Annotated in this window: 47 protein-coding genes (2 of these 47 cut by a window edge); 37 read left to right on the top strand and 10 right to left on the bottom strand. The window is 45.1% G+C overall.

The features are described 5' to 3' along the window. Positions 1–375, top strand: partial view of a hypothetical protein gene (locus NZ848_RS17855; RefSeq protein WP_259016666.1) — the 3' portion only. Its footprint begins 294 nt before the window's first position; the window shows 375 of its 669 coding nt (coding positions 295–669); the start codon falls outside the window, past its left edge; its stop codon occupies positions 373–375. Positions 376–491: 116 nt separating this feature from the next. On the opposite strand, the gene NZ848_RS17850 is transcribed toward NZ848_RS17855, so the two are convergent. From NZ848_RS17850 to NZ848_RS17840, 3 genes are all read right to left on the bottom strand, one after another. Further along, positions 492–1,544 (bottom strand): PKD domain-containing protein, encoded by a 1,053-nt coding sequence (locus NZ848_RS17850; RefSeq protein WP_259016665.1) that lies wholly within the window; start codon positions 1,542–1,544, stop codon positions 492–494. 310 nt (positions 1,545–1,854) lie between these two features. Beyond that, the gene (locus tag NZ848_RS17845) at positions 1,855–2,094 is read right to left on the bottom strand and encodes a hypothetical protein (RefSeq protein ID WP_101726559.1); all 240 of its coding nucleotides are present in this window, start codon (positions 2,092–2,094) and stop codon (positions 1,855–1,857) included. A 370-nt stretch (positions 2,095–2,464) separates the two neighbouring features. Continuing rightward, positions 2,465–2,812: a hypothetical protein gene (locus NZ848_RS17840; RefSeq protein WP_259016663.1), complete on the bottom strand. Its 348-nt coding sequence runs from the start codon at positions 2,810–2,812 to the stop codon at positions 2,465–2,467. 453 nt (positions 2,813–3,265) lie between these two features. Here NZ848_RS17840 and NZ848_RS17835 point away from each other — a divergent pair, with 453 nt between their 5' ends. The 3 genes from NZ848_RS17835 to NZ848_RS17825 all read left to right on the top strand — a co-directional run bounded on the left by NZ848_RS17835 (position 3,266) and on the right by NZ848_RS17825 (position 11,576). Beyond that, on the top strand, positions 3,266–8,323 hold the full coding sequence (locus tag NZ848_RS17835) for a tape measure protein (RefSeq protein ID WP_259016661.1): 5,058 nt from the start codon (positions 3,266–3,268) through the stop codon (positions 8,321–8,323). Between the two features lie 204 nt (positions 8,324–8,527). Further along, entirely contained in the window at positions 8,528–9,151 is a 624-nt protein-coding gene (locus NZ848_RS17830) for a hypothetical protein (RefSeq protein WP_259016660.1), read from the top strand. 481 nt (positions 9,152–9,632) lie between these two features. After that, positions 9,633–11,576, top strand: coding sequence for an ATP-binding protein (locus NZ848_RS17825; RefSeq protein ID WP_259016659.1), 1,944 nt, complete (start codon positions 9,633–9,635; stop codon positions 11,574–11,576). 186 nt (positions 11,577–11,762) lie between these two features. On the opposite strand, the gene NZ848_RS17820 is transcribed toward NZ848_RS17825, so the two are convergent. Beyond that, a complete protein-coding gene (locus NZ848_RS17820) occupies positions 11,763–12,002 on the bottom strand; it encodes a hypothetical protein (RefSeq protein ID WP_101726565.1) in 240 nt (79 codons plus the stop codon). 447 nt (positions 12,003–12,449) lie between these two features. Between NZ848_RS17820 and ggt the strand changes: the two genes are divergently transcribed. The 3 genes from ggt to NZ848_RS17805 all read left to right on the top strand — a co-directional run bounded on the left by ggt (position 12,450) and on the right by NZ848_RS17805 (position 15,325). Next, positions 12,450–14,207: a gamma-glutamyltransferase gene (gene ggt, locus NZ848_RS17815; RefSeq protein ID WP_253523624.1), complete on the top strand. Its 1,758-nt coding sequence runs from the start codon at positions 12,450–12,452 to the stop codon at positions 14,205–14,207. Positions 14,208–14,327: 120 nt separating this feature from the next. Continuing rightward, positions 14,328–14,882 carry a hypothetical protein gene (locus tag NZ848_RS17810; RefSeq protein WP_259016657.1) on the top strand — a complete coding sequence of 185 codons (555 nt, stop codon included), beginning with the start codon at positions 14,328–14,330 and terminating at the stop codon, positions 14,880–14,882. A 5-nt stretch (positions 14,883–14,887) separates the two neighbouring features. After that, positions 14,888–15,325 (top strand): helix-turn-helix transcriptional regulator, encoded by a 438-nt coding sequence (locus NZ848_RS17805; RefSeq protein WP_259016655.1) that lies wholly within the window; start codon positions 14,888–14,890, stop codon positions 15,323–15,325. Positions 15,326–15,331: 6 nt separating this feature from the next. On the opposite strand, the gene NZ848_RS17800 is transcribed toward NZ848_RS17805, so the two are convergent. Continuing rightward, entirely contained in the window at positions 15,332–16,192 is an 861-nt protein-coding gene (locus tag NZ848_RS17800; RefSeq protein ID WP_259016654.1) for a spherulation-specific family 4 protein, read from the bottom strand. A 178-nt stretch (positions 16,193–16,370) separates the two neighbouring features. On the opposite strand from NZ848_RS17800, the gene NZ848_RS17795 reads away from it, so the two are divergent. The 8 genes from NZ848_RS17795 (at position 16,371) to NZ848_RS17760 (ending at position 24,904) form a co-directional block, all read left to right on the top strand. Further along, complete coding sequence (locus tag NZ848_RS17795; protein ID WP_253523602.1) at positions 16,371–16,562, top strand: hypothetical protein; 192 nt, start codon at positions 16,371–16,373, stop codon at positions 16,560–16,562. 373 nt (positions 16,563–16,935) lie between these two features. After that, on the top strand, positions 16,936–19,899 hold the full coding sequence (locus NZ848_RS17790) for a phage tail tape measure protein (protein ID WP_259016652.1): 2,964 nt from the start codon (positions 16,936–16,938) through the stop codon (positions 19,897–19,899). A 36-nt stretch (positions 19,900–19,935) separates the two neighbouring features. Beyond that, a complete protein-coding gene (locus tag NZ848_RS17785) occupies positions 19,936–20,172 on the top strand; it encodes a hypothetical protein (protein WP_259016651.1) in 237 nt (78 codons plus the stop codon). A gap of 25 nt (positions 20,173–20,197) precedes the next feature. Then, the gene (locus NZ848_RS17780; RefSeq protein ID WP_259016650.1) at positions 20,198–20,383 is read left to right on the top strand and encodes a hypothetical protein; all 186 of its coding nucleotides are present in this window, start codon (positions 20,198–20,200) and stop codon (positions 20,381–20,383) included. A gap of 313 nt (positions 20,384–20,696) precedes the next feature. Then, positions 20,697–21,785: a hypothetical protein gene (locus tag NZ848_RS17775; protein ID WP_259016649.1), complete on the top strand. Its 1,089-nt coding sequence runs from the start codon at positions 20,697–20,699 to the stop codon at positions 21,783–21,785. A gap of 255 nt (positions 21,786–22,040) precedes the next feature. Then, a complete protein-coding gene (locus NZ848_RS17770; RefSeq protein ID WP_259016648.1) occupies positions 22,041–23,123 on the top strand; it encodes a hypothetical protein in 1,083 nt (360 codons plus the stop codon). Positions 23,124–23,225: 102 nt separating this feature from the next. After that, a complete protein-coding gene (locus NZ848_RS17765; protein WP_259016647.1) occupies positions 23,226–23,927 on the top strand; it encodes a hypothetical protein in 702 nt (233 codons plus the stop codon). 2 nt (positions 23,928–23,929) lie between these two features. Further along, on the top strand, positions 23,930–24,904 hold the full coding sequence (locus NZ848_RS17760; protein WP_259016646.1) for an ATP-grasp domain-containing protein: 975 nt from the start codon (positions 23,930–23,932) through the stop codon (positions 24,902–24,904). Positions 24,905–24,930: 26 nt separating this feature from the next. Here the strand turns inward: NZ848_RS17760 and NZ848_RS17755 are convergent, their stop codons facing one another. After that, positions 24,931–25,719: an arylamine N-acetyltransferase family protein gene (locus tag NZ848_RS17755; protein ID WP_259016645.1), complete on the bottom strand. Its 789-nt coding sequence runs from the start codon at positions 25,717–25,719 to the stop codon at positions 24,931–24,933. Positions 25,720–25,998: 279 nt separating this feature from the next. Between NZ848_RS17755 and NZ848_RS17750 the strand changes: the two genes are divergently transcribed. The 9 genes from NZ848_RS17750 (at position 25,999) to NZ848_RS17710 (ending at position 34,281) form a co-directional block, all read left to right on the top strand. Beyond that, complete coding sequence (locus NZ848_RS17750) at positions 25,999–26,478, top strand: SRPBCC domain-containing protein (RefSeq protein WP_253523571.1); 480 nt, start codon at positions 25,999–26,001, stop codon at positions 26,476–26,478. 30 nt (positions 26,479–26,508) lie between these two features. Continuing rightward, a complete protein-coding gene (locus tag NZ848_RS17745) occupies positions 26,509–26,727 on the top strand; it encodes a hypothetical protein (protein WP_259016644.1) in 219 nt (72 codons plus the stop codon). A 259-nt stretch (positions 26,728–26,986) separates the two neighbouring features. Further along, on the top strand, positions 26,987–27,763 hold the full coding sequence (locus NZ848_RS17740) for a LuxR C-terminal-related transcriptional regulator (protein ID WP_259016643.1): 777 nt from the start codon (positions 26,987–26,989) through the stop codon (positions 27,761–27,763). 148 nt (positions 27,764–27,911) lie between these two features. Next, a complete protein-coding gene (locus NZ848_RS17735; RefSeq protein ID WP_259016642.1) occupies positions 27,912–28,907 on the top strand; it encodes a porin family protein in 996 nt (331 codons plus the stop codon). 220 nt (positions 28,908–29,127) lie between these two features. Continuing rightward, on the top strand, positions 29,128–29,985 hold the full coding sequence (locus tag NZ848_RS17730) for a hypothetical protein (RefSeq protein ID WP_259016641.1): 858 nt from the start codon (positions 29,128–29,130) through the stop codon (positions 29,983–29,985). 7 nt (positions 29,986–29,992) lie between these two features. Further along, complete coding sequence (locus NZ848_RS17725) at positions 29,993–30,448, top strand: hypothetical protein (RefSeq protein WP_259016640.1); 456 nt, start codon at positions 29,993–29,995, stop codon at positions 30,446–30,448. 53 nt (positions 30,449–30,501) lie between these two features. Continuing rightward, the gene (locus NZ848_RS17720) at positions 30,502–30,744 is read left to right on the top strand and encodes a hypothetical protein (protein ID WP_259016639.1); all 243 of its coding nucleotides are present in this window, start codon (positions 30,502–30,504) and stop codon (positions 30,742–30,744) included. A gap of 35 nt (positions 30,745–30,779) precedes the next feature. Then, positions 30,780–32,861, top strand: coding sequence for a hypothetical protein (locus NZ848_RS17715; RefSeq protein WP_259016638.1), 2,082 nt, complete (start codon positions 30,780–30,782; stop codon positions 32,859–32,861). 256 nt (positions 32,862–33,117) lie between these two features. Further along, a complete protein-coding gene (locus NZ848_RS17710) occupies positions 33,118–34,281 on the top strand; it encodes a DUF1080 domain-containing protein (RefSeq protein WP_259016637.1) in 1,164 nt (387 codons plus the stop codon). Positions 34,282–34,472: 191 nt separating this feature from the next. On the opposite strand, the gene NZ848_RS17705 is transcribed toward NZ848_RS17710, so the two are convergent. From NZ848_RS17705 to NZ848_RS17695, 3 genes are all read right to left on the bottom strand, one after another. Further along, entirely contained in the window at positions 34,473–38,264 is a 3,792-nt protein-coding gene (locus tag NZ848_RS17705; protein WP_259016636.1) for a PAS domain S-box protein, read from the bottom strand. Positions 38,265–38,418: 154 nt separating this feature from the next. Then, on the bottom strand, positions 38,419–38,814 hold the full coding sequence (locus NZ848_RS17700) for a response regulator (RefSeq protein ID WP_253523537.1): 396 nt from the start codon (positions 38,812–38,814) through the stop codon (positions 38,419–38,421). 673 nt (positions 38,815–39,487) lie between these two features. Further along, positions 39,488–39,730, bottom strand: a complete 243-nt coding sequence (locus tag NZ848_RS17695) for a hypothetical protein (protein ID WP_253523527.1) — start codon at positions 39,728–39,730, stop codon at positions 39,488–39,490. A 331-nt stretch (positions 39,731–40,061) separates the two neighbouring features. Here NZ848_RS17695 and NZ848_RS17690 point away from each other — a divergent pair, with 331 nt between their 5' ends. The 13 genes from NZ848_RS17690 to NZ848_RS17630 all read left to right on the top strand — a co-directional run bounded on the left by NZ848_RS17690 (position 40,062) and on the right by NZ848_RS17630 (position 57,406). Next, positions 40,062–40,304 carry a hypothetical protein gene (locus NZ848_RS17690; protein WP_253523525.1) on the top strand — a complete coding sequence of 81 codons (243 nt, stop codon included), beginning with the start codon at positions 40,062–40,064 and terminating at the stop codon, positions 40,302–40,304. 111 nt (positions 40,305–40,415) lie between these two features. Beyond that, entirely contained in the window at positions 40,416–41,009 is a 594-nt protein-coding gene (locus tag NZ848_RS17685) for a YjaG family protein (protein ID WP_259016635.1), read from the top strand. Positions 41,010–41,161: 152 nt separating this feature from the next. Continuing rightward, on the top strand, positions 41,162–41,836 hold the full coding sequence (locus NZ848_RS17680) for a hypothetical protein (RefSeq protein WP_259016634.1): 675 nt from the start codon (positions 41,162–41,164) through the stop codon (positions 41,834–41,836). Then, on the top strand, positions 41,821–47,145 hold the full coding sequence (locus NZ848_RS17675) for a phage tail protein (protein WP_259016633.1): 5,325 nt from the start codon (positions 41,821–41,823) through the stop codon (positions 47,143–47,145). The genes NZ848_RS17680 and NZ848_RS17675 overlap by 16 nt, the downstream gene beginning before the upstream one ends. 21 nt (positions 47,146–47,166) lie before the next feature. Next, positions 47,167–47,601, top strand: a complete 435-nt coding sequence (locus NZ848_RS17670; protein WP_259016632.1) for a hypothetical protein — start codon at positions 47,167–47,169, stop codon at positions 47,599–47,601. A gap of 23 nt (positions 47,602–47,624) precedes the next feature. Beyond that, on the top strand, positions 47,625–49,571 hold the full coding sequence (locus tag NZ848_RS17665; RefSeq protein WP_259016631.1) for a hypothetical protein: 1,947 nt from the start codon (positions 47,625–47,627) through the stop codon (positions 49,569–49,571). 49 nt (positions 49,572–49,620) lie between these two features. Then, complete coding sequence (locus NZ848_RS17660) at positions 49,621–50,100, top strand: hypothetical protein (protein ID WP_259016630.1); 480 nt, start codon at positions 49,621–49,623, stop codon at positions 50,098–50,100. A 25-nt stretch (positions 50,101–50,125) separates the two neighbouring features. Further along, entirely contained in the window at positions 50,126–51,610 is a 1,485-nt protein-coding gene (locus NZ848_RS17655) for a hypothetical protein (RefSeq protein ID WP_259016629.1), read from the top strand. Positions 51,611–51,625: 15 nt separating this feature from the next. Further along, positions 51,626–52,156 (top strand): N-acetylmuramoyl-L-alanine amidase, encoded by a 531-nt coding sequence (locus tag NZ848_RS17650; protein WP_259016628.1) that lies wholly within the window; start codon positions 51,626–51,628, stop codon positions 52,154–52,156. A gap of 34 nt (positions 52,157–52,190) precedes the next feature. Continuing rightward, entirely contained in the window at positions 52,191–52,709 is a 519-nt protein-coding gene (locus NZ848_RS17645; protein WP_158237951.1) for a phage holin family protein, read from the top strand. Beyond that, on the top strand, positions 52,706–53,089 hold the full coding sequence (locus tag NZ848_RS17640) for a hypothetical protein (RefSeq protein WP_259016627.1): 384 nt from the start codon (positions 52,706–52,708) through the stop codon (positions 53,087–53,089). The genes NZ848_RS17645 and NZ848_RS17640 overlap by 4 nt, the downstream gene beginning before the upstream one ends. Before the next feature lie 139 nt (positions 53,090–53,228). Further along, positions 53,229–54,392: an ATP-binding protein gene (locus NZ848_RS17635; protein WP_259016626.1), complete on the top strand. Its 1,164-nt coding sequence runs from the start codon at positions 53,229–53,231 to the stop codon at positions 54,390–54,392. Continuing rightward, the gene (locus NZ848_RS17630) at positions 54,389–57,406 is read left to right on the top strand and encodes a tetratricopeptide repeat protein (protein ID WP_259016624.1); all 3,018 of its coding nucleotides are present in this window, start codon (positions 54,389–54,391) and stop codon (positions 57,404–57,406) included. Before NZ848_RS17635 ends, NZ848_RS17630 begins: the two co-directional genes overlap by 4 nt. A 54-nt stretch (positions 57,407–57,460) precedes the next feature. Here NZ848_RS17630 and NZ848_RS17625 read toward each other — a convergent pair whose 3' ends face one another. Beyond that, positions 57,461–57,671 carry the end of a vWA domain-containing protein gene (locus NZ848_RS17625; RefSeq protein ID WP_259016622.1) on the bottom strand. Its footprint extends 836 nt past the window's final position, so only the last 211 of its 1,047 coding nucleotides appear in the window; its start codon lies beyond the right edge, outside the window — the gene reads right to left on this strand; the stop codon is at positions 57,461–57,463.

The raw sequence follows: 57,671 nt of genomic DNA, 5'->3' as shown, positions 1-57,671 counted from the left end.
GTTCTTGGTTATGAATGGCAGAAAATCAAAGGGCGATTTGTGTTTTTCTATGGGGCTGACATGAGCGGGAGGGCAGAAATAAACAATTTTCATGACAACAAGGCAAAAAAGAAGGATGAAAACGGCATTGATGTAACAGGTACACTTCGTACTAAAACCGTTAAGAATGCAGTGACGTTGTCTCCTTTCATGGGTGCCAAGTATTATCTGAATCATCGTTTTTCCATATCGCTCGAAAGTCAGCTAAGGTTGCTTTATTCAAAGAAAGTTGAAACCATTACTTTTGATGGAAGCCAGATTTCGAAGGAAGTTCTCAAAGAACCACAAATTGCCACTTTTGGATATTTTGTGTTGAATTTTAGTTACAATTTATAGAAAGGGTCGGCAACCACAGTCTTTTGGGCTGCGCGCTTTGGAGGCTTTGGCAAGGTGTAAGGTATGCCCTTGGATTTGTAAAAAATGAAGGGTTTTTGAAACGGGTAGATGAAAAATCAATATATCAGATACCGCATTTTTAGCGTACCATCAATTTTACCGAGATAGGCGCCAAAATCTGCTTTGATACGGTAGGTAATCCAGAACGCGCGGGAGTCCATTTCAGGGATAATCTTTTTTTGTTGTACCTCGCGGATTTCGAGAATTTCAATGGACTTTGAAACCGGATTACCAATCGTGCTGAGTATCCAGTTTTCGCTGTTTTGTATTCCTGCCTTAAATCTGGACCTGATTTGCTCGTATTTCATCTGATTGGTTTTCAGGCTGTCGGTATTTATTTTCCTGTTGCTGATAGTTATTCCCTGTTTGCCTCTGATAACCGCAAAATGATTGTTCAGGAATTTGTATCCGCCGCCAATGTCCATATATTCGGTTCTGGCCTGATTATCAAAAGTTTCGTAAGTTTCTATTTCAGTGCCAAGCCAGTTTCCTTTAAAATACCCTTTTTCTCTTTCCTGAATGTTCTGAATGCTAATGAGGGTGTCTTTGGCGGAGGAGATTTGATTATAGGCCTTCATACTGAATTGATACTGGCCGTTGAGGTCGAGTTCAAAGATAGGGTTCGGAGTTTTGGTACTAAAGCCCATGCCTCCTGCCGACACCTGTGCCTCAAGCGATGTATAATTGCTTGACAGGCTTGTCATTTTTATAGTGCCGTTTTGAGCCGCCACCAACGCGAAATCGGTTACAGATGTGTTTTTCTGGTAGTAATCAACGGTTATTATCTGGCTTTGTGTTTTAGATTGCCCCTTTTGGTTATAAGCCGTAAGGGTTATGGTAAAGGCACCATCTTTTTTGTATTGGTAAGAGACTTGGCTCTTCGGGCCTAGGGCCTCAAGGCCTGGTACGGTTTCGTTAATTATTTTTGTGCCGTCGCCGTAATCAAGGTCATAGCTGGCAGCGTTTTTAAGGGTATTTTTTACATAAACCTCTGCTCCCAGACGGGTGATTTCAAGAGACATTGCCAATTCGGGTTCTGGCACCAGCTCTTTTGCAGGTTTGCAACTAGTTGCCAAGGCAAGCAAGAGTATAATTATGGCGTTTTTCATGGCTTTACGGGCGAGCGGTTTAATCACATCAAAGTATAATATTACGCATTAGCGGCCAGAAAATCAACTATTTGAACAATTATTTATTATAAGGTATAATACGGGCAGATGCCGAAGTAAACATGCCTGTTGGTGAAGCAAATTAACGCTTCGGCGTTTGCAGGCTTTTGCTTTTGGGCTGCGCGCATGGGAGGCTTTGACGAGGGTGTAAGGGGGGGATGCGTTGAGGCATCAGCAATGTTGGCTGCCGCTTGAACCGCGAAACTAAGAATAATTAATGGATAACCTGATTATAAAAGAATCTGCCAAATCAAATAAACACCGAAATATAAGTAACATCGGGGAAGGTGTTGGTGTTGCATTTGAGCTCCTGCTCCTGGATTAGCTTTACGAAGTTGCTCAACTGTGCCGGTTGAACTTCAGTATTGATTAAGACCGCAATACTGCTGAGGTCTTGATTATCAATGATTTCTTCTGAGTGGATGTTGCTTTTAAGTAATGCTTCTTCGACAGTCTGCCGCAGTGCATCTCTTTGTATAGCTATTTTCATAATTTATCTACCAAATAATAGGTTAGTGCGACAAATATAGAAATTGTTTAGATTTTTTCTGCATTAAAATTTAATAATTTGTTTAGACAACCGCCCGTCAATAAAGTTTAACGGCTGCAAAATTTTTTTTCTGGCGTAACGGTGTCTATATACGTAAAAAAGTTGTGTGAAAATAGTATTAAGTGTGTCTTTAAATTTAAACAAACTAATACCTTGTGTGGCATCGGTTTCGTTAAGGCTTACTTTGTTGCCTGCAAAAAGTTACAAACCCGGCCGGCTATTGTGTATGTTTTTTTTATCTGCACAAAAAAAGGGGAGTGCCTAAAAATACTTTTTAGACACTCCCTATTATTGGTAATATATGCCACTGTTAACGGTTGAATTCTTTGTTGGGCGCTTTGTCGCCCGGACTGACGTGCTGGTCGGTATCGCGGTTTGATTCCATATCCTTGTCTTTGGCTTCTTCTTCGGCCGACTCCGTTTCGGGCGTTACCGTTTCAATTTCCGGCGCATCGGCCGGCTTGTGGTTTAGGGTATCGTCTGCATCTACGTCGTACTCCTGCCCGCCTTGCCCGCGGTAGGTATTGGCCTGGTCGGGCTGAGGCGTAGTGCCGGTGCTACCTGCCTGCTGGTTGCTGCTTAGGCCCTGGCTGGCATTGTTCGGCTGGCCGTTTCCCTGGTCTGTTGCCGCAAGAGGTTGTCTGTTCTGGTTTTCCATTGTGTGTATATTTTAGTTCAGTCTTTAACATGAAAACTCTGTGCCAGCAGGGTGTCAGAATCTGATACCTTGTTTACGTATAGGTGTCAGCGTTTGATACCTAAGCTGACACCAGGTGCCAGGCAGCACGTGTGTTGGTGTCGGCCATTGACACCTAAACCATACCCTAAGCCGCACCCTAAGCTATCACCTAAGCTGCTACCATTAAATAAACTAAACAAAACGAAACTAAACTTTTTAATATAGTTATATAATAATGGGTGGTAGGGCTTCTGGTTTTGATTTAAAAAAATGAAGCCGAATGGCGCAGCGGAAGGGCATGAAAGACGTGCAACAGGAATTTAAAAAACAAGTTTTTGTGCCGGAAATATTTTTCGCTGATGTGCTTACATTATAAGTATGAAATGGTTATATTTGTTGATATAAAAAATCCAACACAACAATTTCTGCAAGATGGCAAATCTACAATTTACGGCGTCAATTGATGCCGCCCAGTTTAATAAGACATTAGATGACATAGAGAAAAAGATTAAGGGTTTGAACAGCGGTGGGTCGATTTTTAATGTTTCAAATCTGGCAGACGGAGCACAGGTAATTGAAACACTCATACAAATTGGCGACAATATTGCAAAAGTAAGAGGTGAGTTCAGAACCTGGGAGGGCCAAATGGCTGGTGTTTTAAATAGCAGGGTAGAAGCCAATGCGCTGATGGCCGAGGTGATGACGATGGCCGGTCAGTCTCCGCTTAATGTTGAAGAAATAGCTAAAGGCGCGGAAGTATTAATTGCGTTTGGCGCGGATGCCAAAACTGCTATGGCTGATTTACAAATGCTTGGCGATGTGTCGTTGAGTGTGGGTGTGCCACTTAATGAGCTTGCAGAATTATACGGAAAAATGCGGGAGAGTGGTGCTGCGTCATCAGATGAATTGACGAAAATGGCAGGGAAGAATATTCCGGTATATGAAGAATTAGCCAGGGTGTTGCATACCAATACCGATGGGGTGAAGACCTTTGCCAATGAAGGAAAGATTAGTTTTGGTCTGGTACAGCAGGCTTTTATGAATATGACCAATGTTGGCGGCATTTTTCATGGGGTTATGCAAAAAGAGGCTGAGACGGTGGCGGGAGATATTTCTGCTTTTAAAAATGCGCTGAATGGCATGCTTAATGAACTAGGGAAAAGTCAGGATGGAATTATTAATACCACAGTTGAAGGGCTTACATTTCTTGTGCAGCATTATAAAGAATTGGGTAAAACGCTGGAAGCATTAATAGCAACCTATGGGCTATATAAAACAGCAAGTTTAGTTGATAATTCAATGAAAAGTGTTGGTGCGCAAAATTTTAAAGAAATTGCAGTACAAAAGGATAACAATAGCACTGGATTAGAAAAAACTATCAGACTAAAGGTTCAAGAAGCACAGGCTAATGCTGTGAACACGACTGCCATTGCAGCAGAAACAAGAGCCAAAGCTGCAAATGCAGTTGCCGAAACGGCTTCACTAAGGGCTCAGGTTAGTTCGCTGGCTATTAAAAAGCAGACAACGGCCGCCGTCGCCAAAGCTGCTGCTGCTGAAATTGCTGCTGCAAGGCTAACGCTGGCCGCTGCCCAGGCAGACTATGCGGCCAGAGGAACTATTTCTAATGCAAAAAGTGTCGAAGCAGCTCAAAATGCGCTACTTATTGCCTCAGAAAATGGCGTTGCAGCAAGAAAAGCTGCCTCTGCGGCAGCTTCAGAGTTCAATGCTGCAACAATAGCGTTAGAAACTTCAGCCAAAAATGCCAGCACCTTATCAACAAATGCTAACATCGCAGCAGTTGAAGCAGAAGTTGCCGCAACTAATCTGGAAGCAGTAGCTACTACCAAATTAACTGCATTACAAACACTACAAATAGCAGTTACAAGGCAATTGGCCGCAGCGCAAGCAGCCTATAATGCTTCTTTGCTTTCAAATCCGATTGTTCAGGTAATTGCCCTGGTTGCAGCTTTAGGAGCGGGCATTTGGTATTTGGTTAAGGGTTTGGAGGAAGAAAATGATGCCCAGGAATCAGTAAACGATACCCTGGATGCCTCCAGTAAGAAGAGAGAAGAATTAGCTTCGAAGAATCAGTCGTTGCTGGGTGTCATACAAAGTGAAACGACTTCAACTTTAGATAAGCTGAAGGCGTACGAGGAACTTCAGGCGCTTTATCCTGTTTTGCTTGGTAAAATGACAATGCAAGAGTTTTTAACATTAGGCGTTGCGAAGGCACAAAAAATGTTGAATGATGCAGTTGATAATTATAGCCTGGATGAATTGTCAAAAAAGGTAGATGCGGCCAATAAAAAAGTAAAAGAGGCACAGGAGGAGCTTGAAAAGCTTGAGGCCAAAAAAAAGACCGGCAATGGAATGCACGGTGTTGTTGCAAGTATTGAGAATGCACAAAATATCCTGGTTAAAGCCAAAGAAGATGCAGAAAAACTGACAAACGAATTTCGGAAGCAAAAGGAAGCTATTGAAGACGCCAATTTGCCTCTTAAAGAAAAAATCAAGAAACTGGAAGCACAGAAGAAGGGTCTGGAGGAGCAAAAAAAACAAGTCGAAGGCATTCTTGAAAAAGAAAAAGGATTGGTTATTCAGGGAGAATCGTTTAATATGACTTTAGCCAATTGGAGTATTAAAAAATTCAATGAACAAATTTCCCATACTGCCAATTATTTATCCACCTTAAAGGGCATCCTTAGCTTAAAGCCGGAAGACGGTGGGAATTTTGAATCCTGGACTAAAATAAAGACCGAGAGTGAAAGATTATTAAAAGGCCTTTCGTTGAATAAAAAAGGTAGCGAAGAATGGAATCAATATGCAGCTGCTATTAAAATGGCTGATGAGGCCTTGGCCAAATATAATTTAACCAATGGAAATACCGAAAAAAAAACACCTGTTGGTAGTTTGAAATATTTTGAGAATCAAATTAGCAGAATCCAGGAAGCTCTTCAGAATAGTAATAATCTGAGTAGTAAACATTTCAAGAAGCTGATTAATGAAAAAACAGAAGCAGAAAGAAAGGCGGCCGAAATAAGAGAAAAAATTGAAAAGGATTATGCTGATGGAAGTATAACATTTTACGAAAAAATTGCTAATGACGCCAGAGAGGCTTTATCTAAAATAGCACCCACAGACACCAACAAAATCAATGAATTACTTAAAAAACAGACCGAAGCTGAAAAAAGAGCTGAAGAGTTAAGAAAGAGTTTTTCTGTTAAATCATTTGAAGAGATTATTGAGGACAAAAAAATCCAATACGAACTCTATGCCAAATGGCAGAAAGAGTATGGCAAGGAAGCTGCTGACGAGCAGTTTAAAGACCTGAAAGATGCAGGTGAGGGGTTTAAGAACTACCTGAAACAAGAAATTGCCGTGCTTGAAGCCAAAATAAAAAGTAAAACTGCCACTGCTGATGAAAAAGATAAACTCATTATTCTGAAAGCAAAAATTGAGTTAGACCCCGCTGCTCTCGATGCTTTTAAGGCGCAGGTTACTAAAATGCTTCAGGATGCGCAAAGTGAGACCGAGAAGATTTCAAGGCTGAATAATGAAAAAGATGTTGTCGGTAGTACAGTAACTGATGATAAGGAGAAGGCAGCCAAGCTGAAAGAGCTTGATGAGCAGATTAACGAGGCCCAAAAACGCAGACATGAAGAGCTGGTTGGTTTCATGTCTTCTCTGATTGGCTCGGAAGAAGAGCAACTGAAGATAAAAAAGAAATATTTTGACCGCCGCGTGGAGCTGGAAAGCCAGTATACCGACAAGCAGAGTGAGGCGTATCTGCAACAATCTGAATTGTTAAAAACCAATGAAGAGAAAGAACTGGCTGATAATAAGGCCAAAACTGTGGTGAAATCGAAGGAGTTTGAGGCTTTAACCAAGAAGATTAAAGACACAAGCAACGAAGAGACCCAAATTGTGTTGAATGCCGAGCGTGAAAAACTTAAGATTCTGAAAGATAAAGGTGCAGAGAAATCGGCCGAGTATGATGCCCAGCTAAAAGCCGTAAAAGAGGCTGAAACTAAGCATCTTGAAGAAAGTAAGAAAAAATGGAAAGCGGCAACTGATGGTGTAAAAGCTTTAGGAGATGCCTTGAAGGAAGTTGGCGGGGACGTTGCGGAAGTTGGAGCCTTTTTGTCTGAATTGACAGGACAGTTTGCAAACATTCAGGAGCTGCTTAAAAAGGCAAAAGATATGCCAGATACTAAGCCACCTTCCGCTCAGGATTATTCCTCTGCCGTTCAGGGGGTAATCAGCATGGTAAACATTGTAATTGCTTCTAATAAAAAACGTGCCGAGCAGGAGAAAAAGTTTGCGCAGGAGCGAATTGGCTATGAACATCAGTATCAAATTGCTTTGAATAAAAGCATTGGCCAGAGTTACAAGAAAGAGGGCAATATGTTCATGGACGACATAGAGTCTAAGATAAAAGCCGGGGCAAAGCAGTATCAGGATGCACAGATGAAGTTTCAGGCGGCTATTGGAAAGCTAAATGAGGGTAAAGCCAAAAAAGGCCAGAAAGATGTAATAGACGGGCAGTCTATGGGTAAGTTGATTGGCACAGGGGCGGCAACAGGTGCAATTATTGGTACAATTATACCGGGTGTTGGTAATGCAGTGGGTGCGGCAGTGGGTGCAGCAGTTGGTGCCGTAGTTGGTGGAATTACAGGGTTGTTCACCAAAAAGAAAAAGGACATTTACGGCGGGCTACTTGAACAGTATCCGGAACTGGTGAAAACCGGTGCCGACGGTTGGAAGACCATTAATGTAGATATGGCCAAGGCGCTGATTGCCAATGGGCAGTTAGACGACAACACCAAACAGCTGGTACAAACGGCGCTGGATTATGGCGATGCCATGGAGCAGTCGGCACAGCAAATGAGAGAGGGTATTCTGGAACTGACCGGTAAACTGGGAGATTCTATCCGTGATAGCCTGGTAAACGCATTTAAATCGGGCGAAGATGCGGCGGCCGCTTTCAGCAAAACAGTTGGTAATATAATTGCCGATATGGCTGCCAAATTGCTATTTACTGCTATTTTTAAAGATAATTTTGCTAAGCTTGACAAAGAAATGATGAACTCATACAGTCCTTTCGGAGACCAGGATATCACTGACGATATGGAACGGTTCAGCAAGGATGCAGTAAAAGATGTTGGATTATATACCAAAGGATTAGAGGATTTAGAGAAAGCACTTGAAAATGGCGGATTTAATGACCCCTTCGGCAAAGGTACCAACCCCAACTCTTTGTCAGGCTCTATCAAATCTGTTTCGGAAGAGACCGCCGGGGTGTTGGCGGGGCAGATGAACGCCATCCGGATGACACAGGCCACTAATCTGGACGTAAACCGTAACCAACTGCTGGCACTAACCGAGATTGCCACCAACAGCCGATTCCTGAAACACCTGGAACGCCTGGAGACCATCGAAAAGAAAATCAGCAATAATAACGGCGATATCCGCGCGGGTGGGGGGTATTAACCGCATCAGTTGCAGCGTTCATTTTTAACCGTGAGGCCTGGTGTTTTGTTGTGTATCCGGCGGCAAGGTTTTGGCCGGCAGGTACACAAAATACACTTTGGTTCACGGTTTTTGGTTTGGTTTATATCTGTTTTTATAAAATGTGTGGCATTATCAATAAGTTTGTCTTAAAAATGTCGATATTCATCCCAAAAAACCTCATACATGGTTCAGAAACACTTGGTTACTATTTTTCTGGCGTTGGCTCTGGTCTTTCTGGGCATAGCCGTATCGCTTTATCCGGGCGGCTCGCAGGCCAGTGCAACCTCTGTTGGTTATAGTTTTGCTGACAATTACCTGTGCAGCCTTTTTGGCGATACCGGTATCAATGGCGTGGCCAATCCGGGTCAGCGGTGGGCCTTTGCCGGTATGTTTTGTATGTGTGTGGGGTTTGGGGCGTTTTTTTACAGGGTAGCAGCCAAAATACCTCACCGGGGGGCCTCATTCATTATCCGTTATGGTGGTGTGGCTTCTTTTGTTTTTGCTTTCGGGGCCATTACGCAATATCACGACATAGCCGTTAGCATTGCCTGTGTGTTTGGTATGCTGGCCATGTTTTATTTGTTTGTTTTTGTGCTCAGGTCGCGCCTGCGGCTGCTAAAGCTCAATGCTTTTATCTGCCTGTTTTTCCTTTATCTGAATGCTTTTCTTTATTATGCCAGTATATGGCTGGTAGCGTTGCCCATAGCACAAAAGATAAGCTACGTTTTTTTGATAACCTGGGTGCTGGGGCTTGAATACGTGGCCACACCGGAAGATTTTGAACCACCTAAGAAAGCCAGGAACTGACAGATGACACTACAATCGCTGAGGCCGGAGAACACACTCAATCCGGTTGAGCTGCTATGTTTGATTGGCGCATGGGCATGGGTGCGCTTGAAGTTGAGCCGTCTACCTTGCCTGCCAAAGCTCAATCCGTAATCCGGCCGGGGTGGTTTATGCCTTGCAGGTGCTTTTAACACGATGGCCAGACCATTCCGAAGCCTGCAAAATTGACGAAAAACAGATTAAAGCTATCGATAGTACGCTTCTGAAGACCTTCCTGTCTGTTTCATTTCCAGCTTTTTTTACTGATTGTTGCTTCAAAACTATAATTTGGCAGGTTATTTGAGTGAGTTTTACTGACAAGTAACCTGATTGTCAAACAGCACCGCTTAATTGTTTTTTAAGCGCTAAATAGCCATGTGAATCCCAAAAAAATTGCTCCGGCCGTTAGTGCAAGCATATTTTTATTAATTTTGAACCTACCCTAACCAGAAAAACGCGCCTGATGTTGAGATTTTTTTATTTTATTTTGTTTTTCCTAGTTACTACTGTTGTTATTGGCCAGAACGATTTATCAAGCCTGCAAAGTCAGCTTAAAAATAGCAGTTCCGACACCGGCAGAATCCGGCTGTATTTATCAATCAGCAGATATTTTGAAAACAAGCGGTCAGACTCCGCCATGCATTATGCCATCAAGGGTCTGAAACTGGCCACCCACCTTCATAACAAGCCGGCTCAGGGTATGTTCCTTTATCAATTGGGGGTTATCAATATCCTTTACAGCAAATTGTCGACGGCGCATCAGGACCTGGTGCTTGCGCTCGATATTTTTACAAAGCTGAAAGACCGCAAAAACATGACGCTCACCTACGCCGAACTGGGCATTGCAGAAAGCAGAGGCGGCAATGTGGCCAAAGCGGCGGCGTATCTGCGCAAGGCCTTAGACCTGAGCATCAGTGCAAAAGACACCGTAGCTATGATTCATAGCTACCTGAAGCTGGGTTCTGTTGAAGAAATGAACAATAACCCGGCCAAAGCCCTGGGTTATTACAAGCAGGCCGAGGCGCTGAACAAAGAGCTGCCTGTTGGCAAGGTGAATCCGGCTATTCTGGAACATATAGGCAGGGTGCATCTGAACGAAGGAGACCACGCCAATGCCATTGAACATTTTAAAAAGGGAATAGAGCAGAGCAGTCATCCGGAGGGTGTAAGCAACCATATTACGTACCTGACCCGCACCGGCGACGCCTTTAGCCAGCAAGGCAACGACGACAGCGCCCTGGCGTATCATAAAACCGCTCTTGATAAAGCAGAGGAGTTTTCGATGCCCGAAGAACAGGTGATGGCACTGCTAAAAATTGCCGACATAGTAAAGAAATCTGATGCAGACAAGAGCCTTGGGCACCTGAGCTATGCACTTGGAATAGCCAGGACGATGTCGCACCAGCGGTTGCAGGCCGAGGTTTATAAAGCAATGGCCGCGATATACAGGCAGGAGAAACGTTATAACGAAGCCCTGCATGCCCTTGAGCAACAACACGCCTTGCTTGACAGCCTGTTTATCATAAATAAAGAGCAGGAGTTGTCTGGTATGCATGCCAGAAATTTACTGATAACCAGCACGGCAAGGCTTGAAAGAGAAGAGCATGAACTGATGCTGTGGTTTGGTGCCAGTGGCCTGATATTGCTGGCCCTGCTGGGTGTAACATTTATGGTATGGCGTAATGCACGCGCAACCAAGGCAATGAATGCCCGCCTGGCAGAGTCTAATCTGGTAAAAGACCGTTTGTTTTCTATCATCGGGCACGACCTCCGCGGGCCCATCGGCAATATGACTCAACTGCTGACCATTATGGAACTGGATGAGCTGGACCCCGCCGAACGCAAAGAGATTGTTGGCATTATGAAACAACAATGCGATGCGTCTTATGAGGTGCTTACGTCTTTACTGAACTGGGGTAAAATACAGTTGCAGGGGGCTGCCGTAAGCATGATAAAGTTTGAGCCTGAAGCCATTGTAAGCAAAAACATCAATGTGCTTATGAACCAGGCAAGGGCCAAGGCTTTAAACCTGAGCAACCATGTGCCTGCCGGCCTGCAGGTGTATGCCGATGCCTCTCAGTTCGACTTCATCATCCGCAATCTGTTATCGAATGCCATTAAGTTCAGCCACAAAGAGGGTAGTATTGAAGTTAACGCCGCCTCTGACGTCGACGAAGACTTCGTAGTTTTTTCGGTAAATGATAATGGTGTGGGTATAAGCGCCGAGCAGCAGCAGCAGTTTTTGCGCAGCAATATCAATGTAGCTTATGGCACCGATGGCGAAAAAGGCACCGGGCTGGGGCTATTGCTTATTAAAGAGTTTGTGCAGGCTAATGGCGGGAAAATCTGGCTGGAAAGCGAAGAAGGCAAAGGCAGCACGTTCTATTTTACGCTTAAAAAAGCCTAGTTTTTGTAGAATGACCTACAAGACAAACCGCAATAAACATTGTTGTTCTGAATAGTGAAACATAGGGTACCCCGCGTTTGCTTTACCATCAGGTACGCCCGGGCAACGCTATGTTTCACCATCAAATAAATAAACCCCGGCTCTGCAATTGTGCAGCGCATGGGTTGCAAACGGCATCCTACAAAATTAATAGCTGTAAACCGAAATGTTCATGACGCCTTTTCTGGCTGAGAATGACGACACATACCGCAGGCGTTCTTTTTCAAGAAAATTCTTGAACTTCTTTAACGATACCATCGTCGATTCTCCATCAACCCTGATGCGTATCATTACAAAAAAATCGTTCCCCAATGTGTTTTGCGCAATCAGCCTGCTGAGCTGAAGGGCCTCTGACACCTTGTTACGGAGGTTAAATGCTGCTGCCATAAGTGTGTAGACGGACTTGTTTAATGAGGTTAACTTCGCATAGTACAGGCAGAAACTGCTGCGCGGAAGCACAGTTTCATAAAATTGAAATGGCGGGAAGAATCCCGCCAAAACTAAAGCAGTCGGTCAGTAAGACAGAAGGCTTTTCATGGCTATAGGTATATCTAATTAAAATTAAAACTTCTCAATAACAATTCAAAATTATTTTGTAGAAATTTTATTAATAATATGATTTTTTTTAGAAGCAATTGTCGGTATAGTTTTCATTATACTTTACGACACAACTGATTAAATGGTTGCGTGGGTATCTGATTTTTTTTTCAGCAAGCCCGTTTTCTTTTTTAGAGGCAGGCAAAAAGCAGAAAAAACAGGCAGGGCAAGATTATTTTTCGCCTAAAAACTTATATTTGTTTTCTGCAAACAAACTATTACCCAAATACTAATTGAATGAAAAAAAATCTGCTCTTTCTTCTGCTGGCGCTGGCTGCCTGTAAAAATCAACCCAAACAAACGCAGGAAATAAAAGGTTTTAGCGAATACGCGGTTGATGTGCCGGGTGTAAAGACCTTCTACGACAAAAAAGGCGTACTGGCCGACAACGGCATGGTAGCTTCGGCGCATCCGGTTGCCTCGCAGGTTGGGGTAGATATCCTGAAAGCCGGTGGGAATGCCATAGATGCGGCCGTGGCTACGCACTTTGCGCTGGCGGTGGTGTATCCGTGGGCGGGCAATTTGGGCGGCGGCGGTTTTCTGGTGTACCGCGATAAAAAAGGTGGCACTTTTACGCTCGATTTCCGTGAGAAAGCCCCTGCCAAAGCACACCGCGATATGTATCTGGATGCGAACGGGAATCCGATTGCCGGGCTGAGTATTCTGGGGCATCTGGCCAGTGGGGTACCGGGCTCGGTTGATGGTATGGTAACCATGCACGAGCGGTTTGGCAAACTACCCTGGGATAAAGTGGTGGCTCCGGCCATTGCGCTGGCAAAAAGCGGTATTGTGCTAACCGAACGCGAAGCCGTAGGGCTGAACCGCGTACGGGGCGATGTGCTGAAAGTAAACGCGGCCGGGTCGCCGTATTATATAAGACCAGACAAACAAGACTGGAAAAAGGGCGACACGCTGGTGCAGGCTGACCTGGGCCGGATGCTGGGCCTGATACAGACACGTAAACGCGCCGGATTTTATGAAGGCGAATGTGCCGACCTGCTGGTGAAAGAAATGGAACGCGGCAAGGGCATTATTACGCACGACGACCTGAAGAATTACCACTCGGTATGGCGCGATGCCATTGTTGATAAATACAAAGACTTTAAGATAATTACCATGCCGCCTACGTCGAGCGGGGGAGTAGCCCTGATGCAGCTGATGAAATTTGTAGAGCCATACCCCATTAAACGCTGGGGCTGGAACAGCGACTCGACCGTGCAGGTTATTATTGAGGCCGAACGCCGGGTATATGCCGACCGCGCCAAATGGCTGGGCGACCCCGACTTTGTAAAAGTGCCTGTAAAACAACTGACCGACAAAGCCTATCTGAAAAACCGCATGGCTGATTTCTCTTTCGACAAAGCCACCGACAGCAAGGCCGTAAGCGGCGGCACAGTGCCGGGCTATGAAAGCAGCGAAACTACGCATTATTCGGTGGTTGATAAAGACGGCAATGCGGTGTCTATCACCACTACGCTCAACGGCGGTTTTGGCAGTAAGGTGGTTGTGCAGGGCGGTGGTTTTCTGATGAATAACGAAATGGACGACTTTAGTATTAAAGCCGGTGTGCCCAATATGTTTGGCCTGATTGGCAACAAAGCCAACGAAATAGCCCCGGGCAAACGGATGCTGTCTTCTATGACACCCACCATTGTTGAGAAAGACAATAAGCTGTTTATGGTAGTGGGTACGCCGGGTGGGTCTACGATTATTACTTCGGTTTTTCAGACCATCATCAACGTAATTGAACACGGCATGACCATGCAACAGGCCGTAAACGCCCTGAAATACCATCACCAATGGTTGCCGGATAACACCACTTACGAGAAAAACGCTTTTAGCGAGGCCACCCTCAACAACCTGAAAGCCAAAGGCTACAAAATGGTGCCAATGGTGGGTTCTCTCGGGCGTATGGACTGCATCATGCTTCGCCCTGATGGCAGGCTGGAGGGCGGCTCAGACCCCCGCGGCGATAACACCAGTATAGGTTATTAATACTTCTGTTTAAAGATTTTGCCAAGCACCTCTGCCTGCGGGTGGGGGTGCTTTGTGTTAATTTTGCCGGAATATCTTGCCGGGGTTGTGCGCTAAAAAATAAACTTATAAGTTGATTTTATGAAAATTGGTAGTATATTTGCTGTTGATAAATCAAAAAAACTCTATTCGGTTGCTTATGACGGCCAATCAAATGAGTTTCAACGGCTGTTAAATTTGTGGATTCAGGATATTGAATTTCTGGCGCAGTTTTTTGAAACGCATGAAAGTGATTTATTGAGCGGTTTTTTTGGGAACATGAGCATGGAACAAGCCATAGAATTGACTCGCAGAGAAGCCGTAAAATTGAGAAATCAGTTTTACAGAATTCTAAACAGTAGCGATGCCGGTGCAGAGAACCTTCAACAAATTTTTAAGCCCTTAAGCAACACCGACTACCAACTGAAACCACTGGCTAAGGAGAAATCAAAAAGAGGGTGGCTCAGAATTTACGCTATCCGCATTAGTGCCGATGTATATGTGGTTTCCGGGGGAGCCATTAAGTTAACAGCCACCATGAATACCCGGCCTCATCTTTTGCTTGAACTTCAAAAGCTGGAGGCAACCAGACAGTTTTTAAAGGAAAACGGATTAATTGATGAATCTAATTTTGATTTTGTTGAGTTTGAAATTTAAGCAATATGGAAAATGAAATACTGATTGAAAAACTGGATAAAATTGCCAATGTGGATACCTCATGGCAGGATGAACACCTTTACTATCAGGAGAACAAATCATGGCTTGACCGTTCGGCTAAAATAGCTATTCAGGTTTTAAGTGTTCTGCGGAAGAATCGTAAAGCAAATCAATCTCCGGCCACGCAAAAAGAGCTGGCTGAGTTGCTGGGTATCAGCCCGCAGCAGGTAAATAAAATTGTGAAAGGCAATGAAAACCTGACGCTAGAGACCATCAGCAGGCTTGAAAACGCCTTGTCTGTGCAGTTGATAACGGTTGCCACACCTGCTGTTGCCGCAATTGATGCGCCTGTGGCTTGGGTTGCCGAGGATGAGGTTGGGTACACTGCTGGTTTGGATGCTGATACCATAGTGGGCGCTAAGGGAGCGCCGTCAAAAGAATAGTGATACTCAATCTGCTGTTCTGTTTCCTTCAGCTTCCCAATCCCACATTCTGATGTACTGAACTTCTTTTTTAGGTATAATTTTTACTGTTCCATCCATGTATTGCACCTTCACACTTTCCAAGGTCAGATATTTCGCAACCCGTGAATAAACAATGTTTTCAAATTCATAAAATCCAGTATCGTCTTTTTCTACGGGGCCTATACCTCTAACCGTTTTTGTAGCTATTTTATCATGGACTGCATTTGATACTGTTGCCGTTATATAAATGTATTTAATAGCCTTTTCGCTCAGATTCATGAAAGCGATATTAAAGCCAATGCCATAATCACTTCCGGTTACATCATGCTTAATTATCATCAAATTATGTTTTCCTATGGCATTGTAGTTCATTACCTTCACTGATTTTGCATATTCTTCTTCAAAAACTACAATTAAGTTTTGGTTCTTATAAAACCATTCTACGTTGCCATCACTATTTGTCCCGACTTCTACCGGATTACCGAACACATCCATCAGATACTTTTTGGTGAGCTTTTGCTCCTTTATCATATCTGTTAAATCAAAATAATAGCTGTAAGAATTGAGATAAGCAGCATAATCATAAGAATTGATGATTTCTTTTATTTTTAAAGGATTGGTCTTAGGATCCAAAAGCAATAAAACCGGCTTATTAGAAAGCCTTTTGAAGTAGACCTCACCATTGCTACGGCTGTGAGTATTTGTTTCACTAACCCCCAGAGAATCGAGAACCGCAGCAATTGTTTTGCCCTTCGTATTTATTTTTTTACCATCGGGAAGATAAAATTGTCCATAAGTAGTAACGGTTGCCAGCGCAAAAGACAGGATGAGTAGTATTTTTTTCACAGTCTGATTGTTAAATTTTTATTGATTGTTGTTTCATTGCCAAAATAAGTAAAATCCTGGAAATTGATTATTATTTTTTTGTTTCCAATAAAGAATTTTGAAACTATCAATTTACTCAATGTAAAGGCTTAATTTTGCAGATACATGGTATGTTCTTTCATTCAGTTTTATCCTCAAAATGAAAATCTTTCTTAACCTGCTTAAATGGGTATTGGTGCTGGCTTTGGTGGTGCAGTTTACGCTTACTATTTCTTTGTTTGGCAGTGGGTATGAGATTGCTACCAAGAGATTATGGCCCGACATCCGCAATATTGTGGTGCTGCTGGCTTTGCTGGCCGGGGTTATTTACTGGAAAAAGAAAAAGGCCTGATACCCGCCTGCTTTGGGCATGCTACACATTTATCTTCACGCAATTCGTTTTTTTTATGGTGTCTTCCCGGCTGCCATAGCCGGTACTCCCTTACTGCCTAAAACCTGCTTACAGGGTGCGCCAAGGCCGATTTCTGCTTACCACGGGGAGGTAAATTTTGTTTTTATAGAAAAAAAATGTATCCGCCCGGAAATTATATTTTCCGTTTAATAAATTTCTTATCCAACAAAATAGAAATATTTCTACATTTATCTGTACAAAATCAATTTATTGTTAGGTGCGAGATGCGTTTTGCCTTTCCTTACTAAAAAATTGATTTTGGCTGAAAAACCCTGTATGGGTTTTTTATAAAGCCTTTTGCTAAACTTTTGCTATGATAAACTCTATCAGTTTTAAAAACGACCTCTCTTCTGGGGTTAGTATCTATTTATCGACTGACGACACCAACGCAGGCCAGCCCAATTACATTGCCAGGCTCAGCTTTGTGGGGCATATTGAACCTTCAGGCACGCTGGCTATCAATCAACAGGCAGACCTCACCTCGGTTTATATCTGCTACGACAACCAGAACAAACCCGTAAAACGAATGGTATATGAGGGCGGCAGCAGCCAGCAGGGTTTTACCATTACCCAGGCCGATGCAGACGTAATAGCCAGTAATTATAGTTTCTTTGACTTTATTGCCGCTAACCCCAACGATGCGCTGTCGGTCAGCTTTGCAAAACTGACCGAAGGAGGCAACGCCACCCCCGACCAGATAGATGCTTTTTATGAAGATACCGCCAATTATCAGGCCTGCACGTATGTGTCGTATATACTGGTGCTGGCGGCTTTATCGGCCGATACAGGTACGTCTCCGGCCGATACCGCTTACAGCCTTAAAAGCCTGATTGGCTATATGGGAGTTAAATGGCCCTCGCTCTTGCCCGATTTCCCCGTCAGTAGTTTTACCTGCACCACCCTGAATGGCAACGGCAACCTGGTAAGCCTGAGCTGTGATGTAAACATGGAAGATATATATTTCGGCAGCCAGATAGCCGCCAATATCTTTACCATTACGCCTTTTAACAGCGTAAAGGTGGTGCATGTTAACATCAGTTTCAGCTATACCTTAACGCCGGATCTGGTAACGGTTGCCCTCACTTTCAGCCTTGATGCCATCAGGATACCCGTTGCGACCAATACAGATATAACGCTCAGTAATCCGGCCATTACTTTTTCGTTGTCGCCGCAAAGTGGCGAGGTTGGCTTTATGGCACAGGCCACCATACCATTCAAGCTCTGGAGCAACCCAACTTTCTATGCCGATTTATCGATGGTAATCGGTGCAGACCAGGCCAATATCGGCGTGGTTATCAGGGGCGATAATTCTGTGCTGTTTACTCCGCCTATTATTCAGGGGGTTCATTTTACCTCATTCGGCGTGGGTATGGGTGTGTTTTTCCAGCCGATTATCGGGTATTCGCTGGGCGTGCAGGGGTCGTTTACCATTGGTAAGCCGGAAGACAACGTACTGGTAGAAGACAACAGCTTTGCGGTGGTTTGTGCGTTAATCGGCGATATCCCGAACCCGCTCTATATATCTTTTTATGTATCACAAATAAGCCTGAACGAACTGGTAACCATTTTTACCGACGTCGATTTCAATATTGATTTTCCGGTATCGGTAAAAAACCTGTCTTTCGTATGGCAGGAGAACCCCACCCAGCCGGTGGTACTGCCAGACGGCTCTACTTCTAAATATGAGTTTGGTTTCAGCGGGTATCTTGATTTCTTCGGGCTCGGTTTCTATGGCGACCTCGACATCAACCCTGTTTCGGGTGTCAACGGCATCATTACCATGTCGCCGTATGAACTTGGGCCACTAAGCCTGAAAGGCAACGGGCAGGCCATCAGCATAAAAGTAAATGAGGCCGGAGACCCCATCAGCAACAATGTGGTGCCAGAAACTTCAGCCGAAGAAATAGCTATTGAAAACGCCGGCACCGAGGTAATTATTAAAGCAGGCGGGCCGGTTATGGAGGTAAGCACGTTTGCATCGCCATACTTTGTAGCCAGTATCGCCATTGCGTTTCTGGACAGCCGGCAATCGGTTGAGGCGTCGGTTACCAGTAGTGGATTCAGTTTCGAGCTTGATTTTGAATCTGTACTGACCACAAGAATGGCTTGTGTGCTAAAAAACTACCAGTATTTTTCAGGCTCGTTTACTTATGGCGCCGATTTTATGATTCAGATTCCCGATTCGGTTGATGTGTTTAATCTGGGCAGCATTCATTTTGTATCAACCATTAGCAGCGAACTCACGATTGATACCAGCGCCAATGTAATACGCTTTACTTACGTAGGCAGTTTTAATTTCGCCGGTTATCATTACCATATCCCTGAACTGTCGCTGGATATCAACACCCAAAGCCTGCAAGACATCATCAATATGGCCAATCAATGGATTATCGATAATGTTACATCGCTTTTCAAAAATCTGTATGCCGATGCCGCCGCCTGGATAAACGCCATAACGCAGGGGGTAATTGTGCTGGCCACCAACACCGCCGAATATGTAATGGAAGGCTTTAAGGTAGTGTATGGTGTAAGTGCGGAAGCCGTTGGCGACCTGCTGAAAGGCACCACCTATGCCCTGAACGACGTAGCCAAAGGCATGAAAGACGTTTACAACGCTACGTCGACCCTTACAACCCAGACCCTGGTAACAGCCTATAACGCCGCTGAAGACAGCGCCGCCGCCGCCCTGCAATATGCAGGCTACACGGCCGACGAAATAGCCGACGCCCTTGTCAATGTATATGGCAGTACCATGGAGGTAGTGGGCGAAATACTGCTGGCCCTGGGCTACAGTGCCGATGTGGTGGCTCAGGCGCTTACTGAGGCATTTAATGCCACCGAAGCAGAAGTGGCCGCCGTAATGGCAGAACTGGGCTACGCCATTGACACCGCTGGTAACTGGGTAGAAAAAACTGCCAAAGATGCAGCCGACGCCACCAAAAATGCGGCCGATGATGCCCTGAAACAAGCCACCGACAGCACCAAAGATGCGGCAGACAGCGCAATAAAAGAAACCGAAGATGCCGCCAAAGATGCGGCCGACGAGGCAGAAAAGGCAGCCAAAGATGCGGCTGATGCGGCCAAAGATGCGGCAGACAGTGCATTGAAGGCATCAGAAGATGCGGCCAAAGATGCAGCCGATGCGGCCAAAGATGCCGCCGACGAAGCCGCGAAGGCAGCCAAAGATGCGGCAGATGCCGCCAAAAACGCTGCTGACAGCGCCAAAAATGCCACCGACTCGGCATTGAAGTCGGCGGCGGATGCTATTATTCCGTAGTTATTTGATTTTCAATACAAAACTAAATTTACTTATATGAAAGAAACCGACAATGCTGCCAATGCAGCCAGAGAGGCGATAAACAACGCTGCCAAAGAAGCCGAAAATGCAGTCAAAAACGCCATGGATGAAGCTAATAATGCGAACCGGGCATCCATAAACGCCAGTAAAAATGCCTTAAGTGAAGCAGATAATGCCATAAAACAAGCAATGGCTGAAGCCGAAAATGCGATCAGGGCAACACTCAATGTTACAGGCACCCCCCCTGAATGAAGCAGGAGATCCTGGCAAAAATACGATGGATGAAGCCGAAAATGCCACGAGAACAGCCGAACAGGATGCAGGCATACCACTGCCAATACCAGCAAAGCCCCGTAAAAACGCTTTGGATGAAGCCCAAAAAGCGATGAGTGATGCAAACGAATATTTAGAGAAGTCCATGAAAGAGGCGCAAGATTCACTCAGAAATGCAGGCGGCTACTAAGCCGGAAAAGCTATCGGGCAGCCATACCGGTGTTAAACGTTGCCCCAAATGCGGCATACCCGGCAAAGAAACAAACGGTGGAGGATGCCCTTATTCTGTAATAACCCGGCCAGTGTGGCTTTATGCGGGCAGGTTAACCATTAGCTGTGCAACAATACCCAAAAAACTAATATGAAAACAATTTTTGCTCTTGTCAACTGCTTTGCTGTGCTTTTACATGTACACCGGGAACCGAACAGTTCCTGAGGTATGGTTCAAACACTGCTGTAAAACTTATTTCTGTTCAATTATTAAAATCTAAACATTACCCGTTATGGCAATTGTTATTCAAGCTGCTTCATTTTTCCCAACCAGTATTCAGGACCTTGCAGTAACCGATACTAAGGTCTATTATCCGGGGCCATTGTTGATGGTTTCCTTTGGCCATGCTCAGGTTTATGTCAACGGTGAGGCCATTATTAAACCCACCTTTACCAGTGTTTATGATACTGCCGACTTAGTCTGGATTTCTGTAAGCTGGCAGGCTTCCGATGGCAATGGTTCGTCGGCTGCGCTGGAGTTTTATTTTATGGAAGGCTTGTCGGTTGTGGGTGGTAAATACGCCGTAGGAGCCGCGCCATTGCCGGAGGTTGATAATATTTCGGGCTTAATTGCCATCCCTGAAACACCGTCTGGCCTGTGGGACGGCACCTATAGTACTTTTATTGGCGCCGACTACAAGGCAGATGATGTGCTGGTGATAGAAGGCCCGGGCATGGGATACAAGTCTAAGACCATCCTTAATCACGTTTATTTGTCGCAGGTCTTTACCGACGACGAAGGCGTTACTACCACTACCTACCAGACCTGGTGGTTTCAGTCGGGCGATAACAAGCAGAACGCGTATCTTTATTACGTAAGCACTGAATACGGTAATTCATTTGTCGGGCAGACCTGGACGGGCCATGTACAACCGCTGGAATACAACTTTTCGGGTTCAATTGCGCAGGAACTCCCTTCCAACTGGATGAGTGATCTTATTCTTGAGGCTGAATACGCCGCTAAAGAGGTAACGGACACCGCCGTTGACGCCTACAACGATGCCCGGAATGCAGCCAAAGTGGCCACCGATACCGCCAAAAATGCGGCTGATGATGCCGTTAAAGCCACCACCGATGCTGCCAAAGATGCCACCGATACTGCCAAGGATGCTACCGATGCAGCCATAAAGGCATCGACAGATGCGGCTAAAGATGCCGCCGATGCAGCCATAAAAGCATCTACTGATGCTGCCAAGGATGCGGCTGACGCAGCTGAAAAAGCCGCCAAAGATGCCGCCGATGCAGCTAAAAATGCGGCTGACAGTATTCCAATACCGCCGCCGCCACCCATACCTAAAGTACCCAAAATACCAAAAATTTAATTAGATAAAGGCCGATGCTCGTTAAGCGCATCGGCCTGATACCTCTTTAAACCCGTTTTTTATTGAGCCATGGTAATACGGGCAGCTAAAGGCCGCCGCATTGCCGGGCTAATACACAAGAAAGCGCTTTTGCTTACGTCAACTGCTTGCGTATTTCTGCTCATTACCCATTAAGCCCTATGCTTTTAGTGGTAATTTTTATTTGGTAGCGCAACATTCAATTCAATTATTATAAACAATTAAACATTTAAAGCCATGGCAATTAATACCTCAATCAAAGCCAATTTTATTACTTATTTACAAAATTTAGAAACCAAAGTCTACTACAGCGGCCCTTACCTGATGGTTGACTTTGTTAGTTTCAGCATTGTGGTGAACGGCGAAACCATCAAAAATCCGGTGTTTTTAACCGAAACATCAGCTGATGAAATAGTGGTAATTGATGCCAGCTGGCAGGCTGCTGATGGCAACGCATCGTCTGCTGCGCTTAAGTTTTATTTTCAGCCCGCCAGCCTGATAGCCACCGGCAAATATGCTGCGGGTACTGCCGCGCTGCCGTCGGCCAATAATTTTACAGGTATGTATGCCACACAAAGCACCGATGTGTCGGCCTGGAACGCCAAATACAATACTTATGTAGGTACAAGCCTGGATCAGCAAGACGACACCCTGACCGTGAGCAGCCCAACGATTACCTATAAGTCGAAAAACATCAACAATTATGTGTATCTGGTACTTACCAGCACGCTTTCAGACGGCACCACTACCCAAACCTCTCAGGTTTCGTGGTTTGAGACCGGCGGTAATGACCAGAACGCCATTATCAGTTTCAGCGTGGCAGACCCCTATTTAATATTTATAGGGCAGAAATGGAATGGCAGCACACAGCCCATTGATTATAACTTTATGGGTACCACGGCAGACCAGCCCCCAACCAACTGGCTGACAGACGCCATTATTGCCACCGAAGAGGCAGCCAAAGATGTGGCAGACACCACCGTTGATATTTATAACGATGCCGTACAGGCAGCCAAAGATGCCGCCGACGCCACCAAAGATGCGGCAGACGATGCCCTTAAGGCAACAACCGATACGGCCAAAGATGCCACCGACGCCACCAAAGATGCCGCCGACGAAGGAATAAAAGCCACAGAAGATGCGGCCAAAGATGCTGCCGATGGCGCCAAAGATGCGGCTGACGAAGCAGCCAAGGCAGCCAAAGATGCCACAGATGCAGCCAAAGACGCCACTGATTCGGCCAAGAACTCGGCAGATAACGCGGCCAAAGATGCGGCCGATGCCACAAAAAATGCCATAGACGGTATTTTTAAAATTTAATGTATTTCCGGTCGGTACTCAGCTTGGGTACCGGCCGGTTTTTTAAACGTCAACCCATACCAACACAAGGGCTATTGACACCTAAAACCGCAGGTAATAAAGATGAATGTATTGTTAATACGGCGCAATGCCACCGATGGCATAGAGGTGAAGCAGGCCTTTGAGCAACTGGGGCTTAACTATTGTGATGTGCACCGGCATGAGCATATCAGTATTGTTGAACTGAACAGCAATGGTAAAACCGACATCAGGTTTTTCAACTGGAACATCAGCCGGTTCGACAGGATTTTTTTTATCAACACACCCTCGGTACCCGAAATCGGCAATGCCGTAGCCAGCAACAAAACCCATACGTTTGAGTATTGCGAGATGGATGCCTCGGTGATATCTGCCCTGCAAAACTACACCGATAAACTGATTAACGCCGGGGTGCTGAACATGAGCCTGAGCATTACCAACAGGTATTTTCTGGTGTTTCTGTTCAGAAGCCTGGGCTGGCAGTTGCACCCGTCGCTTTTTAATCTGCCGCAGGCCCTGCCAGATAAAACGCTGTATCAGGTTCACCTGCTGCTTACACGTACGGGGTATAGGGTTTATCCGGACAATGATGTTTTCAGCCCGATTATCAGCCATGCCGAAGAGCTTATTTTAAAAACCCGGAAAGCCATGTGGCAACGCGGGCTGGACATACTGACCGTAAGCTGTGTGGTAACAGACGGCAACCTGTGTGTATTGAATATCAGTGAAAGTTTTGCGCACGTCAGTTCCGGAATATTGGCCGGGGCATTAAAGGAAATAATCTGATTATGTTTTTAATAATAGGGTATCATAACGAAAAAGCCATTGAGCATTTTGTAAAAGTGCTGGCCGAACAAAAACAGGCAGATGCCGATAAGTATCATTTTCTGAACCTGTCAGACGTTGAAACCGCCACAGATGTGCAGGTGTCTTACGACGCCGATGACCTGCTGGTGAAAATAGACGACCGCCAATTTGACTTTGCCAATTACCACGCTATTTATGCGCGGTGTTTGTATCAGACGCCTGCCGACAAAGCTCATGTGCTGAGGATGGTCAATTTTATTTTTCTGATGCATAATTACCTCGAATTCTGCGACAAGGTGGTGGTTAACCGGCCTTGCGCGGGTAATTCAAACTACACCAAGCTGCACCATGTAACCAAGCTGCAGGCCTACGGTTTCTCTGTGCCTGAAACGTACATTTTCGGGTCTGGCACCCGGGCAAAGCATGTAATGCAACCCAACGGCGACTGGATTTCGAAGGGTACGTCATCTATCAGAACCAGAGCTGTAGAACTGGACGAAAAACTCTATGCCGAGTTGTATCAGCTTAACCATGTGCCGTCGCTGTTTCAGCGGCACATCAGGGGGTATGATGTACGCCTGCATCTGCTGGGCAGCCAGCCACTGGCGCTTAAGATAGAGTCGCCCAATGTAGACTACCGTTACAATACCTCGGGCAATCAATACCAAAGGGTAGACATTCCACCAGACTTACTGAAAAAATGTATTGATTACTGCCGCGAAGAAGAACTGCTCTTTGCAGGCATAGATTTTAAGGTAACACCCACCGGCGAATGGGTGATGCTTGAAATTAACAACACCCCCGGCTACAATTTTTTTGATACCAAGATGAATTACGCCATTTCAATGGCTTTGTTTGATTTCCTGAGCCAGACTCCCGACCAGCTCGCGCCTTTCCGCCGCGAACCGGCCGCCACCAAAACCTTTATTCCGCCAGAAAGAAGAACCATGTCTTAAACCCGCGGGCCAATGGCAGGAAGGTTTTACAACGCCTGCAAAGCTGCGAACTGCAAGTTCGCGCCACAAGTTTCAATACCAAACTCGGTTTTCAGGCATTGAAGCAGGTCTGCGGTGTTGTCAAATGTTTCCATTTTGCGTTCGTTTCCGGTACGCTGCAAAAACCGATGGTTGAAGAGCGTTTTGCGGCCTTGAGGCAGTGGCAGGGTGCAAATCAGGTTTTTTACAAAATGAGAGTCGGGCGAGGTCTGTTTCCGGAAGTTCTGCGCTTCAAATTCTTCCAGCCGCGCCGCTTGCAGGCTGAACCTGTATTTTTCTTCATAACTAACACCCGTGGCCGACATCCAGAGGCTGAAGTCTCCATCCTCAGCCCGGCGAATCATAAAGTAACCGGAGCCGTCGGTCTGCACCACGTCTGGTTTTAGCTCCAGTGGTTCCAGAAACAAATCGCCATAGCCTACGTCCATCAGCCACCGGGTACCCAGATTGGCTACAAGGGCCATGTGGTCAAATGGCGGGCCGGGCTGCTTGTTATGCAAGATGCGTGCTGATATAAGCTGTGTATCAAAGCCCAGTTTTTGCAGCAACTCGTTAAAGAGGGTGTTCAGCTCGTAGCAGTAACCGCCTCGGCGGCCTGTTACTACTTTGTTGTAGATAGCAGGAAGGTGCAGGCGGATGGGTACGCCCAGTTGCACGTCGAGGTTCTCGAAAGGAACATGAAACACGTGCGCCCGGTGTAGTTGCCTGAGCACGGAGAGGCTGGCCGCAGGGGCCGCCCGGAAGTTGATGCGTTTCAGATAAGATTGTACGTTCATGTGTGCGATTTTTCAGCAATAGCGGCACGGGGTATCTGCCTGTTTTTTTGTAAAAACAAAGCAAAAATAAGTGTACCAATATATGACCATAACGGAAATACAGCGGCAGATGCTGTATTAAAATGCTATGAAGACCTGCCGGGTATAAGCCGGCACGCTGAGGTAATGCGCAGAGAGACAGGCGCGATTTGTCTTGTTCAGCCCTTATTTATGTCTGTTTTGCACCCCTGTTTTGGCTTAAAAGGGTATTAACTTTGTAGCATACTAACAAAATTGGCTATGATGGAAAACAATAACATGGCGTTCAGGCTGGTGGTAAACAAGCCACCGCAGGAAACCTTTCAGGCTATCAATGAGGTGCGCCAGTGGTGGTCTGACGATTTCAGCGGAAGCTCGTCTCAGTTGGGCGATGAGTTCGAGGTTCGGTTTGCAGACGTGCATTATTCAAAACAAAAACTGGCAGAGCTGCTGCCGGGTCAAAAAATAGTATGGCTGATTACCGACAGCCACCTGAGTTTTCTGGAACAAAAAAATGAATGGACAGGCACAAAGGTGGTGTTTAGCCTTTCGGCCGAGGGCGACCATACCGTTATCAGCTTTACGCATGAGGGGCTAACGCCGCAAAGCGAGTGCTACACCGATTGCTACGGCGGCTGGCGGCAATACCTGCTGCATAGCCTGGTGCCTTACATCAACACCGGCAAAGGCAACCCGAATGTGCTTGAGAGCGCCATTAAAGAAAAAACTGCCAGACCCTGAGCCGGCCGGGTGTTACAAATCCTGCCGGTTATGCCTAATTTTCTACCTACCAGAAACCGCTGCCATGCGCCTGCGCAGGGTTTCTGGTTTTTTGCTATACCTCTTGCCGCCAAATGCTGCCGGGCGGGTCTGCAGGGCTGTTTTTTGCAGGTTTTATCACCAAAAATGATGAGTTTTAAGAAAAAACGCATCGGCTGCTTTTCAATGTGGCTATTTCTGCTTATTATTACGGTTAATTACAAAAAGTAAAGGATAACTGCCTTAGATTAAATCAAAAACTTTGTGTCTGACCTATTGAGAGAAGATATTACCAGCCTCTCATCTGCTGTTTCAAATAACAGTATTTTATATTAGCCAACCTGAAAGGTGCGTTTGAAATTACCTTGTTTTCTGTGTTCAGATGCATTGGACTTTTAGAAAATAACTTGGTATGCCCTGCATAAAATCTTGTATGATGTTTGCTGTATGTGGGGTGTAAAAAGACAAAAACTGTTCATTCTAAATAATAATGGAGAAACCTCGCGAGAATTACTATCTGGAGGCCAGAAAAATATGGAGCACCGTTGTAGACCAGGATTCAACTGATTTCAACGATTTAAGGGTACAGGTGGCCTTTCATAAGCAATTGCTGAATATCTTTCAGCCGGGCAATTACCACTATTTTGTGTTCAATATTTTTAAGGTTGAGGTAGAATTGTGGAGCGAGGGCATTATTGATGTGCTGGGCTATACGCCCGACGAAATGAGCCTGGAGTTTTATATGAGTATCATTCACCCGGACGATATGCCGTATTTCCTGAAGTTTGAAAAGCGTATAACCGAGTTTTTTCTGACACTGCCTTACGACAAAATCAAGAATTATAAAGTGCAGTATGACATCAGGCTGCGTGCCAAAGATAACCGCTACGTACGGGTGCTGCATCAGGCCATACAGATAGATTATGACGCGAATAATTTCTACCGGACACTGGATGTGCAGTCGGACATTACGCATATTAAAAGTGAGGGGGTGCCGTGTTTTTCGCTGATTGGGATGGACGGGGAGCCGTCTTATTATAATATCCAGAGCGATTCCCTGATACCGGGGGGCAATAATCCGTTTTCAGAGCGCGAACAGGAGATTCTGAAAATGATAGTGGAGGGTAAAAGCAGTAAAGAAATAGCCGGGGTGTTGTTTTTGAGTTTACATACCGTAAACACCCACCGCAAGAATATACTGAACAAAGCCCGTGTAAAAACACCTGTTGAGCTGGTTACCAAGGTAATTAACCAGGGTTGGATATAGCGTTTCAGAATACCTGTGTACAGGTATTTTTTGCCTTCGGGCAATTATTTATGTTTGCTGAATTTAAACTGTTGCATTGAGTTAATTAAATCAAAAGCCGGGTGTTTGCTGACGCCCGCAATCAGGAAAAACTACTCCGAAGTTCCCCATGAAGAAAAGTACTATTATTTTGCTGTTAGCAATGGCAGGCGCGCCGTTGCTGCTAACCGCCCAGGACCTCATCATTAAGAAAAACAAAACCGAAACCAAAGCAAAAGTGATTGAGATAACCGACGATTACGTGAAGTATCGCGACTGGGACAACCTCTCCGGCCCTATTTATAACCTGGCCCGCAACAAGGTTTTTATGATTGTGTATCAGAACGGTAAAAGAGAGTTTATTAATGCCAGAAATGAGGTAAAGGCCAGGGGCAGCATAAAAGAAGAAACCCCCGCCCGGATGACTGAAAAAACCGAAATGCAGGAAAAAACCGAACCGGTAGAAAGCCCCTGGCAACGCGGAAAAACCGAGGTGATGATTATCAAATCGGCCGATGCAGAGAATGCAGAAAAAGAACAGGAAGCCGACAATGCCCCGCATGACGTGATGGCCGAGCCAGACACCAGCCGGGCGGGGGCATCAAGCCCTGAGGCCTCAAAGTATGCCTTTGCACCTGTTGAGGTAACCAAACAAAAAGGATTTACCAAATTTGCCGACAACAGCCTGTATCTGGGGGTATCAGCCAATGCTATCAACCAGATGACCTTCCCGACGGTAATGATTATCAACGACTGGTTTTTGTCGCCGTCTATTGCCATTACTTATGGTGCAGGGGCTAACTACAATACGGCTGACGACATGGGCTATCAAATTAAAACCTGGGGTTTTCAGGGTATTCTTGGGGCGGCTTATTACCTGAACAAAGCGTTTAGAATTAACAAAAAGCGGGCGGCTGTTTACGTAGGCGCCGCTGTAAAATATAGTTACGACTACACCACGTCTGACATCTCAGACCGCCCCACGTCGGCATCAAGCATGAGTGTTTTTGGCCGGGGTGGCGTAAAAATCAATATTACCCGGCGGCTGGGCTTGTTTGCCGAAGCCCACATAACCAACGGCGACCCCGACATGTTGGGCGGGTTGTCTTTCAGCTTTGTAAAATAAGCGGGCTGCTGCCTGTTTCTCAGCTGCCAAGGCTTTAAAACTGGCAATAAAATACCTAATGCTAGGTATTTATTGCCAGTTAGTAAATAATTAAGTTTGCCGGTATAATTCAATTGCCCGAATGGGCTTGATGCACGCTTGTGCCATGCCACCTTACCAAATGTCCGCAAACTTTTTATAACATAAAACCAATCCCTTTAAAACAGATAACGTATCCCTTATGAAAAGAAATCTACTAACACTTGCTTTTGCGCTTGCCTTTTTGCCCTCGCTATTATTTGCACAAGACATTATCATTAAAAACGACAAGTCTGAAATTAAAGCCAAAGTGGTTGAAATAACCGTTGATTTTATTAAATATAATGACTGGGACAACCTGACCGGCCCCATCTACAATATTGCTAAAAAAGATGTGTTTATGATAACCTACCAGAACGGCAAGAGAGAGTTTATTACTGCTGAAACCTCTGCTACACCTACCAAAGCCAGGGCAACCACCCAAACAAGGAAAGAAGCCCCGACAGACGTGCAGGAAATTGATTTAACAGGCGGAACCCCGGCAGAGGGCTCACCGTTTGAGTACACTCCACGAGACAAGACCCAACCCAAAAGCCCTACCAACTATGCCGACAGGGTATCTTACACAGGTGTTGCGCTGAACTCAATCGGCAAGGCAACTATTCCTACCATTCAGGCTTTGAACGACTGGTTTCTGGCCAATAATATAGCCTTGTCTTATGGGGTGGCTATTGGTTATAACAGCATCAAGGAGTCGGGTATTGAATTGAAAACTTCTGCTTTTACGGGTATTCTGGGTGGAGCGTATTACCTGAACGAGGCCCTGAAAATTGATAAACGGAAGGCGGCGGCCTATGTAGGCGTGGCGTTATATTACGCTTATGCTTCAACTACGTCTAACTACAAAGAGTTTGAGGTTTCGGGTGGTAATTTAGGTGTGCTTGCACGCGCCGGTGGTAAATACAACTTTGCCAAGCGTTTGGGTGGTTTTGCCGAAATACAAGTCAGCAAAGGCGACCCGGCTATTATAGCTGGTTTATCAATCAGTATCAACAAATAAAATAGCTATGATACCATCTTTACTCAGGTCGGTTCTTACAGTAATGGTTGTGTGCCTGGCTTTTGCCGGATGCACCACCAAAAAAGAGGTGGAACCCGAAACCAAAGGCGAATTTGTTTTTAACAACATCAAGTATTCGGGCGCGTGCCAGGGCATAGCTTCCAAAACCTGTAAGGGTGGTTTTGATGTGGCCATAATGTCAACAGCCAATATTGTTATTTACAATATGCCTACTGCCGCAACCGGTACATTTAACATAGCCAACGGATGGGCCACCAACCCGGGTTGCAATACCTATGTGCTGGTGCTGAAAGAAAACGGAAACCAGATTGCCAGCATTAACGGTACGCTGACCAAAACCGGAGAAAACTCATTTATTTTACTGGTTAACGTAACCGAGTTTGCAACCGCTTCATCGGCTGCTACTATATCTGGCAGCGGTACGTATACTATTCTGAAATAATACCTTTCGTGAAGCGCTGTTTTCAGAAACAATAAACGGGCCAACCACTTGTTATGCAACCATATAAAACGGTTACCTATGGCCGTTTTATATGGTTGAGCCATTGGCAGGCCCATTGCTATGACCCCCTTTTACAGGATCTTTCCACACCCAACACAGGCTTTATTTTGTTTTTGCCTGTTTCTAAAATGAGGTTCCCGGCTATGCTGTGCAGAAAGCCCGGCGAAATCTACCTGAGCAACCACTTTTGCCACCTACCGTTACATCTGCTGAAAATTGACAATGAACGATTATAAACTGAACCTTTACCTTATATCCCTTTTCAAAAAACATGAAAAAAAGTGGCTTTTTATTCCTTTTCGTGCTAGGCTTTTGTTTTGAGCTATTGGCTCAGGGTACTGTTTATAGTAATAAAGGAGTTACTGTAACGTGGACTATCACACCAAAAGGTGACCATTATTTTAAGGATTGCGACACCTGGTTTGATAACTATGAGATTAAATTAACTGCTACCAACGCCAATGATAAGCCCATAAAGTTTGTTGGGTTTCCTGACGTGTACTTTCAAAATGACTGGTGTACCTACACCCCCGGCGGCTATGTACCCCAAACCACAAATAAAAATGTGTGGAACAGTATCTGGAGTGCTGGGGGAGGCATGGTTCGTGGTAATGGTATTCAATCATTCGACGTTCCGGCCAGAGGCGAAAGCTATATTTACACTTCAATATCTGTAAAAAAAGGCACCAGACCTAAAGTGATTTCTTACAAAATTGACGGATTTGAATTTGTAGAAGGAGATGCACCGCAACAACCAACCCCAACTACTACTACCACCAGGGTATCGCCGCAGTGGTCAGACTGGAAGGGGTTCAGCAGTTGTGCCACCGGGCTGGAGTACCGCACCCTGAAAGACCAGGGTTATGCACTGAACTATCAGGTGCATTTGTATTTTCAGGTGAGGTCTTCTTATAACAGCCCTGTACGGTTTGAGTTTAACCTGCTTGATAAAAACGGAAAAGTGCATTTTGGTAACACGCACGACATAGCGGCAGGCGGTACGGTAGAGTTTAATCATAAGATGGATGCCGACAAGATTAAATCGATACAGGTAAAAAATGCGGTGTATATTAATAACGGGCGGTCGGTTTGTGATGCCAGCGCCAACCAGCAAAGTGGCGGCGGTCAGAGCGGCTCTGTCCAGAGCGGCTCCGGCCAGAGTGGTAGTGCCTTAACCAGAGAACAGCAGGAGCAGATGAAAGCCGCCGATGCCCATAATAACTACATTAATGCCAAGATGCGCGAAACAGAAGCAGAAGAAAAGCGGCAACTACAACAGCAGGAGGCATTACGGAAGCAGCAGGAGGAAGAAAAAAAACGCTATGAGGCCGAGCAGGAGCGCATCAGAAAAGAAAAAGAAGCCAGGTATGCCCGTTACAGTGCGGCTATTCAGAATGGTGATAATGCCCTGAAAAGCGGTAATTATGAAAGCGCCATGACTTATTATAACCAGGCCAAAAGTCTGGCACAAGACCCCGACCAGGCCCGCATAGCCAACGAACGCTATACACAGGCTTTTGAAGCCAAAAAAACTGCCGAACGCAAAGTGCGGGTAGAAAAACAGCAGAAAGTAGATAAAGAAGAAAACGCGCAGTTTGCAGGTATGGCAGCCGGAACGGTAGGTTTAATGTCTGCGATGAAAGACCGCTATATTGAGCGGTTTTTTGCTGCCAAAGTGCAACTGGGGCTGGGCATTGAAGACCTGCCCATGTACACCAACAATACCAGCGCGTATGCGGTAAACAAAACTTATATACAGAAGTTTGCCATGCCTACTTTTCATGTAGGGCTTAAGGCCACGCTGTTTAACAACAAGGGGGTGTCGTGGCATATTAATCCGCTGTTTAATCTGGCTTTTCCGGCTTTGTCGCCCGGTAAAAGTGGCGCTTACAGCGACTACGGCGGCACGAGTTCGCTAATGATGGGCCTGAAACATGATAGCAAATGGAAGCTGTTTGCCGAAGGTGGCTGGCTGCACAAAGACGGCTCGTTTACGTATGATGCCGACGCCGCCAACGGGGGTACTACTGCCACCGACGATGTACGCAAAGGCACCCTGAAGTACGATGTGCTGAAATATGGCGGGGGCATAGCTTTTTACTCATTGCTTGACGATGTCGAGACCATCATCAGGCCTGCGGTGTATTTTGAGCGGCCGTCGTTCTTTGCAGCAGACAAAAAACCGGTAATGAGTTTCAACCTGTTTATGAATATTTATAGCGCTTTTATTATTGACATCAGTTACTCGCCGGATTATTTCATTGGCGGGCAGGTGAATTTTCCGGGTACGGTAACACCAGAAAAAACCAGCTATTTCAGTGTAAAGTTAATCAGGCAGGGCCGGTTATATTAAGCGCAGGCAGATAAGTAAAAATTGCGAGATTTTGCGAGAATCTCGCAATTTTTAGTTTTTGAGGGTGTGGTGCCGTTATTGTGAAACATTGTGAACACCTAGTGTACATAGTGGCTTACAACGCTATCAGACTGGATGCGTCGTACCGACGTACCGGCCACAAGTAGAACTTGAACCAACTTGATACGTACTTGAACAAGGCCAAAACAATGGGTTTTTCTTTATTTGTGAAAATTAAAACCCGAACAAATCAATTATGAAAAAACTAGTTTTGTTGCTGTTGGGCCTGTGTACAATGGCAGTTGCCCAAAAGAAAAAAAATGTTAGTCAGCCTGCGGCTCCTGCGGTGCCAGACTATCACATCGGCATGAGTGCCGATAAATGGCAGTTTAAAGAAGGTAAAGTAACGTTTATTGAAAAGAACGGTACCCCGGCCATGCGTATTGTGCAGGGTAACCAGGGGGCGGTGTTACTGAAGGAGGCGGTTTTTACAAACGGCACCATTGAGTTTGATTTCGAACCCGAAGCACCTATGTCGCTGGGGTCGTCGCCGACGGTTTATTTTCATGGCGATGCGCAGAGCAAAGATGTAGAGATTCTGTACATCAGGGCAAGGCCGAAAACACCCACGGCCAACGATGGCGTGCAGTATTGCCCCATACTGAAGGGCGTAAATATGTGGGATATGTACCCCGATTATCAGGCACCGGCCATGTTTGAGGCAGGCAAGGCCAATCACCTGAAAATGGTGGTTTCTGGTAAGCAGATGAAGGTGTATGTGAATGACATGAACCGCCCGACGCTTTATATACCCAAACTGGAAGGCAATGCAACCACCGGTATGCTCGCGCTTGATGGCGGCATGACGGTATGGAACATGCAGGTAAAGCCCGATATAACCGAGAACCTGCCACCAATGGAAGGCCACGACCTGACCGACCACGACGCGCAGTACATCAGAAACTGGGCTATGACCACCCCACTTGAACTGCCTGCCAAACAAGAGGTTACGAACATGGATATACCCAGGCCGGAGGTTTTTAAAGAGACTATTCTGGCCGAAAGACAGGGTTTGCTTAATATTACGCGGAAGTACGGTAATAGTGAGAACCGGAGGGTGGTATGGCTGAGAGCTATCATTAAAACAGCCGAGGCGCAGAAGAATATGCTGCAGTTGGGTTTCAGCGATGAGGTGTGGGTGTTTCTGAACGGGTCTTTGGCTTATGTAGACAAAAATCTGTTTTTGCAGCCATCAATGCGGAAATACCCGGCAGGCAGGATATCGGTACAAAATGCACGTGTTGACCTGAACCTGAAAGCCGGAGAAAACGAACTGCTGATAGCGGTGGCCAACGATTTTTACGGCTGGGGAATTATAGCCCGGCTGGAGAACATGGAAGGAGTGGAGTTTAGTAAGTAATCAGGCATGGTTTGATGATGGTGAACCTTTAACGAAAATTGTGAAACATAGTGTGGCCATCGTGTACTTAGTGGCAAGGCTTAATATACCACACACCAAAAATGGTTTAATTCCTCATCTAACGATGGGGTATTAAACCATTTTCTTTGTAGAATGCGGCGAACTGGAAGTTGGCGCCACACAGAATTTTATCAGGCATGAAACCGGAGTGTGAAGGTGGTGCCAATGCCTTCGGCGCTTGCTACGCTGATGGTACCCTGCAGGCTTTCCATCTGCGACTTGATCAGGTACAGCCCCAGACCTTTGCTATTGGGGCGGTCATGAAAACGCTGGTACAAGCCAAATATTTTGGCTTTGTGCCGTTCTACGTCAAAGCCAATGCCGTTGTCGGCAAAGGTCAGCACAATGCCGTCGTCGGTTTTGCGGGTGGCTACCTCAATTTTCAGGGGGCGGTCATACGACCTGTACTTGATGGCATTGGTGAGCAGGTTCATGAAGATGCTCTCCAGATAGGTCTCGTTGAAAATAACCGTTGGCGCATTTTGAAACTTTAGTTCTATGTGGGCATCGGCCTCTTCTACCTGCGGGGCCAGTTGGCTGGCTACCTGCCTGAAAATACGCTCAAAGCCGATTTCCTTCTGCTCAATATCTGAGGTGTCGCGGATTACCAGTATTTTCACCAGGTCGTTTACGGTATTATTCAACTGTATGGTTGAGGTCTTGAAACCATCCAGAATAGTGCTGAGGGTGGGGTCTTCGATAGGTATATCTGTAAGCAGGTCTAGGAAACCCATCAGATTAGACAAGGGCGCTTTCAGGTTATGCGACGTAATGTAAGAGAAATTCCGGAGGTCGTTGTTGTTCTGGTTCAGGGTTTTAATGAGCTGCTCGCGCTCAATTTCCTGATTCTTGCGGTCGGTTATGTCGCGGTAGTTAACCACAACGGCACCCACGGCCGGTTCGTTCAGCAGATTCTGAAAGCTGGCCTCCAGCCATCTGAAAGTGCCGCTTTTGGTCAGGCTGCGGTATTCAGATCTTTTGGTAAGCGAGGGGTCTTTAAGAATACCCAAAAAAGCCTGCGACACCACCTCGATATCTTCGGGGTGTATCAGGGTGGCCAGGTTGATGCCCAGTATTTCGTGTTCTTCAAACTCGGTGATGCGCTTGCCGGCCGGGCTGATTTCTAACATAATGCCATCGGCTGAAAGCAGGCTCAATCCGTCGCTACTGTTTTGCAGCAGGCTTCTGAAACGTTTTTCGCTGTTCCGTATCAGAATTTCAGACTTCTTTCTGTCTGAGATGTCGCGGGCTATTTTTGAGGCGCCGGTAATATTGCCGTTGATGTCTTTAATGGGCGAAACGGTAAGTGAAATTTCGAGCAGCTCGCCGGATTTATTTTTTCTGAGGGTTTCGTAGTGTTTTACCGGGAAACCGTTTCTGATGCGGTCGAGAATTTCGGTTTCTTCATGCAGGCGGTCGTCTGGTATAATAATGGTGGTAAGCTGCCCGATGGCCTCTTCGGCGGTAAAACCAAACATTTTTTCGGCGCTGGGGTTCCAGGTCAGTATGGTTTTGTTGAGGTCCATACTGAGGATAGAGTCTTCTGACGAATTAACGATTGACACAAAAAGCGCCTGTTGTTCTTTAAACCGGTACTGCTCGGTAATGTCTTTAAAATTGGCCACTACTACATTTACCTCGGGTTTATGCAGCATATTGGTAAAAGTGCCTTCAATAATACTATAGCCGCCGACTGCCGCTTGTTTGCGCAGGATTACATCAATGGGTTGCTCGGGGTTGGCAAGGGCTTTGTCCAGGGTATCCTGGGCTGTCTGGCGGTCGTCCGGGTGCAGGTATTCTCGTATAAGTTCAATGTTGTCATGTTTTTTCAGAAACCCAAAGGCTTTCTGAAAAGACGGGCTCATAAATTCAATTTTGCCTTCGGCGTCAAAGAGCAGCAGCAGGTCATGGCTGTTTTCAAAAACCGACCTGAACAGCGCTTCGCGTTTAGATATTTCTTCCTCAGCTTTTTTGCGGTCGGTTATTTCGCGGGCGGTCATGCAACTGCCTACAATTACTCCGTTTGCATAAACGGGGCTCAGCGAGTATTCAAACCAGAGGTTATCGCCGTTGGGGCGTTCAAAGCATCGGTCATATTTAATGGTTTTGCCTTCCAGAGAGCGGCTAATGGCGGCTTTGGCCAGATCGCAGCGGGTATTTATGGCCAGGTCAAGCAGGTCTACCCCAATTACTAATTCTTTGTCGCCGTTTAATTGTGCCACCCTGATGGCGTTATGGTTAAAGGCCTTTACAATGCGTTGGGTATCCATCAGCAGAAAGGCCTCTGTTGTGTTTTCAAAGATGGTTTTCAGGTCTCTTTCCGAATTGCTCAGGCGTTCTTCGGCTTCCAGGCGTGTGGTAATATCCTGAAAATTGGCTACCAGCGCCTGCACGTTCTGGTCGTGCAGCAGGTTGGTAACGTAGCCTTCAACCCAAATATAGCTGCCGTCTTTACATTTCAGGCGGTTGGTACGGCTTGCGGTGCTGCCCGGGTTGGCTATCAGCCCGGCAATCAGGCCGGGGCTTTCGGCGGCCTGCTCAGGGTGCATAAACTCCTGATTGAAATGACCTATTACTTCTTCTGACACAAAACCGGTGTGTTTCTCAAAGGCCGGGCTTACGTAGGTAATCAGGCCGTCTGGTTGCACCAGTATAATGATGTCTTCGCCGGTTTCAACCAGCGCTTTAAACCTGCCTTCAGTTCGTGCCAGTTTTTCTTCTGTTTGTTTCCTGATGCTGATGTCTCTGTAATTGGCAACAATGGCACCCACGTTGGCATCGTGCAGCATATTGGCCATCATGCCTTTCAGCCAAATATAATGCCCATTTTTATGTAAAAGCCTATACTGAACCGGTTTAGCAATACCAGGGTTTTGTATAATAAATCTAAAGGTATCTGTTACCTGGGGTACGTCATCCGGGTAAATGGTGGCAGCTGCCAGCCCGGGGTCATTATTGATGTCATCGGGGGTGTAGCCGGTTACCCGTTCTAAAGCTGGGCTTGCGTAAATTACCTTGCCGTTTTCGGTGGTAAGCATCACAATCTCTCCGGCGTTTTCAACCAGGGCTCTGAAACGGCGTTCACTTTGTTCCAATAGTTTTTCGGCATTTTTACGGGCCGAAATATCGCTTACAAAAGTACTGGTTTTGGTGAGGCCGTACAGGTCTGTATAAACCACAGAAGAGAACTCAAGCGGAAACTCCTCGCCGTTTTTTCTTATACCAATTGTTACGCCTTTCAGTTTGCCACCGTGCATGTCGGCGTCTTTAAATTGAGAGGCATGTTCTTCAAACTCAAGTAGCAGGTCGTTGCGGTGCATCCTTTTAAGTTCGTCATAGGTATAGCCGAAGATGTCTGAAGCAGCCGGATTAGCATCCATAATTTTACCTTCGAGGGTACAGAGAAAGAAGGCATCGGGCGAGTTGTCTATCATGTGCTGATAGATTACTTCGTTCTGGTGTTTGTCTAGTTCGGCTTTTTTTAAACGGCTGAGGTTGAGTGAGGTAACGTATGCACCAATTATCTGATGCTGGTCATTATAGATAGGTTTGTAACGTGTATTAAAGCTGATAAATTTGTTTTTGAACGAGGGCAGGTTCAATTCTACATCTAATTGTTCGCCATTAAATACGCGGTTGTAATATTTTCTGATGGTTTCGGTGCGGCCTTCTAATACGTAGTTCAGGATATTTTCGCCGGTTTTGACTTCAAGACCCATAAAATCAAAACACAAATCTTTGAAACCCTTGTTATATTTAACTATTTTCAGCTGTCTGTCAACAATGAGGTAGTTTTCATCGATATAATTTTCAAGCAGATTTCTATAATCCAGATTATCTATGGTATTAACCGGGATTTCTCCGGAAGAGGGGTTGTTTTTCCCCGGAAAGCTGCTTTCAGATGTAGAAGTTTTGTTGTTCATGTAAATCAGTTGTTGAATCTACGAATTGCACCCGCATGCTTCATCGTATCCGCAAAAAGGTCACAGATTGGTACAGTTGGTACCGACTTGATGATTTTAGCACAGCTAATGGTCTGGTTAAAGAGGTGGATAAACTAACCGGCAGCAAGGCTGGTCAGAGGTTAAGATTAGATAATGAAGCCATAGTTAGTGGCTTGGTTACGTAATCAATTATCATGGGGTATTTACGTGCTCTGTCTCTTTCTGCCTGATCGGTTGATGAAGACAGAATAACAACCCTTGTATTCGGAAAAATGTGGTAATAGCGGTTCGAAAACTCGTCCAGAAAATCCCAGCCATTCATAATGGGCATATTCAGGTCCAGAAAAATCAGCTCGGGTGCCTGATCTGCTGTGTTATGGTGCAGCAAATCATGATAGAACTCTAACGCCTCTTTGCCGTTCATGCGGGTGGATATTTCCTGTGCAAAAAACGTCTTCTCTACTACCAGCTTTATCAGTGTCAATGTTATTTTATCATCATCTACACATAGCAGCCTTTTGATCTTCATTCTTTAATTATTAGGTTTGGCAAATTTACTAACAACCTGGGCGCCAGCCTGAGGCAGGCTTTTACCCTTATAAATTTTCAATCAATAGCTTTTGTTGCATGGTCTCTGTCAAAGAAAGGCTGCAAAAGTATAAACAAAAGCAAAGATTGTGCCTTTTTTTCACAAACCACGTATAAAAGTTTACAAGCTGACGTATTTCAGGCTATTCCCGCCTGAATATCAGCTAATGTATGGCCACGCCCGCGTATGGGCACAGCATTTCATAAAAAGTTTTATGGCTTAATGAATAATTGTATCAGTCTACAGGCTATTCAATAAAACAAACGGGTATTGAATTATTGATTTCTTTGATAATGAAGCTTCTTTAGTATCAATCGCAAAAACCGGCCAAGGCAGCCGTTTGTATTATTTGCATCATAGGCCTCGGACTGATGCCGGTAAAATTGTTTAGTTTTCGTCTTTTATTATGGTCTTAATTTTTAGTCTTTTATGCTTTTTACGCTGGCAAAAGTTTTGTAAAAAAGGCTTTATTACTTGTTTTCTTTGAACAGAAACACAAATAAGCGTTTAAAATTAGAGCTATACCAATTAGTTATCAAATTTTAGGGGTTAATCTTATCAGGCGGGTACATACTACAACCCCGCCGATACGTGGCAACCCCATTTATGATTTTCAGGTATGATACACCGAAATTTGCACGGTGTTGTTTTGTGCCGGTAATAATACCGACGACCTGAACCTGATTTTTTCAGCCTCAAGGTAGGCGCTAAGTTTTTTCAGGCGCTCGGCGTTGTGGCCTGGGTTTTCAATAGAAATAGTTATGGTGGTTTCCTGCTCAATGATTCTGGCAGGAACGATGTCGCTGCTCTCAATGGCTTTCAAAACTTTTTTCCTGAATTCTTCAAAGTTTTTCATACGGTACAAAAGGAATTAAACCCGGTTTTAAGCTTATCTTGCCAACTGACATACTTGCGTATACAGACAACTGTTTAATTATGTGGCTTTAAATGTGCCGTAAACTTAAACAAAATTAATAGTTTATTATGGGAAAAAATAGAAACTAACTTTTTTTTATTGGGGATTTGTAACCGCTGGCTCAGAATGGGCTTGCCGGATGGTACCGTTGAATTTATTTTTACGGAATTATTTTCAGCTTTTTGGCATTATGCAATTGAATGCCGTATTTTTGTTGCCGAAAAACGTTGGCTACCGGAGTAATAAGCCGGATTGACGCCAGATTTAACCTATGAATAAAACGATTGATAACCTCAGGGCCGAACTGGTGGTGGTGCTTGAGAAATACGACCTGCTATATGAAGACATTACTGTTAATGCCGGCAGGGAAGAGGTTGCCATTACGTTTATCCGTAAGTTTAATACGCGTCTGCTTCAACATTTTTTCAGATACCTGAACGAAGAAAACATCAATTACAGCAGCTATTTCTGCACCAGAGCAAAACGCATAAAGGTGCTTGTAAATATGCCCTGAGCCATGTACTACCCGGGTAGGGGCAGGCGTATGCCGCCCCGATTGACAAAAATACTTTAACCTAACTGCTATGTGCGGCCTAAACAAAACGGCCGCACATATTAACTGCCCATGGACTACTTCTTAAGTGTTGTTGAAGACAGAATAGCCGCGCTTTCTTTTAAGCAACAGGTTTTATACATGGCTCTTAATTGTGAAAAACTATTGCCCAACTACATTGAGTTTTACAGGCGAACCAACCGCGGAGACCTGGAGGTGTTTGAAGAGGCTATGGTTATTCTTTACCAGTATCTGCAGGATATGCCGCTTGGTGAAAACGAGCTGGAAAATACCTACAACCGGATAGTGGAAGCCATACCCGAGCCTGCTCATTTTAAAACAGCCCTCACGCCGTATGCCGTAGACACCGCCACAGCCTTTGCCGATGCCATTGAGTATCTGCTGAGCGAAGATATAGGCTATGTGGCCGGGTCTTCTTACCGCGCACTGCAAACGGTTACCAGGTTTACCAGCTTTTTGATACAGAAAAATGCGGATGATGAACAAGAAAGCGCCGTTGGGTTTACCCGCAGGGAAATTGAACGCCAGACCATATTACTGACCCACCTGAAGGAGGCCGAAATTACCCTGCCGTTTATTGCTTTTATGCGCGAAATGAACAAGGCAGACGGGCCGATTATTGACTGGGGATTGTTGGGTATGTAAGGCTTTTTTTACCTGGCTTATGTAGCTGCTGAGCAGCGTTTCAGGCCGCTGGCAGGGCTTACTTTTGTGCAAAATATTTTTTCGGTAATTATGCTTATATTATAAGTATAAATGTTATATTTGTAATAGATAATTATAACACACAACCGGACATGCCAATACATGAGCCGGGCACTGAATCCACAGGAATAACTTATACAATTGACGGGCTGGAGTTTCTCTCAGACTACGGCGTGTATGTAACTGCCTCTAAAGGTATGCAGGATATGCCGCCCCTGAAAGAACCACAGATAGTTGATTGGCCCGACTCGCACGGAACTGTTGTTGATTTAGCTGCCCCCCGATACACCAATCGCATAATTGAACTGGAGTGCTTTATGAAAGCATCCGGCAAACTTGATTTTTTCAGAAAAATCAACACTTTTCTCAATGCCTTTCAGAAGCCCGGTTTGCGCAGGTTAGACATCCGCATTACCGACAAGCCGCTGATTTACATGGTTTATATTGCCGACGGCGTGAATATAGACAAGCGCTGGTACCAGCACGAAATGTTTGGCACTTTTACGCTGAAACTCGTTGAGCCGTCGCCGGTAAAGCGATTGTATGTACGTACAGGTATTACCGTTAGTATGACAATTACTACCCAAAACCCCATTGACATCTATTGGGGAGACGACAAAAAAACACTGAATGTTTTTGGCAACGAGGTATATGTAACGCATGATTATGCTGGAGACCCCGGCCCGCATTTTATACTGCTATGCGGTGTGATTGAAGAAATTAAGCCCATTATAACCAATGCCGAAGAAGTATGGAACAAATACTGATATATCACCCCAACGGAACATCAGAGCCCATCAACGACCACGGCTCGGTGAGTGTGATAAAAAAGGCCGAACACAAGAAAGTACTGCTGGGGGAAGACATCATTACCATGACGGTAGAAAGCGCCACGGTGCGCAATTTCGGCATCGGCGATTACATTAAACCAGCGGGGATGTCGAAATACCGCATCAATCAGTTGCCAACGGTGGCCAGAAACGCCAACCGGAAATATCAGTACGATATCAACTTTGAAGGCCCCCAGTATGACCTGATGCGGGTGATGTACCGGAACACCGACGAAGCCATGGTGAACAGCGCCGCCGATTTTTTTCTGATGGGTAATCTGGAGGCTTTTCTGAACGTGATTATCAAAAACCTGAACCGGGTTTTTGACGAAGGCAAATGGGCCCTGGGAGATTTTCCAGCAGATACCGAAACCCGGAATCTGTCTTTTGCCGGCGAAAACTGCCTGACGGTGCTGCAAAGGCTGTGCGACGAGTACAAGCAGCAGTTTGTGTTTGCAGAAACAGACACCCATACCGTGCTGCACGTGCGCACCCTGGGCACGGCGCTCAACTACAATTTTAAATACGGGCAGGGCAAAGGCCTTTATAAGCTGACCCGCGAAAATGTAGATGCCAAAAACATGATAAATACCTTGTGGGCGTATGGCAGCTCTAAGAATATCCCCAGCAATTATAAGGGGTATTCGCCGCGCCTGCGCCTGGGCGATGAGGAAGACGAACCCGCAATGGAGGCCAATTCAATTGCGGCTTTCGGGAAGTTTGAAGGCAGCGTAATTTTTGAAGAGATTTATCCGCATCGCACCGGCTCGGTAACAGGTATTAATGAAACCAACGTGTATATGTTCAGCGATGATACGATGGATTTTGACCTGAACGCCAAAGACGACAAAGGTAACTGGCTGTATGTAACCGGTAGTGTGAAGCCGAAAGTGATTTTTCAGACCGGCGATCTGGCCGGGTATCAGTTTGATGTAATCAAGTATAACAGTAAGCTATTTACGATAAGCAAATATACCGACGAACGCGGAATGGAGTTTCCGACACCGTTGCCTGAACCTGAAAACCCCGATGGCGGCCCCGGTGGCAGCCCGGGCGACGGTGAGGGCAACGACCCCGGTGACGGGTCTGGTGGTGGTGGTGGCAGCACAACCTGGCGGGTAAATGCTACCGCAGCAGCGGACGAGAGCGGCACACCGGCGTTCAGGATAAAATCGGGCGATAAGTATATTCTGGTTGACATTACCATGCCGGAGTCTTACATTTTGGTTGCTGAAAACAAACTGGCCGACAAAGTAAGAGAATACCTGGATATGTACTCTTACCCGACGTTGAAGTACTCGCTGGAGCTGGACGAGGTTTATCTGAAAAGCCTGAGCCCAACGCCCAATATTTTTGAAGTGGGCGACACCGTCAATATTGAAGATGAGGTGCTGTCGGTCAATAATCGCATCAAAATCGGAGAATATACCCGCGACCTCCTGCGCCCTTACAAGTATCAGCTGGTGATTCAGGACGTGCAGAATACCAGCATTATCAAGCGAATTATAATCGCCGAGCGGAAAATAAAGAATACAGAGACAAAGACAGAAACCGGCAGCGGCGACCCGTATAATCCGACAAACGGTGGTGGCGGAGGTAAAGTAAAGCCTGCCGATGTGCAAAAAGAACTGAACGAGAGAGGGCAGGTAAACATAGGCGGGTCTTCTGAGTATGTAGACCTGGGCAATAATACCACGAAAATTAAAAACAGAGGGGAAGTTTACTTTCTCAATAACAATAAACTGTCGGCCCATCTCGATGTGTCGGGCATTAAGGCCAACAGAACCGTAAAAGTACCCGACAAAAACATTACCATTAACGACTGGCAAGACCTCATTAACGTACCTACTGCCCTGAATGCCCTCATAACAGAAGATGAAGTGCTGGTGCTGGGCAAAAACAATGCCCGCATTGAGCTGGGCGGCAATGCGTCTGAGATCAGAGTCAATGGCCTGCTTGATTTTGGCGGCGGAAGTTTTTTCAGAAATTACCTGCCCGGCGAAAGCGATATTGACGGGCTGGTGCTGAAAACAAAGTCATTGCTGATGCCCGACGGCCCGCTGATTGCCAAAGCAATAAATGTGTGGGATAAATTCAGGATTGATATAGAACCCGACAACAGCCGCACGAATCTGGCAGCCGGCAACCGGCTGTCGCTGCAAGGCGAGGGGGTTGACGTGCGGTCGACGGATGAAGAAAAAGACATCAGCTTTTATCTGGGCGACACCAGAAGTGTAATACTGAATGCCGACGGGCTGGGTATTGGTGTAGAAGCTCCCGAATATACCCTTGATGTGGCCGGTGATATTAACACAAGCACCTATTACAACATCAACGGGGTGCGCGTAGGCGAATGGGGGCAGTTTCAGGAACATACGCAGTATGCCTCTTTGGCCGATATTGACAACTGGGGTGTAACTTTTACCAGCGGCATGGCTGACGATATGCCCGGCGCAGCTGCCCAGTGGCACGTATTTAAGTTGGGTATAGGCGAGGAATATCCCGAACAGGCCACATATCTGGCCTTTGGCCGCCCTTTTGATGGTCAGTTTGATGGTCGTCTGTATCTGCGCGGCAGGTATGGCGAGGCCGATTCCGGCTGGTTGAGCTTTGGCGCCGACTGGGGCCAATGGCAGGGGCATGAGCAGTATGCCTTGCTGGAAGAGATTGATAACTGGGGGGCTGCATTTCTGAACGGCACGGATACAGATATGCCCTACGAGGCCACCCAATGGCATGTATTGAAGCTCGGAATCGGTAAAGAATACCCCGACCAGGCAACCTACCTGGCCTTTGGCAGGCCATTTGCCGACCACTTTGACGGCAAACTGTATGTGCGCGGCTTATATGGCGGCACCGATTCGGGCTGGATAGGCATTGGCGGCGACGTAAAAGAATATGTGTTTGACAGAGGCGAATATGAAGCCCGGTATAAAGGCCTGCTGATAGAGGAGATAGACGGTGACGAAGGCGTTTTTATTGGCAAAGATGTGGTAAACGGGGGAATTGTGCTGGAAATGAACGTGGTGTCGATAGATTCTCCCGCTGTTACCACTTACCAGAACTGGATAAACCCCGCAGACGGCAGGCTGTATTATATAGACCCTGCTTACCCCAACACACGCTACAAATATGTGCTGGAAGGCGAAGACGCCGAAGGCGGGGTATATACAGGCGCATTGCCCATTTCGGTGTCTGGCAACGTGATATCCATCTCCATGGCAGGCAGCGGCACGTCGGGGGCTTTATCAGCCTACGACTGGAACAACTTCAACAGTAAGTTCAGCCTGCCGGCAGGTGGTACCAACGGGCAGGTGCTGATGAAAAGCGGCAGTACGGCCGTATGGGGTACGGTGGGTTCTGGCGGTAGTTATTCAGGCGCGGGGCCTATTAGTATCAGTGGGTCGGTTATATCAATCGCTACGGCCGGGGCAAGCCAGGCAGGTGCATTAAGCGCAGCAGACTGGCTTAGCTTTAACAATAAATTTACCCTGCCCGCCGGAGGCTCTGAAGGCCAGGTACTTACCAGAACCGGCAGCGGTACAGCCTGGGCAAGCGTGAGCGAAGGAGGGGTTTACACCGGGGCAGGGCCCATTGCTGTAAGCGGCGCTGAAATCTCTATTGCTATGGCTTCGGCCTCGCAGGCAGGCGCACTGAGCGCAGCAGACTGGGCGGCTTTTAACAACAAACTAAACAAACCCGCAGGCGGCAGCAACGGGCAGGTGCTGATGAAAGACGGCAGCAATGTGGTTTGGGGCGATGTAGCCGGTGGAGGCACCTATGCGGGTAATGCACCTATTTTTATCAGTGCCGGGTTTATTTCTATCTCAACTGCCAGCAGCACGGTTACGGGTGCTTTAAGCGCCGACGACTGGAATACCTTCAACAACAAAATGCCCATGCCTGATAACGAAGGTGTAAGCGGGCAGGTGCTTACCAAATATGGCAGCAGCACCAGATGGGAAAACGCCGGAGCAGCTTACACAGGCAACCTGCCTATAACGGTTTCGGGCAATTATATTTCTATTCAGCAGGCCACGGCGGCACAATCGGGCTACCTGACTTTTAGCGACTGGAATACCTTCAACAGCAAGTTCAGCCTGCCGACAGGTGGCAGCAACGGGCAGGTATTAATGAAAAGCGGTGGCTCGGTGGTATGGGGGTCGGTGAGTTTGGAGGGTGGTTACACGGGTACATCGCCCATATCAGTTAGTGGCGGCAGTATATCCATTCAGCAGGCATCTGGTTCGCAGCCGGGTTATCTGAGCGCCTCAGACTGGAATAGCTTTCATAGCAAGCTCGCCAGTCCGGTCATGAGCGGTTCTGATGGACAAATGCTGATGCTAAGTGGCGGTTTGCCCGTTTGGGCAGATGCGCCCGCTGGCGGCACCGGTTATGTGGGTAATTCGCCCATTTTTGTATCGGGTAATCATATTTCAATCGGCATGGCGGGTAGTACGTCGCCGGGCGCATTGAGCGCCGACGACTGGAATACCTTCAACAATAAAATGCCTATGCCCGAAACGGGTACAACCGGGCAGATACTGTACAAACTGGGCAGCGGAGTGCAGTGGGCCGATGCACCATTGTACACAGGTACATCGCCCATATCCGTTACAGGCTCAGTAATATCAGTGGCCACAGCCGGGGGTAGTCAGAAAGGTGTTTTGTCGGCCGAAGACTGGACAACCTTCAACAATAAATTCAGCCTGCCGTCAGGTGGCAGTAACGGGCAGGTACTAACCAAAAGCGGCAGCTCGGTGGTGTGGCAAGACAACAGCTACACGGCATCAGGCCCTTTGTCAATCAGCGGCAACAATATTCAGATTCAATACGCCAGCGCCGCCAATGCAGGGGCCCTGAGCGCATCTGACTGGACGACGTTCAATAACAAATTATCGCCCGGATTCACCACTACCGAGATAAGTACGTTCAGGAATCAGCTGAAACTGGACAAAGAAGAGGTAGGAGGCTACCCCGTTGGCTTGCAATTTAATAGGCTGTCGGGCGGCACAGCCACGCAACTGGGCGGCGTTTATCTGGACACCGACGGCAACGGAACCCTGTGCATGACGGCTTATAACAACGCTATGATAGCTATTGTAACCGAGCATGGCGACATGGAATTATCGGCCGGAGGCAAAGTCATCATTCAGGGCATTGAGTTAGACATGACCGGCTTTGCCGTAGGAAAAGTGCTGATGGCCACAGCCGCCGGCAAGGCAAGCTGGGTAACCCCTTCATAAGTAAAAAATTAAGCTACAAATATGACCAACAACGAAGCGCTGACCATAGCAGCAAACTATGACGTGATTCTGGAAATGACCGGAATTGATTTTGGATACTCACTTGAATTGCTGGAAGAAAGCAAAAAAGTAAAGCCGGTGCAGGATTCGCTCGAAAACGTTCAGAGCGTGCTAACAAAAAAGCTGAAGCCCCTGCACGAAAAGAAAAAAAACACAGATACAAATGCTGAAGAACAAGCGGCGCTTGATGCCGAAATAAAAGCAGAAACCGAAAAAGCCCATGCCGAATGGAACAGAATAACCGAGGCAGCATTTGCAGGGAGTTTCAGGCCGGTTGAATTAAGCAAAATACCGACCGACACCGAAAGGCTGGACAAACGCCTGAACAAAGACGGTGTAAGCATGGTAAGGGCAGCGCTGCTGCTGCTGTCAAGAAGAGGGTTGGTTAAAAATTAAGCACAAGTTTAAACAAAAAGGATATGGCAATAGGTGTTAGTCCGTTGGTAGATGCAGAGGGCGAAGTATTAGTAAAAAAAGAGGGAGCAGACCACTTTGCGAAGGTATTTAAGCGAAAAGTGGGCAACCAGATGCAATACCTCTGGTTTACGACCGACGCCACCGGAAAGCCGCTGAACAGAGGCGGGCAGGTAAAGGGTACGTCTCTGGAGGAGTCGCTCACGGAAGCAAAATTGAATATGCCGGTGGTGTACAGAGAAGTGCCTGTGCTGGAGAACCCCAACCTTAACTGGGAACAAACTGTATTGCCAGGCCTGATTTCAGGCTTAACGGATATTCCAAACATGAACTCGCTGGGTTTGTCAGTTTTTCCATCCGTTCCGGTGTCGCCATCAGGCAGTATCAGAGCCGAATTGTGGTGGGGTGATGCGCCGCTTTTCAGAGGAAATGCCGAGGGCATCAGAGCATTGGGGCTGGCTACCGCCTTTGACCATAACCGGGCGTTTGATACAACGGCCATACCGGTTTCAGAACGCTACACCTGGAACATTCCGCCTGAGCGTTATGCTTTTGATTCTGTTGAGCAAAATGAAATCAACGGAGCCGGAGAGTACAACATCAACATGTTTGGTGCTGGTGGTACGCGCCGAGACAAAAACAACCAGGTAATCAGGATTCCGCGTGTGCACTGGGATATTGAGCTGGGCAGCTGGTCTGAGGCCAAAGCAGCCGCTTTTTACAAGGGGTTTCATAATGCTGCTTTAGTCGATAATCCCGACTTTGTGAGTATCGTATATGGTAAACCGGCAATCAGGCAGTACAGGGCATTCTGGCGGCAAAGTAGCTTTTATTATGATGGCGATGCCGTGCCAGACAGGCAGAAGCTGTATCCTTTCATGAAGGCCGGAGTTAACTATCAGGAGCCGTCCGGCGCCATTGATGCGTACTTTCAGCATAAGAATATTTACTTTAATATTCTTTATTCTTATCCGTCGGCGCCATTACCGCTCAGCACAGCCATGTATAAGAAGTCGGGCGGAGCGATAGTGAACGACGGAAGCGGAGAGCGCGATTTTGTAGATCACGGTTTTGATGAAGTTCAGCGTGGCCTGAACATGCACTGGTCGCCGAATGAAGGCCACGAAAACGACCCTGTCAATGATGATCAGGGCCCTTACAAACACTGGATACATGAGGCATTTCTGGCAGTTTACGGCGGCTATGCCCATTATGCCAACGCGGTGTTTAACCTGAGAGCCTTTGCCGGAAGCAATGACATCAGCAATGTTATTAACGGACCTTACAAAACCTGCTGGATGCTGCGCACAACCAACGAAAGCAACAGTTGGACAAACGCTTACCGGCCGCTGGACCGATACACAACCAAGCTGTATGTGGTAATGGGATTTATGTTTACCGACAAGGTGCTTTGGTGGGCTGGGTGGACAGGCACGCTGGGCTTTACTGACGACGGAAGTGGTTTATACCCTTTAACAAACGAAGGAAACGCTTTTACGCAAGCGGGTATTGAGGGCTTGGATGCCTACACCAAAAACGTGCATCTGGGCGCTGAGCGGCAGTCGCTGGCGATTAGTTACGCCATCCGGATGAAAAACCGTGACTTCGGCCTTTACGGCAGTAATGACCAACTTTGTGTTTTTACAGACCCGATGCAAATACAGCCACGTGCAGAGCTAATCGGGCTGGGTCGTCTGAGAGCCAATATTCTGGATGTACTGCTGGCAGAGCCGCGGCTGGAAGTTGGCGAAACCCTGACTGTAACGATTGGTAACACGGTGAATGGCGTAACTTTTACCCGCGTGCTGAACGAAGGAGGCATAAAGGACCCATTGTGGGAGACTTTCACGTTTCCGGGGGCAGGAAATCTGACACCAGCTCAGGTATGGATACAGTACACTTCAATTAAGGGTGTAGCAGTAAAGAAGAACGGGTTGCACGGGGATGTTTGAATCGGTGCATAAGATTAATTAGTGTCCAGAAAATTTAAAGACGGTTTTTATGAGTAGCACAAAATTGGCATTAGGGTATGTAAGTACCGACGACACCCGTCCGGACGTAGGCGGGCTGTATAGAGTTATTGTGGTTGAAGAGGGTTTGAAATTGTTAGCGAGCCAGGAGGAAGACGACATTACTCTGAAGATACTTCCCCAGGAATTAGGGTCCGCGGCAGCACCCACCTTTAGTGGATTAACCATAACCGGAAACACGGTATCAGGGCTAAACAAAAGCCAGGTAGGGTTAAGTAACGTAGACAACACCTCAGACGCCGCAAAGCCCATAAGCGTAGCTCAACAGGCGGCATTGAGTGGTAAATTAAGTTCTGTAACCGTGAACACCTACGCTGAAATGCTTGCCCTTACAGTTGATGTTGATACTTTGGTGCGGGTGGCTATGGACGAATTAAACGGTATGGAAAACAGCATATTTATTGTTTATCCTGAAGGTAAAAGAATTTGGTTTATTGCAGTAGAAGTATAATTCTTTAAACATTTAAACTTAGATTATGACGGTAGGAATAAAGAGGATAAGGGAAATTTTAGGTATCCCTTACGCAAAGACAGGCGAATTAAAAGATTATTTAGGAATAACTGCTTGGGGAGATTCTTTAACTGCAGGGATTGGTGTGACTAATGTTACTACCTCGTTTCCTACCGAGTTGGCAAAATTGGTAGGCTTTAATGTTGTAAACCGTGGTGTTGGAGGACAAACAAGTACGCAAATCGCTATCAGGCAGGGAGGTTTAAAAACAAAAGTTACAGTTGCAGGTGGGGTAATTCCGGCCAGTGGTAGTGTAACAGTAACATTTCCATTAGGCCACGAACCTATAACTTCCATGGGACCTATATCATTATCGGTAGTTATTTCTGATGTTGTAGGAATAATTACACAATCAGGTGCTTCTTATTTATTTAACAGAATAACTCAAGGGTCTGAGGTAATTGCGAATGGAGCTGTGCCTCTTACAATAGTTACTGATACATTAAATAGCGGAGGCGTTATATTTTGGGTTGGAAGGAATAACTTTAAGGATACGGCTAAAGTAAAGGCAGACCTTGCCTCAATGGTAGCATTTTTAGGACATTCAAGGTATATGATTTTATCTGTTTTAAACTCCTCTAGTGAGGTTATTGGTAGTGTAGATTATAATACAATTATTGCTTTAAACAATGATCTGGCTGAACTTTATCCTTATAATTATGTAGATGTGAGATCTATTTTAGTTGCATCAAGAAACATGAGTAGTTTACAAGACAATATTGATTATACCAATGATGTTGTACCAACCTCACTTAGGTCTGATTCTATTCACTTAAATGACTCCGGATATGTTATAGTTGCGAGAACAATTTTTGCCAAGATTTACATTCTTCAAAGTGAGAACCAAAAAGTTTTGACTGTTGGTAACATTAATAACATTTTTAGTTCTCCTCCTGAGATTGGTAATGTTAATCGTAACAAAGCAAACTTCATTACCCTTGATGTAAATAATACCCTATCAACGAATGAAGCGGTTACAATAAGGGGCATAACGCGCGTTACAGGATATATTGCAATTAAACGTATTTTGGGCGATTGGGTTGTTAATCTGCTCGATACTGTTAATAGAGCAGCAATGCTTATTACTCCTTCAGAAGGTGCTGGGCCTGAGACACTTAGTATTGCAAGGGGTGTAAATGGTATTGTTTTTCAAGGACATAATAATACTACCAATGCAGGGCTCATTACTGCAAAAGACCTGTTTCTGAATCCATTTGGTGGTCAGGTCAGTATTGGGAATATTTCGCCTAAAACTTCGGCAATTTTGGATATTGCCAGCACGACAAAAGGTGTATTATTACCGCGTATGAACTCAGCACAGAGAGTTGCTATTAAAGGTGATAATGATACGGCACCTCCAACAGGATTGATTGTATTTGATACTTCTCTAGGAAAATTTTGTTTTTATAATGGTTCTTCTTGGGAATCTATCGAGTCGACAGCTATATAAAATTACTATCCCCCCATGCAACTAATAATAACCGCCGGGCATAACCGGAAAGACCCGGGTGCTGTGCATGCCGGGAGAAATGAAGCGGATGAAACAATCAGGCTCCGCAATGCTGTCACTCAATCGTTGAGGGAAAAGGACGCGCAGGTCTGGAATGATAACGACGCCTGGGATTTAAGTCAGACCATTACTGAAATCAGGAAAATCTCTCAACCTGGCGATATCATCTGCGATTTCCATTTTAATGCCGGTGGCCCCAAAGCCACCGGATGTGAGGTCTTCGTGGCCGATGACGCCAATGCTGCCGAGCTTGCGCTGGCTAAATCATTGGTTGATACCATCGCCTCAACGCTCATTATCAGAAACAGGGGCGTAAAACGCGAGCGCGACAGCCAGCATAAAAAGCTCGGCATGATGAGGCCTCTGGGTTTAAATGTACTGGTTGAGGTCTGCTTTATATCAAACAAATATGATATGCAGCAGTATGATACGTTCTTTAATCTTCTGGTTGAGGAGATGACAAACGTACTGGCCAGCAAGTTTTAGATTACCAATTAATTTCCACACAACAATGAAAACAATGATGCTTAATTTCAAACAGCAAATCATAGACCATCCTTACATGGTGTCATTTTTTGCTTTACTGTCTACGCTGCTCAAATTTGTGGTGCAGTCGTGGCAGGTTGACGGAGTGCTGTTTATCTTCCTTTTTTTTATGATTTCAATTGATACGTATATTGGTGTACGGTTGGCTAAAAAAACCGGTACTTACGACTATAAATTGTTGAAAGAAAAAGGTGTTAAAAAGGTGCTGGGTTATGTTATTTTTCTGATGGCCCTCTGGACCTTCACGATGATGCTCTTCCTCATGAACATCAAAGACGGTGCGCCTTTTGTTGACAGCTATTACCTCAATATCCCGATGATGACCTCCATGCTGTTTTTTGCAGGTATCGAATTTCTGTCGATTAAAGATAATCTGAGCCGGATTTTCGGCATCAGAATGCCAACCGCCGTGATAGACAAAGTTGAGACTTTCATCAGCTCGGGCGGAGATGCAGACCAGATTCCTAACCCATCCAACCAAGCCAGACAATGAACCGTATCAGACAAATCATATTGGGGGTATCCGTTCTGGCAACCATCGGAGGCACCATCTGGGCGCAGGGAGCATTCAGAAAACTGAAAGATTACAAGGTGGTTACCAAAGAAAACAAAACGTTGGTGGCCGATAAAAAGGCACTGCAGGACTCCCTGCGGATTCATAAAGAATGGCTGGCCAAAAGCCTGATAGACACCCGCAACGCCACCGAACTTTACAGCCTTAGCAAAGGCATGACGGCCTCGTTTCAGTCGGTCATTGCCGTGATGCGCGACAGCGTTATCAAAATCAACCGCGACCGCTCTAAACTGGAAGCCCGCGTGCTTGAACTCCAGAAAGACCTCGAAAAAGCCAGGCAGAAAAAGAAGCTGTTTTGATTTTTTACAAATAAGGGGATTCAGAAACAGCCAATCCGTTTGGGTTGGTTGTTTTTTATTTTGAAAATTTATATATACAAAAATGTATATATACAAATTTGTATATATATTTGTGTCAAACTTAAAACAACTTATATAGATGAAAATAAGAACAGGTACCCCGGTAGAAGGTGATGATTTTTTTGGGAGAGAAATTGAACTGCCTTATATATGGAGAATGATACAGTCGAATAATTTTATATTTCCATCTCCTCGTAGGGTGGGTAAAACCTCTTTCGCACTGAGGCTTTTAGAAAAAGCTGAGGTAGATGGCTGGCAGACTATTTCGCTTAATTTAGAACAGTGTACTAACGAAAAAACATTTGTTGAAAATTTCATAAATGCACTTCAGAAAAACAGTAGAGGATGGCAAAAAGTAAAAGATAAGGGAAATAATCTTATTGAGTTTATTTCAAAAATAAAACCCGATTTAAAAGTCGCAGGCGTGGAGGTTTCGTTAAATTGGCAAGAAAATAAGGAGGATGTTTTCAGTAAATTAAGTGATTTATTGAACCATGACGAGCCAACTTTAATTTTCTTTGATGAGATTACAGTCTTATTATCTATCATGATAAAGCAAGAGAATGGGCATGAAACTGTTACTAATTTTCTTCATTGGTTACGAAGCCAAAGAATAAAGCCGGGCTCAAAAATCCGTTGGATATTCTGTAGTTCAGTGGGTATTGAGAACTTCACAGCAATTCATAAACTTAGTAAAGCTACTAACGATTTAAAAGAACACGACCTCGAATCTTTTGATGAACCTACCAGCAGAGCCATGTTGAAAAAGCTGGCAGGTGATAATAACATAGAATTGAATGATGAAGTAATTCGGGCAATTATTAAAAAATTGGGCTACTGTCTACCATTTTTCCTCCAATTGATGGCTGAAAAAATAGATTTTCTTAATAAGGTTCAAAAGAAACCAGTTGATTTGTTAATTGTGGATAAAGCATACAATATACTGATAGAGGAAAGTCATTTCAATACATGGGTTGAACGATTGGAAGAGCAATATGGTGACTTGTGCGACCAAGCAACGATTATGTTAATGCATATATGTAGTGAAAGAACAGGTAGCCGACGTGAAAATCTTCGTAATAAAATAGCTGAAAACGTAACCGACATTGAAAAAGTTGATAGAATACTGGCTATGCTATTAAGTATGCTTATTAACGACGGATATCTCATGGAAGAAAATAATCTTTATGTGTTTCGATCACCATTATTAAGAGATTTCTGGTTTAAACGATTTGTAAAATGAAAAAGAAAATTCCATTAACAAGGATAGGTTTTTTTAACCCAGGTAGGTTAACAGACGAAGAAATTGAGCTGACTTTTGTTACGCGTGTTTCTTTTTTTCAGTATGTTTTCGATAAGATTGTTGCCGAAAAGCCGGATTCAATACCCCAGCATTACCTTATAATAGGTCAGCGAGGAATGGGTAAAACCACTTTATTATCACGTATTGCTGCTGAATTGCGTAAGCCAGAGTTTGCAGGAGATTTTATTGCGCTTACATTTCCTGAGGAACAATATAATATTGACCGTATTTCTAAGTTCTGGTTGAACTGTCTGGATGCTTTGGCAGATGCACTTGACCGAGAAAATAAAGAAAATCTTACCAGAGAACTAGACAGTGAGATAAAGGGGATATCCAAAAATATGCATCAGGAGCCAAAAACTATCTGGAACATTTTTGAGAAGTGGATAACTAAAGTAGAACGAAGGCCTATTTTGTTGGTAGATAATCTGAACCTCATATTTGATAAAATAACTACAGAAGAACAACACCAGTTAAGGTCTATTTTAATGAGCCGTAATGCTCCTATTCTTTTGGGCGCCAGTGCCACTTCAATGGAAGATACCAGCGACTATGGTGCGCCTTTTTATGATGCTTTTCAGATACATTATCTGAAAAAATTAACACTGGATGAAAGTATTGAAGTACTACAAAATCTGGCAGAGATTACCGGAAATGAAGGTTTCGCCCATACAATTCACGAAAGTAAAGGCCGATTAGGCGCATTGTATCAGTTAACTGGTGGGACACCACGAACCATTGCCATGCTTTTTCCTTTGATACAGAATGGTTTTAGTAACGAAGTAAGCAGTGATTTAGATGCTATTTTGGATGTGGTTACTCCTTTGTATAAAGCCCGGTTTGAAGAATTATCAGACCAATTACAAATAGTACTTGATGCGATTGCTTTGCATTGGGACCCAATGACTATTGAGCAGTTGCGAAATGTGACTCAACTTGAAAATGCGCAATTATCAGGACAATTAAAACGATTAGTAGATGTAGGCTGGATTCAGAAACTGGATGCGTTTGGTAGTAAAGGTTCTGCCTATGAGATATCAGAGCGTTTCTTTAATGTATGGTATCTGATGAGACGAAGTAGTCGCCGTCAGAAACGGGAGTTATACTGCTTAAGTAAGTTCTTGGAAACCTTTTATGGTGATGATATTGAACGCATTGCACGACAGAGACTTGCATCTATAAGTTTGACTCCAAACCATATTTCTTATGATTTGGCATTAGCAGATACTGTAAAGGATAAGGAATTGAGTGAAAAACTAAAAAATAAAAGCTATCAAGCACTATTTGAATTTATCAAAAGTGATGGAAGTGTGTTGAAATTTTTTTCTATTCCGGAAGACAAAGTCAAAGACCAAATACTTCATTTAGTTGATTTTTACTTTGATAAAATCAAAGCTAAAGAATATGTTGAGTGCAGTCACATTGTTCAACAATTGTTAATTTTAGCCCCCAATAATGCTAATATTAATTTTATTGCAGGGATTGTTGAAGAAGCATTAGAAAATTTTAAAGAAGCAGAGTTATTTTATTTAAGAGCAATAGAACTTAATGGTCAATACGGGGCTTACTGGATGTTTTTAGGTGATTTGTATAACTATAAGTTCAAAGATTTCAGTATGGCAGAAGGAGCCTATTTAAAAGGTCTTGAAATTGATAATGAAAATTCAAATATTTGGTTTAATTTAGGGGAAGTATATCATAAACATTTATCAAATTATTCGGAAGCCGAACGCGCCTATTTAAAATCAATAGATTTTGGGAGTATTGTAGGGGATGTTTGGTATAATTTAGGTAATTTATATCAGGATCATTTTGGAGAATATGAAAAATCGGAAGGTTTCTATTTAAAAGCTATTGAATTAGATAGTAAAGATGCGAAAGCATGGTTCAATTTAGGTAATTTATATCATAGCCATCTTAGAAAATACAATGAATCGGAACAGGCTTATTTGAAAGCGATACAATTTGGTTATGAAAGTGGTTTTTTATGGGGAATTTTAGGCAATTTATATTTTGAACATCTTGAGAAGTTTCAAGAAGCTGAAAGAGCCTATTTAAAAGCGATAGAATTAGATGACAGCATTGTAGTGATATGGAAAATTCTAGGTAGTTTATATCATAATAATTTAGGAAGACATGATGAGGCGGAGAGTGCTTACTTAAAATCGATAGAGTTAGATGAAAAAGATTCTAAAATTTGGGCGCTTTTAGGCAATTTATATCACGAATATTTAGAAAAATATGAGAGAGCGGAGAGTGCTTACTTAAAATCCATAGAATTAGATGAAAAAGAACCTAGAGTATGGGGAGCATTGGGTCAATTATATCATCATAATTTAGGAAAGCATGAAGAAGCAGAGGAAGCTTATTTAGAAGCTATTGCGTTAGACAACAAACTTTTCGGTGTTTGGAATAGATTAGGTAATTTGTATCAAGACAATTTAAAGAAATTTCAAGAAGCTGAACAAGCCTATTTAAATGCAATTAAGGTTGAAGGTGATAATATTTATGCTAGATACAATTTAATTTTCTTATATAGAGACAAACTAAAACAAATTGAAAAAGCAAAAGAAGTCTTCATGAGTATTGAAAGGAATGAAGAATTAGAGGATTCTTATATGCTTAATCAAGCTATTTTTGCTTATTATGAAAACAACGCAGGAATAGCTAAAGATTTCCTGACAGGGGCATTACGAACAATCAAAGATTCATTGTCTAGTAATACACAAGATGACTGGTGGAGAACAGGGGCAGTAGCAGTGAAATTAGGTTTCGGAGAGCATTTCTTGCAGGTGTTAGAAGAGAATGGATATGATGTTATTCTAAGACCTTATTACGTTGCCATACAGGCATTGTTGCAGAAAAAACCTGATTTGTTTTTTAATAGCATTGCTGCGGAGGTAAGAGAACCTGCCAAAAAAATAATGGAGTGGATGAAAAAGTATATGGAATAACAAACAAAAAAGAGATGGTTTCGGCCATCTCTTTTTGCTTAAATATTTCAACTCCTAATAACAATTACTAGTCAGCCCCGTGGCGTCAAAAGTAGTGGCGTAGGTGCCTTTTTTTGCGTCGTACTGTACTACCAGCACCAGTTGTACTTTGCCGGCTCGCTTGGGCGAGCAGTATTCAAACAGGTAGTAGCTGTTGGCTTCGCCGCGCACAATGCGAGCCAGCTCTACAAATTTGGCTTCCAGCTCGTTTTTGTTCTGGGGGAAA

Source organism: Emticicia fluvialis, from assembly GCF_024793945.1.
Taxonomy (GTDB): domain Bacteria; phylum Bacteroidota; class Bacteroidia; order Cytophagales; family Spirosomataceae; genus Emticicia; species Emticicia fluvialis.
Note: the sequence above shows the minus strand (reverse complement) of the source record. Positions and strands in the feature narration are given on the sequence as shown.

Coding starts and splice junctions, on each gene's coding strand:
- NZ848_RS17850 (WP_259016665.1), bottom strand. CDS start 1,544: ATGAAAAACGCCATAATTATACTCTTGCTTGCCTTGGCAACTAGTTGC.
- NZ848_RS17845 (WP_101726559.1), bottom strand. CDS start 2,094: ATGAAAATAGCTATACAAAGAGATGCACTGCGGCAGACTGTCGAAGAA.
- NZ848_RS17840 (WP_259016663.1), bottom strand. CDS start 2,812: ATGGAAAACCAGAACAGACAACCTCTTGCGGCAACAGACCAGGGAAAC.
- NZ848_RS17835 (WP_259016661.1), top strand. CDS start 3,266: ATGGCAAATCTACAATTTACGGCGTCAATTGATGCCGCCCAGTTTAAT.
- NZ848_RS17830 (WP_259016660.1), top strand. CDS start 8,528: ATGGTTCAGAAACACTTGGTTACTATTTTTCTGGCGTTGGCTCTGGTC.
- NZ848_RS17825 (WP_259016659.1), top strand. CDS start 9,633: ATGTTGAGATTTTTTTATTTTATTTTGTTTTTCCTAGTTACTACTGTT.
- NZ848_RS17820 (WP_101726565.1), bottom strand. CDS start 12,002: ATGGCAGCAGCATTTAACCTCCGTAACAAGGTGTCAGAGGCCCTTCAG.
- ggt (WP_253523624.1), top strand. CDS start 12,450: ATGAAAAAAAATCTGCTCTTTCTTCTGCTGGCGCTGGCTGCCTGTAAA.
- NZ848_RS17810 (WP_259016657.1), top strand. CDS start 14,328: ATGAAAATTGGTAGTATATTTGCTGTTGATAAATCAAAAAAACTCTAT.
- NZ848_RS17805 (WP_259016655.1), top strand. CDS start 14,888: ATGGAAAATGAAATACTGATTGAAAAACTGGATAAAATTGCCAATGTG.
- NZ848_RS17795 (WP_253523602.1), top strand. CDS start 16,371: ATGAAAATCTTTCTTAACCTGCTTAAATGGGTATTGGTGCTGGCTTTG.
- NZ848_RS17790 (WP_259016652.1), top strand. CDS start 16,936: ATGATAAACTCTATCAGTTTTAAAAACGACCTCTCTTCTGGGGTTAGT.
- NZ848_RS17785 (WP_259016651.1), top strand. CDS start 19,936: ATGAAAGAAACCGACAATGCTGCCAATGCAGCCAGAGAGGCGATAAAC.
- NZ848_RS17780 (WP_259016650.1), top strand. CDS start 20,198: ATGGATGAAGCCGAAAATGCCACGAGAACAGCCGAACAGGATGCAGGC.
- NZ848_RS17775 (WP_259016649.1), top strand. CDS start 20,697: ATGGCAATTGTTATTCAAGCTGCTTCATTTTTCCCAACCAGTATTCAG.
- NZ848_RS17770 (WP_259016648.1), top strand. CDS start 22,041: ATGGCAATTAATACCTCAATCAAAGCCAATTTTATTACTTATTTACAA.
- NZ848_RS17765 (WP_259016647.1), top strand. CDS start 23,226: ATGAATGTATTGTTAATACGGCGCAATGCCACCGATGGCATAGAGGTG.
- NZ848_RS17760 (WP_259016646.1), top strand. CDS start 23,930: ATGTTTTTAATAATAGGGTATCATAACGAAAAAGCCATTGAGCATTTT.
- NZ848_RS17755 (WP_259016645.1), bottom strand. CDS start 25,719: ATGAACGTACAATCTTATCTGAAACGCATCAACTTCCGGGCGGCCCCT.
- NZ848_RS17750 (WP_253523571.1), top strand. CDS start 25,999: ATGATGGAAAACAATAACATGGCGTTCAGGCTGGTGGTAAACAAGCCA.
- NZ848_RS17745 (WP_259016644.1), top strand. CDS start 26,509: ATGCCTAATTTTCTACCTACCAGAAACCGCTGCCATGCGCCTGCGCAG.
- NZ848_RS17740 (WP_259016643.1), top strand. CDS start 26,987: ATGGAGAAACCTCGCGAGAATTACTATCTGGAGGCCAGAAAAATATGG.
- NZ848_RS17735 (WP_259016642.1), top strand. CDS start 27,912: ATGAAGAAAAGTACTATTATTTTGCTGTTAGCAATGGCAGGCGCGCCG.
- NZ848_RS17730 (WP_259016641.1), top strand. CDS start 29,128: ATGAAAAGAAATCTACTAACACTTGCTTTTGCGCTTGCCTTTTTGCCC.
- NZ848_RS17725 (WP_259016640.1), top strand. CDS start 29,993: ATGATACCATCTTTACTCAGGTCGGTTCTTACAGTAATGGTTGTGTGC.
- NZ848_RS17720 (WP_259016639.1), top strand. CDS start 30,502: ATGCAACCATATAAAACGGTTACCTATGGCCGTTTTATATGGTTGAGC.
- NZ848_RS17715 (WP_259016638.1), top strand. CDS start 30,780: ATGAAAAAAAGTGGCTTTTTATTCCTTTTCGTGCTAGGCTTTTGTTTT.
- NZ848_RS17710 (WP_259016637.1), top strand. CDS start 33,118: ATGAAAAAACTAGTTTTGTTGCTGTTGGGCCTGTGTACAATGGCAGTT.
- NZ848_RS17705 (WP_259016636.1), bottom strand. CDS start 38,264: ATGAACAACAAAACTTCTACATCTGAAAGCAGCTTTCCGGGGAAAAAC.
- NZ848_RS17700 (WP_253523537.1), bottom strand. CDS start 38,814: ATGAAGATCAAAAGGCTGCTATGTGTAGATGATGATAAAATAACATTG.
- NZ848_RS17695 (WP_253523527.1), bottom strand. CDS start 39,730: ATGAAAAACTTTGAAGAATTCAGGAAAAAAGTTTTGAAAGCCATTGAG.
- NZ848_RS17690 (WP_253523525.1), top strand. CDS start 40,062: ATGAATAAAACGATTGATAACCTCAGGGCCGAACTGGTGGTGGTGCTT.
- NZ848_RS17685 (WP_259016635.1), top strand. CDS start 40,416: ATGGACTACTTCTTAAGTGTTGTTGAAGACAGAATAGCCGCGCTTTCT.
- NZ848_RS17680 (WP_259016634.1), top strand. CDS start 41,162: ATGCCAATACATGAGCCGGGCACTGAATCCACAGGAATAACTTATACA.
- NZ848_RS17675 (WP_259016633.1), top strand. CDS start 41,821: ATGGAACAAATACTGATATATCACCCCAACGGAACATCAGAGCCCATC.
- NZ848_RS17670 (WP_259016632.1), top strand. CDS start 47,167: ATGACCAACAACGAAGCGCTGACCATAGCAGCAAACTATGACGTGATT.
- NZ848_RS17665 (WP_259016631.1), top strand. CDS start 47,625: ATGGCAATAGGTGTTAGTCCGTTGGTAGATGCAGAGGGCGAAGTATTA.
- NZ848_RS17660 (WP_259016630.1), top strand. CDS start 49,621: ATGAGTAGCACAAAATTGGCATTAGGGTATGTAAGTACCGACGACACC.
- NZ848_RS17655 (WP_259016629.1), top strand. CDS start 50,126: ATGACGGTAGGAATAAAGAGGATAAGGGAAATTTTAGGTATCCCTTAC.
- NZ848_RS17650 (WP_259016628.1), top strand. CDS start 51,626: ATGCAACTAATAATAACCGCCGGGCATAACCGGAAAGACCCGGGTGCT.
- NZ848_RS17645 (WP_158237951.1), top strand. CDS start 52,191: ATGATGCTTAATTTCAAACAGCAAATCATAGACCATCCTTACATGGTG.
- NZ848_RS17640 (WP_259016627.1), top strand. CDS start 52,706: ATGAACCGTATCAGACAAATCATATTGGGGGTATCCGTTCTGGCAACC.
- NZ848_RS17635 (WP_259016626.1), top strand. CDS start 53,229: ATGAAAATAAGAACAGGTACCCCGGTAGAAGGTGATGATTTTTTTGGG.
- NZ848_RS17630 (WP_259016624.1), top strand. CDS start 54,389: ATGAAAAAGAAAATTCCATTAACAAGGATAGGTTTTTTTAACCCAGGT.